This window comes from Scandinavium sp., assembly GCF_032012665.1.
Taxonomy (GTDB): Bacteria; Pseudomonadota; Gammaproteobacteria; order Enterobacterales; family Enterobacteriaceae; genus Scandinavium.
Map to the genome: position 1 here is coordinate 199284 of NZ_DALZVG010000002.1, position 57671 is coordinate 256954.

At 54.0% G+C, this 57671-nt stretch carries 48 protein-coding genes, 3 tRNA genes and 2 pseudogenes (2 of these 53 cut by a window edge); 27 read left to right on the top strand and 26 right to left on the bottom strand.

Annotated elements, in window-relative coordinates:
* The 3 genes from RTU33_RS02855 to RTU33_RS02865 all read left to right on the top strand — a co-directional run.
* Positions 1 to 53: transfer RNA gene (locus RTU33_RS02855), tRNA-Ala, on the top strand (it extends 123 nt beyond the left edge of the window).
* 41 nt (positions 54 to 94) lie between these two features.
* Positions 95 to 170, top strand: a tRNA-Ala gene (locus RTU33_RS02860).
* A 222-nt stretch (positions 171 to 392) separates the two neighbouring features.
* On the top strand, positions 393 to 2573 hold the full coding sequence (locus RTU33_RS02865; RefSeq protein WP_312625148.1) for an EAL domain-containing protein: 2181 nt from the start codon (positions 393 to 395) through the stop codon (positions 2571 to 2573).
* A gap of 46 nt (positions 2574 to 2619) precedes the next feature.
* Here the strand turns inward: RTU33_RS02865 and nupC are convergent, their stop codons facing one another.
* The gene (nupC, locus tag RTU33_RS02870; RefSeq protein WP_312625149.1) at positions 2620 to 3822 is read right to left on the bottom strand and encodes a nucleoside permease NupC; all 1203 of its coding nucleotides are present in this window, start codon (positions 3820 to 3822) and stop codon (positions 2620 to 2622) included.
* A 345-nt stretch (positions 3823 to 4167) separates the two neighbouring features.
* On the opposite strand from nupC, the gene RTU33_RS02875 reads away from it, so the two are divergent.
* Positions 4168 to 5406, top strand: coding sequence for an Nramp family divalent metal transporter (locus RTU33_RS02875; RefSeq protein ID WP_312625151.1), 1239 nt, complete (start codon positions 4168 to 4170; stop codon positions 5404 to 5406).
* A 78-nt stretch (positions 5407 to 5484) separates the two neighbouring features.
* On the opposite strand, the gene RTU33_RS02880 is transcribed toward RTU33_RS02875, so the two are convergent.
* Both RTU33_RS02880 and mgrA read right to left on the bottom strand, forming a co-directional pair.
* Entirely contained in the window at positions 5485 to 5823 is a 339-nt protein-coding gene (locus RTU33_RS02880) for a DUF2502 domain-containing protein (RefSeq protein ID WP_312625153.1), read from the bottom strand.
* A gap of 124 nt (positions 5824 to 5947) precedes the next feature.
* The gene (gene mgrA, locus RTU33_RS02885; RefSeq protein ID WP_312625154.1) at positions 5948 to 6946 is read right to left on the bottom strand and encodes an L-glyceraldehyde 3-phosphate reductase; all 999 of its coding nucleotides are present in this window, start codon (positions 6944 to 6946) and stop codon (positions 5948 to 5950) included.
* 174 nt (positions 6947 to 7120) lie between these two features.
* On the opposite strand from mgrA, the gene RTU33_RS02890 reads away from it, so the two are divergent.
* Positions 7121 to 8785, top strand: a complete 1665-nt coding sequence (locus tag RTU33_RS02890) for a thiamine pyrophosphate-binding protein (RefSeq protein WP_312625156.1) — start codon at positions 7121 to 7123, stop codon at positions 8783 to 8785.
* Positions 8786 to 8790: 5 nt separating this feature from the next.
* Here RTU33_RS02890 and RTU33_RS02895 read toward each other — a convergent pair whose 3' ends face one another.
* Positions 8791 to 10023, bottom strand: coding sequence for an ion channel protein (locus RTU33_RS02895; RefSeq protein ID WP_312625157.1), 1233 nt, complete (start codon positions 10021 to 10023; stop codon positions 8791 to 8793).
* Between the two features lie 204 nt (positions 10024 to 10227).
* On the opposite strand from RTU33_RS02895, the gene glk reads away from it, so the two are divergent.
* Positions 10228 to 11193, top strand: a complete 966-nt coding sequence (gene glk, locus RTU33_RS02900) for a glucokinase (protein WP_312625158.1) — start codon at positions 10228 to 10230, stop codon at positions 11191 to 11193.
* A 27-nt stretch (positions 11194 to 11220) separates the two neighbouring features.
* Here glk and RTU33_RS02905 read toward each other — a convergent pair whose 3' ends face one another.
* Positions 11221 to 11955, bottom strand: coding sequence for a LytTR family DNA-binding domain-containing protein (locus tag RTU33_RS02905; RefSeq protein ID WP_312625159.1), 735 nt, complete (start codon positions 11953 to 11955; stop codon positions 11221 to 11223).
* A gap of 9 nt (positions 11956 to 11964) precedes the next feature.
* On the bottom strand, positions 11965 to 13662 hold the full coding sequence (locus tag RTU33_RS02910) for a sensor histidine kinase (RefSeq protein ID WP_312625161.1): 1698 nt from the start codon (positions 13660 to 13662) through the stop codon (positions 11965 to 11967).
* 387 nt (positions 13663 to 14049) lie between these two features.
* On the opposite strand from RTU33_RS02910, the gene alaC reads away from it, so the two are divergent.
* On the top strand, positions 14050 to 15288 hold the full coding sequence (gene alaC, locus RTU33_RS02915; RefSeq protein WP_312625163.1) for an alanine transaminase: 1239 nt from the start codon (positions 14050 to 14052) through the stop codon (positions 15286 to 15288).
* A gap of 149 nt (positions 15289 to 15437) precedes the next feature.
* Here alaC and ypdK read toward each other — a convergent pair whose 3' ends face one another.
* The 3 genes from ypdK to RTU33_RS02930 form a co-directional block, all read right to left on the bottom strand.
* The gene (ypdK, locus tag RTU33_RS02920) at positions 15438 to 15509 is read right to left on the bottom strand and encodes a membrane protein YpdK (RefSeq protein WP_101706262.1); all 72 of its coding nucleotides are present in this window, start codon (positions 15507 to 15509) and stop codon (positions 15438 to 15440) included.
* A 763-nt stretch (positions 15510 to 16272) separates the two neighbouring features.
* The gene (locus tag RTU33_RS02925; RefSeq protein WP_312625165.1) at positions 16273 to 17886 is read right to left on the bottom strand and encodes an FGGY-family carbohydrate kinase; all 1614 of its coding nucleotides are present in this window, start codon (positions 17884 to 17886) and stop codon (positions 16273 to 16275) included.
* Positions 17887 to 17908: 22 nt separating this feature from the next.
* A complete protein-coding gene (locus RTU33_RS02930) occupies positions 17909 to 18658 on the bottom strand; it encodes an SDR family oxidoreductase (RefSeq protein ID WP_312625167.1) in 750 nt (249 codons plus the stop codon).
* 122 nt (positions 18659 to 18780) lie between these two features.
* On the opposite strand from RTU33_RS02930, the gene RTU33_RS02935 reads away from it, so the two are divergent.
* Positions 18781 to 19803, top strand: coding sequence for a substrate-binding domain-containing protein (locus tag RTU33_RS02935; RefSeq protein ID WP_312625169.1), 1023 nt, complete (start codon positions 18781 to 18783; stop codon positions 19801 to 19803).
* On the opposite strand, the gene RTU33_RS02940 is transcribed toward RTU33_RS02935, so the two are convergent.
* On the bottom strand, positions 19800 to 20741 hold the full coding sequence (locus RTU33_RS02940) for a sugar-binding transcriptional regulator (RefSeq protein WP_312625171.1): 942 nt from the start codon (positions 20739 to 20741) through the stop codon (positions 19800 to 19802). The genes RTU33_RS02935 and RTU33_RS02940 overlap by 4 nt on opposite strands.
* A 212-nt stretch (positions 20742 to 20953) precedes the next feature.
* On the opposite strand from RTU33_RS02940, the gene dalD reads away from it, so the two are divergent.
* The 4 genes from dalD to RTU33_RS02960 all read left to right on the top strand — a co-directional run bounded on the left by dalD (position 20954) and on the right by RTU33_RS02960 (position 25841).
* A complete protein-coding gene (dalD, locus tag RTU33_RS02945) occupies positions 20954 to 22318 on the top strand; it encodes a D-arabinitol 4-dehydrogenase (protein WP_312625173.1) in 1365 nt (454 codons plus the stop codon).
* A gap of 10 nt (positions 22319 to 22328) precedes the next feature.
* Complete coding sequence (gene xylB, locus RTU33_RS02950) at positions 22329 to 23792, top strand: xylulokinase (RefSeq protein WP_312625174.1); 1464 nt, start codon at positions 22329 to 22331, stop codon at positions 23790 to 23792.
* 64 nt (positions 23793 to 23856) lie between these two features.
* On the top strand, positions 23857 to 25137 hold the full coding sequence (locus RTU33_RS02955) for an RbtT/DalT/CsbX family MFS transporter (RefSeq protein ID WP_312625175.1): 1281 nt from the start codon (positions 23857 to 23859) through the stop codon (positions 25135 to 25137).
* A 50-nt stretch (positions 25138 to 25187) separates the two neighbouring features.
* On the top strand, positions 25188 to 25841 hold the full coding sequence (locus tag RTU33_RS02960; RefSeq protein ID WP_312625177.1) for an HAD-IA family hydrolase: 654 nt from the start codon (positions 25188 to 25190) through the stop codon (positions 25839 to 25841).
* Positions 25842 to 25932: 91 nt separating this feature from the next.
* Here the strand turns inward: RTU33_RS02960 and RTU33_RS02965 are convergent, their stop codons facing one another.
* From RTU33_RS02965 to RTU33_RS02975, 3 genes are all read right to left on the bottom strand, one after another.
* Positions 25933 to 27192, bottom strand: a complete 1260-nt coding sequence (locus tag RTU33_RS02965; protein WP_312625179.1) for an ABC transporter permease subunit — start codon at positions 27190 to 27192, stop codon at positions 25933 to 25935.
* 3 nt (positions 27193 to 27195) lie between these two features.
* Positions 27196 to 27978 (bottom strand): ATP-binding cassette domain-containing protein, encoded by a 783-nt coding sequence (locus RTU33_RS02970; protein ID WP_409438219.1) that lies wholly within the window; start codon positions 27976 to 27978, stop codon positions 27196 to 27198.
* Between the two features lie 80 nt (positions 27979 to 28058).
* The gene (locus RTU33_RS02975) at positions 28059 to 29072 is read right to left on the bottom strand and encodes a sugar ABC transporter substrate-binding protein (protein WP_409438220.1); all 1014 of its coding nucleotides are present in this window, start codon (positions 29070 to 29072) and stop codon (positions 28059 to 28061) included.
* Between the two features lie 760 nt (positions 29073 to 29832).
* Between RTU33_RS02975 and RTU33_RS02980 the strand changes: the two genes are divergently transcribed.
* Positions 29833 to 30426, top strand: a complete 594-nt coding sequence (locus RTU33_RS02980; protein WP_312625182.1) for a LuxR C-terminal-related transcriptional regulator — start codon at positions 29833 to 29835, stop codon at positions 30424 to 30426.
* 1 nt (position 30427) lies between these two features.
* Here RTU33_RS02980 and RTU33_RS21835 read toward each other — a convergent pair.
* Positions 30428 to 30580 (bottom strand): annotated as a pseudogene (locus RTU33_RS21835) (FaeA/PapI family transcriptional regulator); the annotation flags it as partial.
* 148 nt (positions 30581 to 30728) lie between these two features.
* Here RTU33_RS21835 and RTU33_RS02985 point away from each other — a divergent pair.
* Positions 30729 to 31496, top strand: a complete 768-nt coding sequence (locus RTU33_RS02985; RefSeq protein ID WP_312625183.1) for a winged helix-turn-helix domain-containing protein — start codon at positions 30729 to 30731, stop codon at positions 31494 to 31496.
* Complete coding sequence (locus RTU33_RS02990; protein WP_312625184.1) at positions 31477 to 31968, top strand: hypothetical protein; 492 nt, start codon at positions 31477 to 31479, stop codon at positions 31966 to 31968. Before RTU33_RS02985 ends, RTU33_RS02990 begins: the two co-directional genes overlap by 20 nt.
* Before the next feature lie 1684 nt (positions 31969 to 33652).
* Here the strand turns inward: RTU33_RS02990 and RTU33_RS02995 are convergent.
* The 7 genes and pseudogenes from RTU33_RS02995 to RTU33_RS03025 form a co-directional block, all read right to left on the bottom strand.
* The gene (locus RTU33_RS02995; RefSeq protein WP_312625186.1) at positions 33653 to 34174 is read right to left on the bottom strand and encodes a fimbrial protein; all 522 of its coding nucleotides are present in this window, start codon (positions 34172 to 34174) and stop codon (positions 33653 to 33655) included.
* A 16-nt stretch (positions 34175 to 34190) separates the two neighbouring features.
* The gene (locus tag RTU33_RS03000) at positions 34191 to 36770 is read right to left on the bottom strand and encodes a fimbria/pilus outer membrane usher protein (protein WP_312625188.1); all 2580 of its coding nucleotides are present in this window, start codon (positions 36768 to 36770) and stop codon (positions 34191 to 34193) included.
* Between the two features lie 85 nt (positions 36771 to 36855).
* Entirely contained in the window at positions 36856 to 37560 is a 705-nt protein-coding gene (locus RTU33_RS03005) for a fimbria/pilus periplasmic chaperone (protein ID WP_312625189.1), read from the bottom strand.
* Positions 37561 to 37610: 50 nt separating this feature from the next.
* Positions 37611 to 38138, bottom strand: coding sequence for a fimbrial protein (locus RTU33_RS03010; protein WP_312625190.1), 528 nt, complete (start codon positions 38136 to 38138; stop codon positions 37611 to 37613).
* Between the two features lie 468 nt (positions 38139 to 38606).
* Positions 38607 to 39002, bottom strand: a pseudogene (locus RTU33_RS03015) (tyrosine-type recombinase/integrase); the annotation flags it as partial.
* 31 nt (positions 39003 to 39033) lie between these two features.
* Positions 39034 to 39108: transfer RNA gene (locus tag RTU33_RS03020), tRNA-Arg, on the bottom strand.
* A gap of 80 nt (positions 39109 to 39188) precedes the next feature.
* Positions 39189 to 40115, bottom strand: a complete 927-nt coding sequence (locus tag RTU33_RS03025; RefSeq protein ID WP_312625191.1) for a formate/nitrite transporter family protein — start codon at positions 40113 to 40115, stop codon at positions 39189 to 39191.
* A 167-nt stretch (positions 40116 to 40282) separates the two neighbouring features.
* Between RTU33_RS03025 and mlaA the strand changes: the two genes are divergently transcribed.
* The gene (gene mlaA / locus RTU33_RS03030) at positions 40283 to 41038 is read left to right on the top strand and encodes a phospholipid-binding lipoprotein MlaA (protein ID WP_312625192.1); all 756 of its coding nucleotides are present in this window, start codon (positions 40283 to 40285) and stop codon (positions 41036 to 41038) included.
* Positions 41039 to 41102: 64 nt separating this feature from the next.
* Here the strand turns inward: mlaA and fadL are convergent, their stop codons facing one another.
* Positions 41103 to 42434, bottom strand: coding sequence for a long-chain fatty acid transporter FadL (gene fadL, locus RTU33_RS03035; RefSeq protein ID WP_312625194.1), 1332 nt, complete (start codon positions 42432 to 42434; stop codon positions 41103 to 41105).
* 372 nt (positions 42435 to 42806) lie between these two features.
* On the opposite strand from fadL, the gene RTU33_RS03040 reads away from it, so the two are divergent.
* The 4 genes from RTU33_RS03040 (at position 42807) to sixA (ending at position 47398) form a co-directional block, all read left to right on the top strand.
* A complete protein-coding gene (locus tag RTU33_RS03040) occupies positions 42807 to 43091 on the top strand; it encodes a YfcZ/YiiS family protein (protein WP_312625196.1) in 285 nt (94 codons plus the stop codon).
* Positions 43092 to 43249: 158 nt separating this feature from the next.
* The gene (gene fadI / locus RTU33_RS03045; protein ID WP_312625197.1) at positions 43250 to 44560 is read left to right on the top strand and encodes an acetyl-CoA C-acyltransferase FadI; all 1311 of its coding nucleotides are present in this window, start codon (positions 43250 to 43252) and stop codon (positions 44558 to 44560) included.
* Positions 44560 to 46707 (top strand): fatty acid oxidation complex subunit alpha FadJ, encoded by a 2148-nt coding sequence (fadJ, locus tag RTU33_RS03050; RefSeq protein ID WP_312625198.1) that lies wholly within the window; start codon positions 44560 to 44562, stop codon positions 46705 to 46707. Before fadI ends, fadJ begins: the two co-directional genes overlap by 1 nt.
* Positions 46708 to 46912: 205 nt before the next feature.
* Entirely contained in the window at positions 46913 to 47398 is a 486-nt protein-coding gene (sixA, locus tag RTU33_RS03055) for a phosphohistidine phosphatase SixA (RefSeq protein ID WP_312625199.1), read from the top strand.
* Positions 47399 to 47481: 83 nt separating this feature from the next.
* On the opposite strand, the gene smrB is transcribed toward sixA, so the two are convergent.
* Positions 47482 to 48033, bottom strand: a complete 552-nt coding sequence (gene smrB, locus RTU33_RS03060; RefSeq protein ID WP_312625200.1) for an endonuclease SmrB — start codon at positions 48031 to 48033, stop codon at positions 47482 to 47484.
* A 163-nt stretch (positions 48034 to 48196) separates the two neighbouring features.
* On the opposite strand from smrB, the gene prmB reads away from it, so the two are divergent.
* From prmB to RTU33_RS03090, 6 genes are read left to right on the top strand one after another with little or no spacing between them, the layout of a single operon-like run.
* Positions 48197 to 49129, top strand: coding sequence for a 50S ribosomal protein L3 N(5)-glutamine methyltransferase (gene prmB, locus RTU33_RS03065; protein WP_312625201.1), 933 nt, complete (start codon positions 48197 to 48199; stop codon positions 49127 to 49129).
* A 21-nt stretch (positions 49130 to 49150) separates the two neighbouring features.
* Entirely contained in the window at positions 49151 to 50236 is a 1086-nt protein-coding gene (gene aroC / locus RTU33_RS03070) for a chorismate synthase (protein WP_312625202.1), read from the top strand.
* 24 nt (positions 50237 to 50260) lie between these two features.
* A complete protein-coding gene (mepA, locus tag RTU33_RS03075; RefSeq protein ID WP_312625203.1) occupies positions 50261 to 51085 on the top strand; it encodes a penicillin-insensitive murein endopeptidase in 825 nt (274 codons plus the stop codon).
* The gene (locus tag RTU33_RS03080) at positions 51085 to 51894 is read left to right on the top strand and encodes a sulfite exporter TauE/SafE family protein (protein WP_312625205.1); all 810 of its coding nucleotides are present in this window, start codon (positions 51085 to 51087) and stop codon (positions 51892 to 51894) included. The genes mepA and RTU33_RS03080 overlap by 1 nt, the downstream gene beginning before the upstream one ends.
* The gene (locus RTU33_RS03085) at positions 51894 to 52442 is read left to right on the top strand and encodes an elongation factor P hydroxylase (RefSeq protein ID WP_312625206.1); all 549 of its coding nucleotides are present in this window, start codon (positions 51894 to 51896) and stop codon (positions 52440 to 52442) included. The genes RTU33_RS03080 and RTU33_RS03085 overlap by 1 nt, the downstream gene beginning before the upstream one ends.
* A 9-nt stretch (positions 52443 to 52451) precedes the next feature.
* Positions 52452 to 52727, top strand: coding sequence for a YfcL family protein (locus RTU33_RS03090; protein WP_312625207.1), 276 nt, complete (start codon positions 52452 to 52454; stop codon positions 52725 to 52727).
* Between the two features lie 123 nt (positions 52728 to 52850).
* Here RTU33_RS03090 and RTU33_RS03095 read toward each other — a convergent pair whose 3' ends face one another.
* From RTU33_RS03095 to RTU33_RS03105, 3 genes are read right to left on the bottom strand one after another with little or no spacing between them, the layout of a single operon-like run.
* The gene (locus tag RTU33_RS03095) at positions 52851 to 54041 is read right to left on the bottom strand and encodes a glycoside hydrolase family 88 protein (protein WP_312625208.1); all 1191 of its coding nucleotides are present in this window, start codon (positions 54039 to 54041) and stop codon (positions 52851 to 52853) included.
* 9 nt (positions 54042 to 54050) lie between these two features.
* Positions 54051 to 55331, bottom strand: coding sequence for an oligosaccharide MFS transporter (locus RTU33_RS03100; RefSeq protein WP_312625209.1), 1281 nt, complete (start codon positions 55329 to 55331; stop codon positions 54051 to 54053).
* A gap of 16 nt (positions 55332 to 55347) precedes the next feature.
* Positions 55348 to 57180 carry a DUF2264 domain-containing protein gene (locus tag RTU33_RS03105; protein ID WP_312625211.1) on the bottom strand — a complete coding sequence of 611 codons (1833 nt, stop codon included), beginning with the start codon at positions 57178 to 57180 and terminating at the stop codon, positions 55348 to 55350.
* A gap of 225 nt (positions 57181 to 57405) precedes the next feature.
* Between RTU33_RS03105 and RTU33_RS03110 the strand changes: the two genes are divergently transcribed.
* A protein-coding gene (locus RTU33_RS03110) for an AraC family transcriptional regulator (protein ID WP_312625213.1) crosses the window boundary here: on the top strand, positions 57406 to 57671 show its 5' end (the start). 592 nt of this gene lie beyond the right edge of the window; only the first 266 of its 858 coding nucleotides appear in the window; its start codon is at positions 57406 to 57408; the stop codon falls past the right edge of the window.

The window sequence follows — 57671 nt, forward strand, 5'->3', positions numbered from 1 at the left end:
GCGCCTGCATGGCATGCAGGAGGTCAGCGGTTCGATCCCGCTTAGCTCCACCAAATTCTGCACCCAACAGATTTGGAACGTAACAGCACATTGTGGGGCTATAGCTCAGCTGGGAGAGCGCCTGCATGGCATGCAGGAGGTCAGCGGTTCGATCCCGCTTAGCTCCACCAAAATTCAGACCCTCGCTCCGGCGGGGGTTTTTGCTTTTTAGCACCTGAGATATTCGTGAATCAGCCTGAAAGCGTCTACGCTTCTTGGATATATTTCTCTTTTTTAAATTCCATATAAACATTAAGACATTTCTTGTCCGGGAAACTTGCTTCGCTCAATTAATAAACATAATATTCCCCTGTTATCGCTACATGTTCAGCAGGAATCTTCTCCAGATAATCATGATGTTGAAAAAAAATGCTTCTGCCAAAAAGTTTCTGCTGGCGCTAGTCTTGAGTCTCTTCTCGCTTCCTTTCTCACGGTTGCTTTCGCCAGAAACGGGAATTGATGGCAATAATTTGTACCTCGCATGGCTGCCGATTAGCGTGATTTTGTCGATGCTGCTGCTGTTTGGCCGATATGCGATAATTCCGCTGCTCCTCGCATTCGCTTTAACTAACGCCTGGCTGCTGCCGTTACCTTTTCCACAAAGCCTGGTGCTGCTTGTTTGCCAACTGTTCGCCCCGATCCTTGCCTGTGAGATCCTGCGCTGGCGCCTGGGAGCGCGGTGGCGTTTTGGTTTATCCAACGGCAGCATGGGCATTCGGATCTTCTGGGCCTGCTTTTTTGCGCCGCTGGTGATGAAAGGCGCAATGTACCTGGCCGGGCATTTTTTCAATTTTCCTGTCTCGGTATCCGGTTTTTTCATCCCCAGTTCAGTGGTGTACAGCCTGGTGGATATTCAGAGCCTGATCTGCGCCGCGCTCATTTTTACGTACTTGTTTTACTATCCGCTGCGAATGATCCTGAACCCACGCTTTGCGCGAACTTTTTGGCAGCGTCATATACGACTCGTTTTCGCTCGCCAGCAGTGGCTGTTTACCGTGAACTGGCTGATTGTGCTGACGGCGCTGCTGATCACGCTCTGTGCGCCGTTTGAATCAGATTACATTGCTGGTTATCTGGTGCCGGTCATCTTTATTCTCTTTTTCCTCGTTATCAACCGCTTCAGTTATCCGCTTATATGCCTGCTCTGGGGCATCAGCGCGTTTTTCCTCGTGGCTTACAATCGCAACTTTTTGCAGGGCGTGAACACGGAGTATGCGCTGTCGTTTGTTCTGTCGGTGCTCATCTCTTTCACCATCTGCATGCTACACATGGCGCGAATTCAGGGGCGCAGCAATCTCATTAAGCGTAAATGGCAAAGCCAGGCGTTGCAGGATCCTTTGACGGGTCTGCCTAATCTGCGCGCGTTTGAAAGCTATCTCGACACCCATCCTCATGTGAACGTCTGCTGTTTGCGGATGGATAATCTTGAATTTTTAAGCCGCCATTACGGCATGATGATGCGCGTTCACTGCAAACGCATGGTTACCCGGGATTTGCAGCCGTTGTTAGGGCGTGATGAGAAACTTTTCCAGCTGCCTGGCAGCGAGCTGCTGCTCGTGCTTTACGGTTCCGAAACGGCAGCGAGGCTTTCTTATATCGTCGATTTCCTCAATAGCCAGACGTTCAACTGGCAGGGCGATGCGTTGGATCTTGAATTCGGCGCGGCCTGGGGCGTGATTGATGGTGAAGGAGAGGCACTGCATCACAAGTTAGGGCAACTAAGCTGGCTATCCGAACAGGCCTGCGCGGCTCGTCGAGTGCTGGCTCTCAATAACAGCCTGGCGACGGTTTCTGACAACACCACTGAGCGTGTTCTCCAGCTGAGCCGCGTTAAGAAAGCGCTGGCTGAAGGTGGGGTGCGGCTCTATGCCCAGCCCATCGTCAGCGAATCAGGTGATCGTTACCATGAAATCCTGGCCCGCATGGTCTGGGAGGGCAAAGTCATTACCCCCGATCGGTTCATTCCGGTGATTGCTCAGTTCAACCTGAGTGAGCGCTTTGACCTGCAGGTCGTGGAAACCCTGTTCCGCGCCATGAAAACATTGCCGGGTGAGCGCTTCTCCGTAAACCTGATGCCGGTCACTCTGATGCAAAAAGAGAGTGCCAATAAAATCATTGCGCTCTTTAAGCGGTATGAGATTTCCCCCTCGTTGGTGGTGCTTGAAATTACCGAACAGCAGGCTTTTTCCAGCTCAGAAATCAGTATGCTCAATATCCGGCGCTTGCGTGAATACGGCTGCCAGATTGCCATTGATGATTACGGAACGGGTTATGCCAACTACGAACGCCTGAAAAGCCTCGAGGCGGATATCGTTAAAATTGACGGCTGCTTCGTGCGCGATATCGTCACCGATCCGGTTGATGCGATGATCGTCAAGTCGATTTGCGAACTGGCGAAGGTAAAAAACCTGACGCTGGTGGCAGAGTTTGTGGAAACCGAAGCGCAGCGTAAGTTGCTCTACGAGATGGGCGTTGACTATTTGCAGGGCTATCTGATGGGCAAACCTCGCCCGCTTGAGGAACTGAGGGCATAAAAAAAGCCGGGCGAACCCGGCTTTTTGCTGTATGAGGTTCAGAAACTTACAGAACCAGTGCCGCGATGGATGCGGACAGCACGCTCACCAGCGTAGAACCGTAAACCAGCTTCAGGCCGAAGCGGGAAACCACGTTGCCCTGTTCTTCGTTCAGGCCTTTAATCGCACCGGCAATAATCCCGATGGAAGAGAAGTTAGCGAAGGAGACCAGGAAGATGGAGAGAATACCTTCTGCGCGCGGGGAGAGCGTGCTGGCAATTTTCTGTAGATCCATCATGGCAACGAATTCGTTGGACACCATTTTCGTCGCCATGATGCTGCCGACCTGCAGCGCTTCGCTGGCAGGCACGCCCATCACCCAGGCCACTGGCCAGAAGATGTAGCCCAGAATACCCTGGAAGGAGATGCTATGGCCGAACCAGCCGGTCACGGTGGCGAACAGGGCGTTCAGTGCAGCGATAAGTGCGATGAAGCCAATCAGCATCGCAGAAACGATGATCGCGACCTTGAAGCCAGCAAGAATATACTCGCCCAGCATTTCGAAGAAGCTCTGACCTTCATGCAGATTGGACATCTGCAGGTTCTCTTCGCTCTGCTCAACGCGGTACGGGTTGATGAGTGACAGAACGATAAAGGTACTGAACATGTTCAGTACCAGCGCCGCAACCACGTACTTCGGTTCCAGCATAGTCATGTAAGCGCCGACGATGGACATGGAGACGGTAGACATCGCGGTTGCCGCCATGGTGTACATGCGGTTGCGCGACATTTTGCCGAGAATGTCTTTATAGGCGATGAAGTTTTCAGACTGGCCGAGAATCAGAGAGCTGACCGCGTTGAACGACTCCAGTTTGCCCATTCCATTGACTTTAGACAGCACGGTACCGATCGCGCGAATCACAATCGGCAGAATACGGATATGCTGCAGAATACCAATCAGAGCGGAAATAAAGACGATTGGGCAGAGCACTTTCAGGAAGAAGAATGCCAGGCCTTCATCGTTCATTTTACCGAAGACGAAATTTGTCCCTTCATTAGCGAAACCGAGAAGTTTTTCGAACATCTCGGAGAATCCTTTCACAAAGCCAAGGCCGATATCTGAGTTCAGGAAGAACCAGGCCAGCAGGACTTCAATAACAAGTAACTGAATAACATAGCGGATGCGGATTTCTTTACGGTTATGACTAACCAGCAAAGCCAGAATCGCAACCACGGCAAGCGCGAGGACAAAGTGTAGGACGCGGTCCATATTTGCTCCAAATATGAGGCAGGTTAAATTTCCGTGCACATTCTATGCAACAAGATAAAAGAAAACGAGATCTGCGCCGCACTATAGTTAGAACCTGTGAGCGATCTCAAAAAAGGTGATCAACCATACATTTCTGTTATGTTATGTAAGGGTGTTAAAAGTTACCTTTTTGTACTAGTCTGACTAAGAGGCGACCTGGCGGTCTCCCATTCCACTAACATGGCTCAACACGGCTATCGTTCCTGTCTATCAGAGAAATCATTATCACCTCGCTAAATGAACTTGATAATCATTCTCATTTTGATAACATAAAACATAGCAAAGGCTATATTTCAGAGGCAGAAAATGACAAACAGTCGCGTTGAGAGTAGCAGCAGTCGCGCAGCGCGCAAGATGCGGCTTGCATTAATGGGGCCTGCGTTCATTGCTGCCATCGGCTATATCGATCCGGGTAACTTTGCCACCAATATTCAGGCGGGGGCGAGCTACGGTTACCAGCTGCTTTGGGTGGTGGTCTGGGCAAACCTGATGGCGATGCTCATTCAGGTCCTCTCCGCCAAGCTGGGTATCGCCACCGGTAAAAATCTCGCCGAACAAATTCGCGACCACTATCCGCGTCCGCTGGTCTGGTTCTACTGGGTGCAGGCTGAAATTATCGCCATGGCCACCGATTTGGCCGAATTCATTGGTGCGGCGATTGGTTTCAAGCTGATTCTGGGGATTTCACTGTTGCAGGGGGCGGTGCTGACAGGTATTGCGACGTTCCTGATCCTGATGTTACAGCGTCGGGGGCAAAAGCCGCTGGAGAAAGTCATTGGCGGCCTGCTGTTGTTCGTTGCCGCAGCCTATATTGTTGAGCTGATTTTCTCGCAGCCGGCAATGGCGCCGCTGGCGAAAGGAATGATTATTCCTTCTCTGCCAACGTCTGAAGCCGTGTTTCTGGCGGCGGGCGTTTTGGGTGCAACCATTATGCCGCACGTGATCTATCTGCATTCATCGTTGACTCAGCATCTGCACGGTGGCACGAGGCAGGAGCGTTACAATGCCACCCGTTGGGATGTAGCGATAGCCATGACGATTGCTGGTTTTGTGAATTTGGCGATGATGGCGACGGCCGCAGCGGCATTCCACTTTAACGGCCACACGGGTATCGCCGATTTGGACCAGGCCTACCTGACGCTGGAGCCGTTGCTGAATCACGCCGCGGCAACGATTTTCGGCCTGAGCCTGATTGCCGCCGGGCTTTCATCCACGGTGGTGGGCACACTGGCCGGGCAGGTGGTGATGCAGGGCTTCATCCGCTTCCATATTCCGCTGTGGTTCCGCCGGGCGATCACTATGCTGCCATCGTTCGTGGTGATTATGATGGGACTCGATCCGACCCGTATTCTGGTGATGAGCCAGGTTCTGCTGAGCTTCGGGATCGCGCTGGCGCTGGTACCGCTGCTGTTATTTACCAGCGATCAAAAGCTGATGGGCGATCTGGTCAACACTCGTCTGGTGAAACGTACGGGCTGGGTGATTGTGGTGCTCGTCGTCGCGCTGAATGGCTGGTTGCTGGTGGGAACGTTGCTGGAGTTGTAAGGCCCGGCGGCGCGGGCCTGTAAACGTGTTCCGGTACGGCTGTAGGCCCGATGAGCTTAGCGCCACCGGGCAAGATATTTAGTGATGATGGCCGTGACCACCCCGGCCGCGACCCCAGCCACCGCGATGATCGTCGCGGTCATTCCAGCCTTCACGGTAGCCGCGTTCGTAGGCATTACGCTTTTCCCAACCGCGGTGCCAGCCGTTGTCATGACGGTGCCAGCGGGCATTGCGCCATTCATAGTTACGACGCCAGTAATCGTGGTCGCGCCAGCGGCCGCCGTCCCAGTAATTCCCGTAATTATCACGATCGCCAATTTGTAATTTTACGGATGGCACCAGGGTGATTTCGCCTGCATTGGCAACCAGCGGGGCCGTTGCCAGCAATAGTGCTGTCAGAATCAGTGACCTGAACATGTGTCTGTCTCCTTACGATCGAGCCTTTTTCGGCCTGTTAACGCAATATTACGAGGTGTTACAAACAGGCTGCATCGGCCAACTCCTAATCGCCAGGAGACAGCATTTTTTGCTAAAGTTGCTGCTATTTTGAACCGGCAAGGATTGCGTCGATGGCGGCGATCTCCTGTGGCGAAAAATGACGATTGCTAAGCATACCGACGGCATCATCAAGCTGTGCCGTTTTGCTGGCCCCTATCAGTACGGAGGTGATTCTGTCTTCGCGCAGTACCCAGGCTAATGCCATTTGTGACAGCTTTTGCCCTCGCTTCGCGGCAATTTCATTGAGCTTACGTGCCTTCTCCACTTTCTCATCGGTAATCTGATCGGCGCTCAGGAACTTGCTGCCGCTGGCGGCGCGGGAATCCGCAGGGATACCGTTCAGATAGCGATCCGTCAGCTGGCCACCCGCCAGCGGGGAAAAGGCGATGGAACCCACGCCCTGTTCCCGTAATAAGTCTGTCAGGCCGTTTTCTACCCAGCGCTCGAACATTGAATACTTCGGCTGGTGAATCAGGCAAGGCGTACCGAGATCCTGCAAAATCGCAAACGCTTCGCGGGCGCGGTCGGCAGGGTAGTTGGAAAGCCCGATGTACAGCGCTTTGCCCTGACGTACCACGTGGTCCAGAGCACGCATCGTTTCTTCAAGCGGCGTATCGGGATCCGGGCGGTGATGATAGAAAATATCTACGTACTCAAGCCCCATGCGCTTCAGGCTCTGATCGAGGCTCGCCACTAAATATTTGCGGGAGCCCCAGTCGCCGTAAGGCCCATCCCACATGGTGTAACCCGCTTTGCTGGAAATGATCAGTTCATCGCGGTATGGCAAAAAATCTTCGCGCAAAATGCGGCCAAAATTGCTCTCCGCAGAACCCGGTGGCGGGCCGTAGTTGTTGGCCAGATCAAAATGGGTAATGCCGAGGTCAAAGGCATGGCGCAGCAACTGGCGGCTGGTTTCCACTAAGGTTTCATCGCCAAAGTTATGCCACAGGCCGAGCGAAATCGCCGGGAGCTTCAGTCCGCTCCGGCCGCAGCGGTGATACGTCATCGTCTCATAGCGTGCCGGATTTGCCTGATAAACCATCAAAACCTCCAGTAGGGACAGGGTGTGTATGCGTTTACACTAATCAATGTTGTTCCGCAGGTACACTCCTGAATTCTGTAAATTCTGCTTTCCACTACGAAATTCTTATGCTTCTGGACAGACTCCGTGCATCTCTAATACTCAGAATATCTATGCGGCGACAGGAAGATGGCTATGCAATCGACATACACAATCGCGGATTATCTGGTGGATCGTCTCGCCGGATGCGGTATTGACCATATGTTTGGCGTTCCGGGTGATTACAATTTGCAGTTTCTCGATCATGTCATCGATCACCCCAGCGTGTGCTGGGTGGGTTGCGCGAATGAGCTGAATGCTGCCTATGCGGCAGATGGTTATGCAAGAGTGCATGGCGCGGGTGCGCTGCTGACAACCTACGGCGTCGGGGAATTGAGCGCATTGAACGGCATCGCAGGGAGTTTCGCCGAGTATGTACCTGTTTTACATATTGTCGGTGCGCCGGGCTCGGGCAGCCAGCAGCGCGGGGAAATGCTGCACCACACGCTTGGCGACGGCGATTTCGGCCACTTTTTTGAGATGAGTATTCCGGTGAGCGTGGCCCGTGCGAAGCTGACGGTCAGCAACGCCTGCCAGGAAATTGATAGGGTGCTGCGGGAAATGCTGACCGAACGTCGCCCGGCTTATCTGATGCTGCCAGCGGATGTTGCAAAAGCACCTGCTACCGCGCCTGTAAACGCTATCACGCTTTTGCCTGAGTATGTGGATGATAACGCGATGTCGGCATTTCTTGCTGCGGCGCGGCAGATGCTGACGCCGTGCAAACGCGTTGCGCTGCTGGCGGATTTTCTGGCTCAGCGCTATGGCCTTCAGCCAATGCTCAGAAGCTGGGTCAGCGCTCAGCCGCTGGCCAATGCCACGTTACTCATGGGCAAAGGGCTGCTGGATGAGCATCAGAACGGATTCGTCGGGACATACAGCGGCGCGGCCAGCGATGAGAAAACACGGGCCGCCATCGAGGACGCCGATGCCATACTGTGCATTGGTACCCGCTTTACCGACACCATTACCGCCGGGTTCACTCAAGTGCTACCGCAGGCAAAAACCATTGAGCTTCAGCCGAATGCCGCTCGCGTCGGCGCGCGCTGGTTCAGCGGATTGCCGATCGAACAGGCGGCGCGGGCCTTACAGGCACTGTGTGCCGAACTTTCCGCAAACTGGCTTGTTCCGGAGCCCCGTGCGGCACTGCCCGCGGCAAAATCCAGCGGCATATTGACGCAAAATAGCTTCTGGCAGGCTTTGCAGGATGCGCTACTGCCGGGAGATATTATTCTCGCGGACCAGGGCACCGCGGCATTTGGTGCAGCCTCGCTGAGGTTGCCTGAAGATGCGATGCTGATCGTTCAGCCGTTGTGGGGGTCGATTGGCTTTACGCTTCCTGCCGCGTTTGGTGCGCAAACGGCTGCTCCGGAAAGGCGTGTAGTGCTGGTGGTAGGGGATGGGGCCGCACAGTTGACGATACAGGAGTTGGGCTCAATGCTACGCGATGGCCAGAAGCCGCTGATCCTGCTGTTGAACAATGAAGGTTACACGGTTGAACGGGCCATTCACGGGCCGGAGCAGCGCTACAACGATATCGCATCGTGGAACTGGACGCAGCTGCCCCAGGCGCTTAGCCTGAACTGTCAGGCTGAAAGCTGGCGGGTAACGGAGACGGTTCAGCTTCGTGAAGTGCTGGAGCTGGCCGCTCGTCGTCAGCGGCTGAGCTTTGTGGAGGTGGTGCTGCCGAAGCAGGAGATCCCTGAGCTGCTGCGGGCCGTAACCCAGGCGCTGGAGGCCCGCAACAGTACTCCTCAGTAAACAGATTAGCGGGGCGGTCTGGCGATCATTACCGGTTTGCCCGCCAGCAGCAGCCAGGCGGGCAGCATGACGATGCACAACAGCGGCAGCAGGGTGGTGTCCGGCACGACGACGGCGGCCATAAACAGGCTCAGCCAGCCGTCGCGGGTCACCACCAGCATCAGTCCGAGGATCGCACAGGAAATGGTGATGGCTGCCGGGACCGCGTCCACGTGCGCGTGAAGCATTAAACCGAGCGCAACCGCCACGAACACTGCCGGGAAAATACGCCCGCCGCGAAAACCGCTGGCTGCGGCAATCACCAGAACCGCGAGCTTCGTGATGGCGATAACCATGTAATCGGATGCGCTCAGCGTCTGGCTGAAGGCAAGCTGGTGCATCTCATCCAGCCCTTTAAACAGGGTAATATGGCCGCCAAATGCCCCCAAAATCCCCAGTAAAAAGCCCCCAATTCCCAGAATGAGTACCGGATGTTTTAGCCTGTGCATCAGCGCATGCAGGCGAGGCAGACACCAGACGGCCACCATACCGACGGCAATGGCGATGGCGGCGACAACGGCCCCGCTGAAAATGTCCACCAGCCGCATCTGGCTGTAATGCGCGACGGGCAGGGAAAACTGCGGATGGAAAAACAGGCTGGTGGTTAAGGCGCCGGCGGCTGCTGCAATCATCGGCGCGAACAGTCGGTCCCAGAGAGGGACATCATCGGAGCCGCTCAGCATTTGTGAAAAAATCAGCGCCGCCGCAACGGGCGTGCCGAAGAGCGCGCCAATCGTGCCGGAGGCTGCAAGGATGGTCCAGTCAATCGCCCCTACGCGAGGAAAGGCGCGTGCGCCGAGTGCAACCGCCAGCGCAATGTTCACCGACATGATAGGGTGTTCCGGGCCCAGGCTTACGCCGCCCGCCAGACCAAGAATCAGCGCCAGAATCAGGCCGGGCAGAGCAGAAGGCGCCACGGGCGCACCGATTAAGGGCTCCGTTGCCGGATCGGGCCCGGCATGACCGGGGCTAAAGCGGATAACCAGTCCTACCGCCAGGCCGGTGGCGGTGAGCATCAGGATAATCCACAGGCCCGAATCGACGTTAACCCCCAGGCTTGTCGGGAGCGTAGTCCAGAGAAACTGTTGTAACAGTTCGGCAATTTTCATCGTCACCACCAGGATCAGGCTGGAGGCGATACCGATAATCAGGGCGGGAACCGATAATAAAAGCATGGTTCTGGCTCGCGGATGGAGCATGGTGATTTCCTTTTTACACTGAGCGCGCAACACTTTGCCGTTGAAGGACAAGAGCTTCATTGCAATTGGTGCTGAAACGGTAAAGTTATAGTGTGACCGGGATCGATAAATCGCGGGCGCTGTTGCGTTGGTCGTTGTTGTTATGCCTGCATGAATTTACAGTGTGCCAAAGACTTATTCTGACTTTAGCGGAGCCGTAACAGAATGACAAAGTTTGCATTAACCGGGGATGTGGGCGGAACCAACTGCCGTCTGGCGCTGTGCGATCTGGCCAGCGGTGAGATTTCTCAGGCAAAAACCTATTCCGGTCTGGATTACCCAAGCCTGGAAGCGGTGGTGCGTGTCTATCTTGATGAACTGAAGGTGGACGTTAAAGAGGGCTGCATTGCGATTGCCTGCCCGATAACCGGCGACTGGGTGGCAATGACTAACCACACCTGGGCGTTTTCCATCGAGGAGATGAAAAATAATCTGGGCTTTACCCATCTGGAAATCATCAACGATTTTACCGCCGTGTCGATGGCGATTCCGATGCTGAAAAAAGAGCATCTGATTCAGTTCGGCGGCAGCGAACCGGTGGAAGGCAAGCCGATTGCCGTTTATGGCGCAGGAACAGGGCTTGGCGTGGCGCATCTGGTTCATGTCGACAAACGCTGGGTTAGCCTGCCTGGTGAGGGCGGTCATGTCGACTTCGCGCCAAACAGCGAAGAAGAGGGGATTATCCTTCAGGAGCTGCGCACCGAGCTGGGCCATGTTTCCGCCGAACGCGTGCTGTCTGGCCCGGGCCTGGTCTATCTTTACCGCGCCATTGTTAAAGCGGATGGCCGCCTGCCGGAAAATATACAGCCAAAAGACGTGACCGAGCGTGCGCTGGACGGTTCCTGCACCGACTGCCGTCGCGCGTTGTCGCTGTTCTGCGTGATCCTCGGGCGTTTTGGCGGCAACCTTGCGCTGACCCTCGGCACCTTTGGCGGCGTCTACATCGCTGGCGGTATCGTGCCTCGCTTCCTGGAGTTCTTCAAAGCCTCTGGCTTCCGCGGCGGGTTTGAGGACAAAGGCCGTTTCAAATCTTACGTGCAGGATATCCCGGTGTTTCTGATTGTGCATGATAACCCAGGCTTAACCGGTGCCGGAGCGCATCTGCGTCAGACGTTAGGTCAGGTTCTCTGACAAAAAAAGGCGCCAACGGCGCCTTTTTTACAGCTTCATCAACTGCCTGAATTCCTTCACTTTGCTGCGGCTTACCGGTACCTGAAAATCGAGATCCCTTAATCGCAGAATGTAGGTGTTATTGAACCACGGCTCTATCTCGCGGATTTTGTTGAGATTGACGCAGTAGGAGCGGTGACAGCGGAAGAAATGCGCGGCGGGCAGCTTGCTGCAAAACTCCGTAATGTTCATCGGCATGACCCAGGATTCGCGCCTGGTATAGACAAACGTCATCTTCTCGTGCGCTTCGGCGTAATAGATATCGTTAATTGGCGTGACGAAAATCTTCTCATCGCGCACTAAATTGATGGTGTCGTTTTCCCGCTGTGGGCTACCAGGTGGGTTTCCGCTTCCGTTTTGCAACTGCCAGGCGTTTTCCAGCTTTTGCAGCATCGTGACAATCCGCGACTCCTGATACGGTTTCAGAATGTAGTCGAAGGCCTCCAGCTCAAAGGCTTCCACCGCATGCTCTTTCCAGGCGGTAATGAACACGATAAACGGTTTGTGCGCGAACTGGCTGATGTTCTGCGCCAGCAGCACGCCGTCGAGAGAGGGAATGTTGATGTCGAGAAAAATGGCATCGACGCGGTTGTGCTGCAGAAATTTCAGCACGTCCAGCCCATCATCAAACGTGCCGACGATCTCCATCTCACTGTGCTCTTTAATCAGCCAGGTCAGCTCCTGCTGGGCCAGCACTTCATCTTCAACAATGATGACTTTCATACAACGTCCTTATGAGAGCAGGCTGACAGGTGTCGCAACGGGGGCACGCTGGTTCGGCACGTAAAACGCAATTTCGGTGCCGGGCTCGAGGCGGCGAATATGCAGCCCTTCACCGTAAAGCAGCGTCACCCGGTGGTGAACGTTCAGCAGCCCAATTTTATTTCCCGGCATTTCGTTGGCTTCCACCCGCGCGATTACCGCCGGATCGATGCCGTGCCCCGTATCCCGCACGCTGATGCGCACGCGGTTTCCGCTTTCGGTAATGCTGATGGTCACCACCCCTTTGCCCTTGCACGGCTGAATGCCGTGAACGATGGCGTTTTCCACCAGCGGCTGGATCAGCAGGCTTGGAATCACGCAGTTCACTTCGTCGTCGATGTCGTAAATCACCGTCAGCTTGTCGCCGAATCGTGCCTGCTCGATGGCGATATAGTCTTTGATCTGGTACAGCTCCTTACGGATGTCGATCTGCTCATCGTCCTTCAGTTCAATGTTATAGCGCAGATAGCGTGACAGGTTGAAAATCAGCTGCCGGGCGGTGTCCGGATTGAGGCGAATCGATGATGAAATCGCGTTCAGGGCGTTAAACAGGAAATGGGGATTGATTTTGCTTTGCAGCGCGCGCAGTTCTGCCTTATTTGCCATTTCGCGCAATTGCTCGGCGCGCGAAACCTCCAACTGAGTGGAGATAATCTGCGACAGACCGACCGCCATCTCCTGCAATGAAGACGTTATCTGGTGCGCGTGGCGGTAATAAATTTTGAGCGTGCCGGTGACGATGCCCTTTTCCCAAAGCGGAATGATGAGCAGCGAATGGATCTCCGGCGTGCGCCAGGCTTCGTCGTCATTGCGAATAATGATTTTGCCCTCGCGCAGTGCCTGTTTGGTACGCGGGCTTATCCCGGGATCGTTGTGCTTGTAGTTGGCTTCGCCAACGCCCACGTAGGCCAGTACTTTGTCGTTGTCGGTAATGGCTACCGCATCGGCGTGTATATCCTGGCGAATGATGTCGCACACCTGGCGCAGGGATTCACTGTTGACGTGACGGAACAGCGGTAGCGTCTTGTTGGCGATGTCCAGCGCCAGCTTCGCCTGGCGCGCGGCGCTGGCCTCTTTCTCGCCTTCGACGCTCTGCACCAGCAGTACGATAAAGCCGATGCAGACGCTGCCGAGGATCATCGGTACGCCAATTTTTGACACGATATCAATACCCAAAGCCATGGTTGGTGCCCACAGCACCACGAGGATCATGGTCAGCGTTTCACACAGCATCCCGCCGAGGATCCCCACGCGCCAGTGCTGCGCTTTGGGGATTTTTACGTTGATCCAGCCTGAGAGCAGCCCGGCAACTATGCTGGTGATAAAGCAGGGCACCGCGGTCACGCCGCCGATGTCGATCAGGTAACGGTGCGTCCCGGCAATCAGGCCAGTGATAGCGCCGACCCAAGGACCGAAAAGGATGCCGCCGGACATCACCGCAATAATGCGCACGTTCACCAGTGAACCTTCAACGTGCACGCCGGACCAGGTGCTGAACAGCGCAAACAGGGAGAAGATCGCCGTCACGGCCAGCAGCTCTTTTGGCGTGTGGGCTGATTTGTGCAGCAGCTCGCGGAACAGTCGGATGCGGATGAGGAAAAACAAACAGATCAGCATCAGGGCGGCGCGATCGAAGACCGCCAACAGCATGTTTAAGATTTCGTGCATGGGTACGCCGTGGGTATCACTGAAAGGAATATGATAAAAAACCTCGCCGGGGATAGCCAGCAATCACGCTGAACAGGGAACGAGGAAAAGACGCAATTTTAAAAGGGGATTAAAGAGCGTGCCCTGACAGTACAGGTGACTAGGGCGTCAGGCGATCTCTTCAGGTAAATCAGTTGATGTTGTTATGTAAATTAAAATTAGCTGTAGAAAGGAAAAGAGGCTGAAAGGGTTTGTGCGTCTTAATAAGTATTTCCTCATTTCATGCCGCTGAACTATTTTTGCACGGCCCTCTCGACAGCGGGAAAAAAATCAGGTTATTTTCGTGAATGCCACACAGGTGGCAGCGTCGCTCGGACGGTCCGGGCGCTCACGTTATCCGAGGAATCTATGGCTGAGTTCAAACCTGAACGCCGTTTTACCCGTATCGACAGGCTTCCCCCTTACGTTTTCAACATCACCGCTGAGCTGAAGATGGCTGCGCGTCGGCGTGGCGAAGATATCATCGACTTCAGCATGGGGAACCCTGACGGTGCAACCCCGCCGCACATCGTGGAAAAACTTGTCACCGTGGCCCAGCGCCCGGACACCCACGGCTATTCCACCTCCCGCGGTATACCGCGTCTGCGCCGGGCGATTTCGCACTGGTATCAGGAGCGCTACAACGTGGAGATCGACCCGGAAAGTGAAGCTATCGTCACGATTGGTTCGAAAGAAGGGCTCGCACACTTAATGCTGGCGACGCTGGATCACGGCGATACCGTGCTGGTGCCGAACCCGAGCTACCCGATCCACATCTACGGTGCGGTGATAGCGGGCGCGCAGGTGCGCTCAGTGCCGCTGGTGGAGGGCGTTGATTTCTTCAACGAGCTGGAACGTGCCATCCGTGAAAGCTACCCGAAGCCGAAAATGATGATCCTCGGCTTCCCGTCGAACCCGACCGCGCAGTGCGTCGAGCTGGACTTCTTCGAGAAAGTGGTCGAGCTTGCGAAGCGCTACGATGTGCTGGTGGTGCACGATCTGGCCTATGCCGACATCGTTTATGACGGCTGGAAAGCGCCGTCAATTATGCAGGTGCCGGGCGCGAAGGACGTCGCAGTGGAATTTTTCACGCTCTCCAAAAGCTACAATATGGCAGGCTGGCGTATCGGCTTTATGGTCGGCAACCCGGTGCTGGTTAACGCGCTGGCGCGCATCAAAAGCTATCACGATTACGGGACCTTCACGCCGCTACAGGTGGCGGCCATTGCCGCCCTGGAAGGTGACCAGCAGTGCGTACGTGATATCGCCGCACAGTATAAACGCCGTCGCGACGTGCTGGTAAAAGGTCTGCACGAAGCCGGATGGATGGTGGAGATGCCGAAGGCATCGATGTACGTCTGGGCGAAAATTCCGGAACAGTACGCGGCCATGGGCTCGCTGGAGTTTGCGAAAAAAATGCTGCATGAGGCGAAAGTCTGCGTCTCGCCGGGAATTGGTTTCGGTGATTACGGCGACACGCACGTGCGCTTCGCGCTGATCGAAAACCGTGACCGCATTCGCCAGGCCATTCGCGGCATTAAGGCGATGTTCCGTGCCGACGGTTTGCTTCCTGCGGCCAGTAAAGCGGCGACGGAAGACGCTGAGTAATATCAATTGCCCGGCGGCACTTCGTTTGCGCGGGCCTACAAAATCCATTTCTTTTCGTAGGCCGGGTCAGCGTCCGCGCCACCCGGCAGCTACACCCAGAAATGCAAACAGGAGCCATAGGGCTCCTGTTTTTTTATGCATGCTCAGGGCTAAATCATCAGGGCGAAGGTGCCGGCCCAGACGATGACCATAAAAGAGATGCCCATAATAAAGTATTTCACGTCACATCACTCCGCGTATAGCTTGATACGCCCTAATGAAAACTATCCTGACTGCGTTACGAGAGCTGACACCGCCTCGAATAAAAGGGGAATTTGTCCCGCTTTATCCTTCGGCACCACCTCAGAATGCTGAGCGTTAAATGCTCCAGACGGCGCTAATGTACGCTTAAAAATGGAGGGTGACAAGCATGATTTTCCCATTAATTTTTAGTTACTTACGACTGTCGTGAAACGACGACACATTAATTTCATTGTGCAATAAATCCCCTTACAGCGACGCCTGGACAGCTTGCCGAAATGAACAGTAATACCGCATTGAAAATATAGGGTTTTTGGCGTGGAGCCATGCAGAAACCTCTTTTCTGCTGTCCGTTTGGCCGCGTCGATTTGTTTAACCGTGAGCATCCGGGCATAAATCTGTGGTCATCTTTAACTATGCCCACAATATGCCCGCAAAATTCTGTGTAATCGCTGGCGCTGGATGCGGGTTGCCACTGGCAGGGGAGCTTCACGGCGCTGGGCGAAGGTCTACAGAAGGCGCTCAGGGAATTGGGCGGCATGTTCGGTGGAGAAAGCGCTGATTTGTTGCAGCACCGCCAACAACCTCTGCATATCCGCGATAACGTCGTTTCAGCCATGCAATACCGGGAGGCGAGGGCCTCCCGGTATTGCTCTTATACCCTGACTGGCACACAACCGCAGTATCGATCAATCGATCATTAACTGATCGGTATAATTCCACCTGGAAAGGGAATTAACGCGTTTAATTCTCCCGAATCGCCTTCGCCGTCTGCTGTAAAAGCTTATAGCTTTCATATCGTCCCTGATGCGTCTGGCGGTACATCTCCTGCGGCTCAAATTGCCTATCCATTGTTGTCATCTGCGACATTGCTTCACTGACGGTCGCAGCAACATTTCCCGCAACGGCCCCGAGGATAGCTGAGCCTAACAATACGGGTTCGCTACACTGGGTAGCGATGACCGGCAGATCGCAGGCGTCCGCCAGCAGTTGACGTACCAGTGGATGCTGGCCTGCGCCACCGCTGATAACAATCTTCTCGGTTTTAACCCCTTCATGACGTTGAGCATCGACGATCTGCCGTAGACCGTAACCAATCCCGCACAGCCCTGCGATGTAGAGTGCGATCAAATTGTCCAAATCATTTTCCATTCCCAGACCTGCAATGACCGCCCGGGAATGGGGATCGGCAAAGGGGGCGCGGTTGCCTAAAAACTCCGGCACCACGTGTATTCCGCGGGCCAGAGCTATTGTGCGGGAAGGCTCGGTGACTTTCGCCAGCGCGAGATCCGCGAGATAAACGGGTAACGGTACATTAAGGGCCTCTGCCTGTTTGCGTGTTTCAGCGGCAGCAGGATGGAAAGAGATCAGTTGATCAATCGCCGCACCCGCTGCGCTCTGACCTCCTTCACTCAGCCACATGCCTGGCACCATAGCTGAATAGTAAGGCCCCCACACACCGGGAATATAAACGGGGTTTTCCGTAGAGGTCATTGTGCAGGCGGAAGTGCCAAACACCCAGGCAAGATTGTGCAGCGCACCTTTATCCACTCCTACTGTGCCGATACCGCCAGCATGGGCGTCAATCATCCCCACGGCGACAGGTGTACCGACAGGCAATCCCAGCTCATCTGCCACGCTGGGGCTAAGTCCTTCGCCGCAAGGGGTTCCTGGCTCAACGATTTGCTGACCAATGCGCACGAAATCTTCATCCGCCAGTTCGTTAAGGCCGATGGTTCGAAAATAGTCGGCATCCCAACGCTTTTCGTGCGCCAGATAGGTCCATTTGCAAGTTACGGTACAGGTTGAACGGGCGAGATCGCCCGTGGCGCGCCAGGTGAGGAAGTCTGCCAGGTCAAAAAACTGCCAGGCATTGTCATAGACTTCCCGGCGATTTTCCTTCAGCCAAAGGAGCTTTGGCGTTTCCATTTCCGGAGATATTTTGCCGCCAATATATTTCAGTACCGGGTGCGCTGTGGCGTTAATGCGCTCGGCCTGCCCGGTGGCGCGGTGATCCATCCAGACGATGATATTGCGATCGGGATGGTTAGCGTCACTGACCGGTAGCGGCTCGCCGTTTTGCCCCAGCACCACCAGAGAACAGGTGGCATCAAAACCAATTCCTTTTACGCTGGTTGCCGGGACGTCTGCCGCACTCACCGCTTCACGAATACTTTCACACACCGCTTGCCAGATTTCGCCGCTGGATTGCTCGACTTTGCTCCCTGTACTGCGATGCAGTGTGATTGGACGCGACGCGTGCGCCAGTAGATGACCTTCATGGTCGAATATACCGGCGCGGACGCTGCCTGAACCAACATCCACACCTATCAGGGTACTTTGTGTTTCACTTTTCATATTGTTATCCATTATCCCTGGATCACAGATCGACGCTGTTTGGCAGGATGACTAAATCACGCACGGTGACATTCTTGCTACGTGTCACCATAAACAGAACCGACTCCGCGACTTCAATCGGCTGCATCAGGCTACCGTTAGCCAGTGCTTCTTCCATTTTCTCTTTTGGCCAATCGTCGAGCAGGGCGGTGACCACCGGGCCTGGCAGTACTGCCCCCACACGTACGCCATACTGTGCAACCTGGCGACGGGTTGAATGAACGAATGCCTGTACAGCAAACTTGGATGCGGTATAGATAGGTTCCCAGATGACCGGCACCACGCCCGCGATAGAGCTGGTGAATATGATATCCCCGGACTTCTGGGCGATCAGGTGAGGCAGTACCGCTCGCACACTGCGAAAAGCGGCATTGATGTTAAGGTGAAGCACGCGGTCCCAGACATCAGGATCGCCTTCCGCCACTGGGCCGCCAATATAGGCGCCTGCGTTAGCATGGAAGATATCCAGACGCCCGGCCTTTTCCAGGATCCCCTCGAGGATATTATCGACCTGCTGCGGCTGCATCAGATCCACCACCAGGGCAAAGGCGTTTTCACCCATTTCCGCAATCAGCCTCTCAAGCTTTTCACCGTCGCGGTCGATCAGCACAACCTTTGCGCCTGCTGCCAGCAGCGTTCTGGCGCATTCCAGCCCAATGCCGGAGGCGGCACCGGTAATGGCTGCTACTTTGCCGTTCAGTGCGCAATTCTTGGAGGGTAATGTGTTTTTCATTTTATAATCCTTGTCAGCCAGGCAGATTATTGGGATGCAATGTAAATTGCTCAATCGATAGAGCAGATTTAGCACCAGATGAAATGTGCGGCAAGCCCGATAAAAAATGGAGATAGAAATTTGTGATACGCACCAGGAAAACGAAGAAAATAACGATTTACGACCTGGCAGAACTGACCGGGGTTTCGGCGAGTGCGGTGAGCGCTATTCTTAACGGTAACTGGAAGAAGCGCCGCATTAGCGCGAAGCTGGCAGAGAAGGTCACCCAGGTGGCTCAGGAGCAGGGCTACGCGGTTAATCGCCAGGCCAGCCTGCTGCGCAAAGATAAATCCCGCGTGATTGGCATGATTGTGCCGAAATACGATAACCGCTACTTTGGCTCCATCGTCGAAAAATTTGAAGAGATGGCGCGTGAGCGCGGCCTGTTCCCGATTATCACCTGTACCCGCCGCGACCCGCAGCTGGAGCTGGAAGCGGTGCGCACCATGCTCTCCTGGCAGGTTGAATGGGTGATTGCGACCGGGGCGACGCGGCCTGATGAAATCTCTGAGCTGTGTTCGCAGGCGGGCGTTCACACGCTGAATCTCGACCTGCCGGGCACGCTCGCGCCTTCGGTTATCTCCGATAACTATGCCGGAGCAAAGGCGTTGACCGAACGTATTTTGCTCAACGCCGAGAAGCGCTTTGGCAAGAAGGTCGCGCTGACGTTTATTGGGGGCAGGCGCAACGACCACAACACCCGGGAGCGTCTGCGCGGCTTCCGGGATGCGCATCAGGCGGCGGGCCTTGTCGTGTCAGCGAAAAACACCTTTGTTGATGGCTACTCGCCAAAGCATGTTCAGGCGAGCCTGGCAGATTTTACGCCGCCGGAAGATGGTGTGTATGGCCTGTTTGTCAATTCGACCATTTCACTGGAAGGAGTGGTGCAGTGGTTGTCTGCCCGTGGGCAAACTGGTACGCAGCAGCCGCCGATGGGCTGCTTTGACTGGGATCCGTTTGTGCCGCTGTTAGGCCACGATATCGATATGGTGCGTCAGGACGTCCCGGCGATGCTGGAAGCGGCGTTTTCAATTATCGATTCTGGTGATGCCAAAATTCAGTGCATCGAAATCCCGCCCACGCTCACCATCGGCAGCCCGCTTTAGCGGGTCAGCAGCCATCGGGCGGTGTGTTCATCGGTCACCAGGCCGTTAATCCACTTGCCCTTAAGCGCCGAGAAAATCACCCTGCGCTTGTCCTCGCCGCAGGCGGCAGCAATGCGCGGACACGGGCTGCGGCGGATATCATAGCTGGTGATCAGATCGTTGATATCGCTCTCTACCACGTCGCCGCTGGCATCAATAAAGCGGCCCAGAATCTCCCCGATGGCCCCCTGCCGGGTCAGCGTTTCCAGCTGTTCGAGGGTGATGAAACCGTCTTTAAAGATTGGGCTGTCCTGCGTCAGCGCGCCGATGCCGACGAAAATAACGTCCGAATCCAGCGCGACGTCGGAGACGTTGCTAAAGAGGCGGTTCGAACACCACATCTGATGTTCCAGCGACGTCTGCGCATAGCGCGGGGCAGGCCACTGATAATAATTGGCCTGGATTTTACTCGCCAGCAACAGCGGCACATCATCGTAGTAGTTACATTTCCCGTCCGCGTTCATGGCGCTGATTAATGCCACACAGCGGGTATTGACGCTGTCGAAATCAATCCGCCGGATGGTCTTTTTCAGCGTTAAGCCTGAGCCTACACCGACCACCTTATCCTCATCGCTATGAAGATATTTCTTCATCAGCTGATAGCAGCCGAAGGAGACGCTGTCGAGCGTCATGTCATGGGTAAAAGCAGGAACGACGCTGCACTCGATAAGATCGTATTTCTCTTTCAGCATTTGCGCGTAGTTCAGGCAACTGGCCACCGGGTGGTTAAGACCGATGGAAACGATGCCTTCTTCTTTTGCCGCCGCCAGCAGGCGCTGTACAACTGGCCGCGAGGTCCCGAGCTGGGTGGCTATCTCGCTCTGGTTCTGTCCGGCAATGTAGTACATCCACGCGGCGCGCACTTTCTGATCCAACCGGATATCGTCTTCAGTTATCAATTTTTTCAGCACCTTAGAGGGGGGAGCGGAAAGTTTATTCCTGTTGTGATACCCGCATTCTGTCGTGTGCAGACCAGGCAGGCAACACTAATTTATTTTTTATTGGTCATTTGAAATATTTAAGATCATTTGCTCTTTTGTGATTTAACGCTCTTAATTTGAAGAAATGTTCAATTACATTTAGTTCACAAATCTGAATGGAGAGCTACGTCATGACTACGAATACCTGGTTACATATTGGTCTGGGATCTTTTCACCGTGCGCACCAGGCCTGGTACCTGCACCGTTTGATTGCGCAGGGCGATACTCGCTGGCACATCGCCGCCGGGAATATTCGCAATGATGCGGAACATGTCGTCGCCGCCCTGACGGCGCAGAAGGGCCGCTACATGCTGGAAACGGTCAGCCCGGAAGGGGAACGGACCTATGAAGAGATCACCTCCATTCAGAAACTGCTGCCATGGCAGGCTGACCTGCAGCCGCTGATTTCAGAAGGGGCGAAGCCGGAAACCAAAGTCATCGCGTTCACCGTGACGGAAGGGGGTTACTATCTGAACACCTCCCACAGGCTGGAGGTGGAAAATGTCGATCTGGCCTGTGACCTGAAGGGCGGCAACAAAACAATTTATGGCGTTATTACCCGTATCCTTGAACAGCGCATGGCCAACGGCGCGGGACCTTTGACCTTGCTTAACTGCGATAACGTGCGCCACAACGGTGAGCGTTTCCACGACGGGCTGGTTGAGTTTCTCGAACTCTCCGGCAAGCAGCCCGTCATCGCGTGGCTGGCAGCCAATGCGACCTGCCCGAACACGATGGTGGACCGCATTACTCCTCGTCCGGCGACGGATCTGCCCGCGCGCATCAAAGCGCAGACCGGCGTTGACGATAACGCTCCGGTGATGGGTGAAACCTTTATTCAGTGGGTCGTTGAGGACAATTTCCGCGACGTTCGCCCGAATCTTGAGGCCGTTGGCGTGGAGATGGTTGAGTCGGTTATCCCTTACGAAGAGGCGAAAATCCGTATCCTGAACGCTTCCCATAGCTGCATCGCCTGGGCGGGCACGCTGATGGGGAGGACGTTTATCCATGAAAGCACTTTAACGGACGCCATCTACGCCATGGCCGACCGCTACGTCACCGAAGATGTGATCCCAAGCCTGGGCGATAACGGCATCGACCTGCCGACCTACCGCGATGTGGTTCTGAAGCGTTTCACCAATCCCTATATCGAAGATACCAATCAGCGCGTGGCGGCGGATGGCTTCTCAAAAATCCCAGCCATGATGACTCCGACGATGATCGAATGCTATCAGCGCGGCACCGTACCGCACGCGACCGCCATGCTGCCAGCACTTTTCTTTGTCTTCATGGAGCAGTGGCACAAGGGCCAGCTGCCGTATGAATACCAGGACGGTATCCTGGACGCCAATGCGGTGCACGCGATGTTCAACGCTGAAGATCCCGTGGCGTTTTACGCCGGTGACAAAGCGCTGTTCGGGGAATTAGCGCTGCGGGAAGATTTCACCGCGCTGCTGAGAGAAAAAATTCAGGCTGTTTACTCGCTGATCCGTTGAGGAATACATCATGTACTTAGGCATCGATCTCGGCACCTCAGAAGTAAAAGCGCTGGTCATTGACGAAAACGGTGACATCGTGGCCAGCCACAGCGCGCCGCTGACCATTCAGCGGCGACATCCGCACTGGTCAGAACAAAGCCCGCAGGCCTGGTGGGAGGCTACCGACTACCTGATGAGCACGCTGAAAGAGAAATGTGAACAGCACTGGGCGGCAATTAAAGCCGTTGGCCTCTCCGGGCAAATGCACGGTGCGGTGCTGCTGGATGGGGCAGACAATGTGATCCGCCCGGCCATTCTGTGGAACGACACCCGCAGCTCGCAGGAGTGTGTAGAGCTGGAGGAAATGGCCCCGGAGCTGCACACGGTGGCCGGGAACCTCGCTATGCCGGGTTTCACTGCACCGAAGCTGCTGTGGGTACGCAGGCATGAGCCAGAAAACTTCAAACGTATCGACACGGTTTTGCTGCCGAAGGATTACCTGCGGCTACGGATGACGGGGAAAAAAATCTCTGACATGTCCGACGCGGCGGGGACGCTCTGGCTGGACGTAGCGCGCCGCGATTGGTCAGACAGCCTGCTTGCTAAGTGCGGTCTGTCCAGGCACAACATGCCAGCGCTGGTTGAAGGCTGTGATGTCTCAGCCACGCTTGCTCCTGAAATCGCTGCGCGCTGGGGACTTAACCCGTCGGTGGTGGTGGCCGGTGGTGGTGGGGACAACGCGGTCAGCGCCATAGGCGTGGGGGCGGTTAATCCAGGGGATGCGTTTATTTCTCTGGGTACCTCCGGCGTGCTGTTTGTGGTTAACGACGCCTGTCGCCCGGCACCGGCCTCCGCAGTGCATGCGTTTTGCCATGTGCTGCCCAATCGCTGGCATCAGATGAGCGTCATGCTGAGTGCCGCCAGCTGCCTGCAATGGTTCTGTCGGCTGGTTGGTGTGACCGAAACGGCGCTGCTTGAGGAAGTCGCGCAGCTGAGCGAGCAGGAAAAGGCGGGGGCACCGATGTTCCTGCCGTATCTCTCCGGGGAACGTACGCCTCATAACGATCCGAATGCGAAAGGCATTTTCCACGGGCTAACGCATGCCAGCAGCCGCGCGAACATGGGGTATGCGGTGCTGGAAGGCGTGAGCTTCGGTCTTGCAGATGGGCTGCGGGTGTTGCAGGAAAGCGGTACGCACATTGGACAGTGTTCGTTGGTTGGCGGTGGTGCCCGGAGTGCATTGTGGGCGCAGCTTCTGGCTGACGTGCTCAATATTCCAATTGTCACCCACAAGGGCGGCGAAACCGGGGGCGCGCTCGGGGCGGCCCGTCTGGCCTGCCTGGCGGCGGGTAAAGATTTGGCATCGATTTGCAGGAAACCTGAAATATACCAGAGCTGGTCACCGCGGGCTCAGCAGCATGCCGCACTGATGAAACGTTACGCGCACTTTACTTCGCTCTACCTGAACGATCTGAATTATAGAACCTTCTGATTTTAATAATAAAAGTGACCCGGCTGCGGCCGGGCTTACCCTGTACAAAAGAAACGAGGTCACTATGTCCGTTGCGAATAAACAATGGTTTGGATTACCGCTTCACCTGCTGTGGGGCTATATCGCTATCGCCGTTTTCATGACCGGTGACGGTTTTGAGTTGGCGTTCCTCTCCCACTACATCAAAGAGTTAGGCTTTTCGCCCGCACAGGCGTCGTTTGCCTTTACGCTCTATGGCCTCGCTGCCGCGCTGTCCGCCTGGGTTTCCGGAGTGATTGCCGAAATTATTACGCCGCAGAAAACCATGTTTATCGGTTTTGTGCTGTGGTGTGTGTTCCACGTGTTGTTCCTGATCTTCGGTCTGGGGCACGCTAACTACGCGCTGATCCTGCTGTTCTACGGCATTCGCGGTTTTGCCTATCCGCTGTTCCTCTATTCCTTCATCGTGGTAATTATCCATAACGTGAAGAGCGAAAACGCCAGCTCCGCGTTGGGCTGGTACTGGGCGGTCTATTCGATTGGTATTGGCGTGGCGGGCAGCTACATTCCGAGCTTTACCATTCCACTGGTGGGTGAACTGGGTACGCTTTGGATGGCGCTGGCTTTCTGCCTGACGGGCGGAGTGATTGCGATGATCTCCCTGCGTAACGTGCATACCCCAACGCACATGCATAATCTCACCACCAAAGAGAAACTCAACGAGCTGAGCCGGGCGATTACGCTGCTCTATACCAACCGTAGCATTATGTATTCGAGCATGGTGCGCATTATCAACACCCTGTCGCTGTTCGGCTTTGCGGTAATCATGCCGCTGATGTTCGTCGATGAGCTTGGCTTCAGCACCTCTGAGTGGCTCCAGGTGTGGGCGGTATTCTTCTTTACGACCATTTTCTCGAATATCTTCTGGGGCATAGTGGCTGAAAAAATGGGGTGGATGCGCGTCGTCCGCTGGTTCGGCTGTATCGGTATGGCCCTTTCAAGCCTGGCGTTCTACTACGTGCCGCAGTATTTCGGGCATAACTTTGCCATGGCGCTACTTCCGGCTATTTCACTGGGGATTTTCGTCGCGGCTTTCGTGCCGATGGCAGCCGTTTTCCCGGCGCTCGAACCGCATCACAAAGGGGCCGCGATTTCTGTCTACAACCTCTCTGCGGGCCTGTCGAACTTCCTGGCTCCGGCGATTGCGGTAGTGCTGCTGCCGTACTTCAGCACCATCGGCGTAGTGATTGCCTACACCGCGCTCTATATCATCGCCTTCTTCCTTTGCCACTTTATCCATGTCGAACAGCCCGGCTTTGAAAGTTGTGCGGTTAAAACTGACAAAGTGATGGTGCGGGCATCTTAAGATGGGCACGGCTGGCGAATCCTGCCAGCCGCTAACAAGCAGGAACAGCGATGAGCATAAAAGCGGTTATTTTTGATATGGACGGCGTCATTATCGATTCGGAAGATTTCTGGCAGCGCGCCCAAATCGAGGTGCTGGCAAAACAGGGAATCGCCATAACGGCTGAGGAGTGCGAAAGTGCTACCAAAGGAAAGCGGATTGATGATATCGCAAGGCTATGGTGTGAAAGATACTCGCTGAACATTTCCTCACGGCAGGTCGAAGTGCAGATTGTCGCACGGGTTTGCGACGCCATTCGCAGGGAGGGAGTGGCAATGAGCGGGCTGGATCAGGCATTACGCAGTTTCCGTGCCGCAGGATACCGTCTGGCGCTGGCGACGTCCTCCTGTAAACAGGTCATTGAAGTGGTGTTTGACCGACTGAAGCTGTGGCGCTGGTTTGACGTGGTGTGCAGCGCGGATGAGGAGCCTTTCGGCAAGCCTCATCCCGCTGTTTATCATAAGGTGATGCTTAAGCTTGGGCTGGAGGCCGGGGAGTGCAGAGTCATTGAGGACAGTCTGAGTGGTTTTACCGCCGCCCGGCGGGCGAATATCGAAACCTTCGTGGTGGCCGCTGATTACCAGGACGCAAAATTTGCGGAAGCGCTCGGGCGCTATCCAACGCTTGATGAACTTATTGATGCTTTGCAGCCAGCGTTTGCCTGACGTTTTCACAATCAGGGCGGCGCAGAAACTATCCCGGGGAAGTAAACGGTCTTTTTGACCCCGGTTTCTGCGCTTCCCCTCTTTGCTGAATTCAGGCGCGGCCGTGACTCACCCGCGAGCGTCTCGCCATAGAATCCACAATGACTGCAATGGCCAGCACGCCGCCGGTGATCATATAGCGTAACGACGACGGCAGATTGAGCAGCGTCAGCCCGTTGGAAATACACTGAATCACGATGATGCCGAGCAGAGCAGAGTATGCGCTGCCGCGTCCGCCAAACAAGCTGGTGCCGCCGATCACTGCCGCTGCGATAGCGTTGAGATTCACATCCCCGGTCCCTGCCTGCTGGCTGGCAGAAGCCAGACGTGAAGCGGCAAGGATCCCGCCTGTTGTGGCCAACATGGAACAAATCATAAACGCACTGATATAAATACGGCGTACATTAATGCCGGAGCGGCGTGCAGCTTCGCGATTGCCTCCTACCGCAAACATTGAGCGGCCCCATTTTGTGCGTTTCAGGGCATAGTTCAGCACGACGACGACGAGGATAAACAGCCCAAAGACCCACGGCACACCGCGACCCATATTGAGATAAAACACCATAAACCCGAACACGGCAGTCATAAAAATGCTGCGCGCCCAAAGTGAACTGAGAGGTTCGCAGGAGAGGTTGGCCTGAGTCCGTCGCGTGCGGGTGCGTAACCCCTGGACCAGCATCAACACCCCCGGTAGCAACGCAAACAGATGTGCCAGCCAGCCTGGCATCACCAACACCTGGCCGAAGCGGACCAGCGGGGAAACGTAGGGCAGGTTAATACTTCCCGACGGGCCGAGAATATAGAGCTGCATACCGAGCAGCGCCAGCAGGCCGGCCAGGGTAGCCACAAAGCTAGGCATCCCTAAGCGGCTGTATAGCTGGGCGTAGAGCAGGCCCACGGCGGCGCCTACTGCCAGCGCGACGGCTATCGCGCCAATAACGGGCCAGCCCTGGTTCACCCACAGCACGCCGATAATGGCCGAGGCCAGGCCGCTCATCGACCCGACGGAAAGGTCAATCTCACCCAGCAGCAGCACACAGACGATACCCAGTGAGATAAAGCCCACCGTGGCACAGTCGAAAAGCATATTGACGAGGTTATTCGGTGCCAGATAAATCGGGTTAAGCACGGTAAAGACGATAGAGATAATTATCAGCCCGAGGACCACGGGTATCATCCCAAGGTCGCCTGTTTTTATGCGGGTGATATACGCGCGCAGTAGGCCGGAGATGCTGTCCTGGTGGCTGACACGCTCGTCGCTACGGTCTAGCCTGGTTTCAGGCGTCAGCGGTTTATTGGTGGTTGTGGTCATGGCTCAGCTCACTCCCGTCGTATGTTCATGCGTTTTTCTTTCCACCCGGCGCGACACGGCGTTCTCCGTCGCACCGGTAATGGCGGCAACCAGATCCTGGTTGGTGGCTTCGGGTGTGAAAATGCCTTTATTGCGGCCCAGACGCAGAACAACGATTCTGTCGGCAACGGCCCGCACGTCTTCCATATTGTGGCTGATGATAATCACGCCCAGCCCGCGCTCGCGTACCCGTTCAATCAGGTTCAGCACTTCTGCAGTCTGTGCCACGCCGAGAGCGGCCGTGGGTTCATCAAGCATGATAATTTTGGGATGGAGCAGCAGCGAGCGGGCGATGGCGACAGTCTGTCGCTGTCCGCCAGAAAGGGAGGCCACCGGTTCGCGCACGGAAGGAATGCGGGCAGCCAGCTCTTTGAGCAGCGTCCATGCCTGCACCTCCATGGTCACTTCGTCGAGCTGCCAGGCCGACAGCTCGTGACCCAGAAACAGGTTCGCTACCACGTCCAGATTTTCGCACAGCGCCAAATCCTGAAAAACAGTGGAAATTCCATGCTCCAGCGCCTTTCCTGGGCTATCGAGGGTGATTTCCTTACCCTCAAATTCAATAGTGCCGGAAGTGGGCTGATGCACGCCCGCCAGCACTTTAACCAGCGTCGATTTACCCGCGCCGTTATCGCCGACCAGTGCCACAACCTCACCCGCATAAACGTCGAGATCAATATCCGTCAGGGCGGAAACGGCGCCAAAATTTTTAGAGATTTTCCTTAGCTGAAGAAGCGGGCTATCCATGCGCGGAGCGAGGCTATTGTTGATTAACATAGTAAAAACCTTCTTATCGTCGGTGCGTCTGCAAACGCACCGGCTGCGACTTAGTTGAGGATCCCTAATTTCTGGCAGGCCTGCTGGTACTCTCCGGTACAGACCTGTTGCGGTGTCTGGATTTTCTTATCAAAAATTTCCGCTTTGATATTTTTGGCGGTAATCACCGCCGGAACAAAGAGCTGTGACGGTGTGTTGTAGAGAGTGGAGGTGGCCTTAGGCTTTTGACCATTGATCAGCTGCACTGCAACCTTGGCGGCAGCTGCGGCAACGATTTCCGACGGTTTAGAGATGGTGTTGTACTGATCCCCGGCGATAATCAACTGTAATGCAGCGATAGTTGCATCGTTGCCCGTTACCGGAGGAATTGGCTGTACGCCGCCGGATTTAAAGGCGGCGATCGCCCCACCACCGGTTCCGTCGTTCGCTGCGACGACGCCCTTAATTTTATCGCCGAAGCGGGTTATCTGACCGGCAGCCCACTCTTGCGCTTTTGGCGGTGCCCATTCCGGGGTGTCGAATTCAGCTAACGTTTTGTAACCGGACTCCTTTAGCCCGCGGTGGATACCGTCGCGAATCAGGCCCGCTGCGGCATCGGTCGGTGAGCCGTTAATCTGTAGTACGCCAGCGCCAGCGGGCACATTTGTCGCCTTCAGTTGTTCAACCAGTGAGGTGGATATTGCGTAGCCGATGCCTTCGTTATCAAAGGAGAGATAAAAATCGGCTGGCTTGTCGGGGATTGGGCGGTCGTAAGCCACCACTTTCACGTCTTGTGAGTGGGCAATTTCCACGAGGCCTGCCGCGGCGGAGGAGTCAACCGGATCCAGTACAATCACCTTCGCACCCTGGGCAATGGCGGAGTTGAACTGCTGCTGTTGCAAAGAGGCGCTGGCGTTGGCGTTTTGGTAGATAACCTTGCACTGCTGACAGAGCCGGGTCAGCTCCGCTTTAAAGCCGGGAAAATCATGTTGCTCATAACGGGTGGATGCCTGATCTGGCATCAGAAAAGCAATGGTAGCCGCTTCCTGCGCCTGCGCCATGTTACTGAAACCTATTGCCGCCATAAGCGATGCTTTGAATACCGTAGGGTAACGCATAGTTCTGATCCTCAGTGACTCGAATAAGATGACCACCTCGCGATTAATTCACTGAGGCAGTGGTTTTGTTTAACATCTGGAATCCAGAATTCAGCTTTTCATTATCATTGCAGCTACATTTGCTCAATCGGTGAAGCAAGAATTGACGCTCCTGATTCAGGTTGTCAAGAAAGGGCAGAAAAGCGATGCAGATTTTGTGACTGAGTGCAGATAGGCAGGGAGGAGAGCAGCCTCCGTTAACGCACGGAGGTATGAAATCATTCAGGAGTCATGGATATTAAATGACGACGTTGCTGGCACACTTCCGGGAGTGGCGGCGGCTTCTGTCGCGATGTAATTATAGTACGCAGGGCCGACTGGCATTGTTCTGGCTGTGACAGCGAGTATCACGGCGAACGGTTCTGCCGGAGAATATTTGCTGAGTTGTCAGGAGATGGCATGCTGAAGCCCCGGCAGTTATCAACTGGGAATATGATTTCTCACCTCACAAAATAAAGAAAAAAATGTCTCCTCACCCCGATAAAATAGAGTAATACCGTCAATTACGATAAAAATACCTGAAAATCGTGACGCGGTTTATATTCAGTCGTCATATGTCATGAAATACGATAGAGTGTCTTAATAACTGATTACGGGTATCTATATGATGCCTTGACCGTCAGAATATGATTGAAATAAACAGGAAACTCTTTCCTTCTGGCCTATCTTATCCGCAGCAATGTAAATCATGAAAATTTATACTGAAAATTATTTTTTAAAAATCGGCCTTCAGACATTACTGGAGAATAATACTGACGACAATATAAGCAATATGAACGTACTTGATCTGGAGGGTAACCTGCTTGCCTTCATTACCAGCTATCAGATCCAAAATTATAAAGCAGAGAGTTTTATGGATCCGCTACATTCCTATATCAGTCTTTGTAATGGCGTCATGACAGCAGAACAGTTATACCGCTATATTACTCAACATACCTCGACCCCTTTCATATCCAGAAAACCCTTGTCCCTTACTGTTAAGGAAATAAATCTGACAAACAGGCTGCTCGCTGGCTACTCTGTACACAACGTTGCAGAACATTTTCAGATCAAACTTAAAACCGTGTACGGGAAAAAAGCACAGGTAGAAAATAAACTGGGTGTACGCAACCTTTCGCAGCTCGCCATGCGCCTTACCCTCTGGGAAAGGAAGCTCAATTTACTGACTGGCAGTATGTGCTCCTCTGATGCACAACGGGGGGCACCGAGTCCTTCACAGGCAGCCAATAATGTCGTTTTGCGCCAGCGGCGTGGTTACGCACAACATATCCCATGCGAGTGAGTTTCAGGAGCGTATAGCGTGCGCTATAAATATCAAGCCCGCACGAATCTGCTATTTCCCGGGAGCGTACCCCGTCACCGTTCGTTTCTGCTGCACGGGTAATAAGATATTGCAGTACGGCCTGATCCTTAAGACTGAGAGAGTGGGTATTCATAATAAAATCACCTGTCTAATGTGGAAAACTGAGCGCGATTTTACGCAAACAGATAAAAGTGGAAACAACTAAAGATTTAGCTAAGGTTAAATAATAACCTAAGAGAACTTATGTAAAAAAGATCAACCAGTTACATGAAGAGCTTGTGATGGATAAAGACGATGATGCAGCATCTTTGCAGGATGCTGAGCAGTATATTCTGGACGGAAGATGGTATTTTTCCACGGAAGAGCCGATTCTTCGGGACATGAATCTGCAACAGGAAGTAAAATTACAACGGCCAGCCTGTCGATGCCTGGCGCTTTTAATTAAGCACCGGGGGGTACTGATACCCCAAAATGATCTCATTACTTATGCCTGGGGCGAAGAGCGCTCGCAATATATCACCCCAAATACGTTTTATCAGTCAATGCATCATTTAAGACAGTCTCTGGCACAGGCCGGTCTGCCGGATGTGATTTTTACCGTAACGCGGAAGGGAATCGGGATCAGCAGCGAACTGAGTATTATTCCCGCGACTGTATCTGTTCCCCCTTTACATAATCAACATCGCTGGCATTCCTTTTTGAGTGTTGGCGGATATCTGTCAGCGACGGCTATTATTATATTTTGCTGTATCATTTTTTTAATATGGAAAAACTCCAGCGAAAAAAGAGATAATATTTTCAGAAATTATACTCTCAAACAGCAGCAATGCCAGATTTACAGTTCTCCAGGCAATCTTACGGATAATAAAATTAATTTTTTACTTCAGCGTGCTGGAATCACCTGCAGTGAAAATATGACTATATTTATTACTGTCGCCTTAGGTGGAGAACGAAAAAGCCTTCTCGCCTGTTCAGGGTATACAACCCAAGCGCGCCAGTGTCAGGTATTTATTATCATGGATCCTTTCGATGAAAAAACGCACAATTGAAATCGATATCCTTCTGGTACTCACGGCTGTTGTTATTACCACCCTGATTTACTCGATTGTGATAAACCGTCTACCTTCGCGAACGTCACTCCACTCCTGCCAAAGCCAACTGACAGTGAAGCATGGTGAACTCTGGTTCACTGCCGTTTTTGATTTTGGCTTTATGGTGAAAGGTTACGGATCGGTAGCCATCAATGGTGAAGGCCAGGACAACGGAAAGAGCTTTACGATCGATCGTTCGATTTCATTCACGTACCGGGCAGATCGTGGTCGTTATCTTTTAACGGCAACAGAAATCCGCAGCTATTCCGGCGACGAAGGTGAGAAAAATCCAGGCCTCCCGCATCTGCCACCATTTTTCGCGAAAACGAATACTGATTTACCGCTGTCACTGGCAGTTGACGGAAATGGCGTGCCGGTGTTGTTAGTGCTCGGAACAACCCCGCTGTACTATTGCACCCGTTCCGACTGAACCCTAAGTTTGTCGGTTCGGAGAGATGTTCACCGTGTCGTGCGGCACCAGTCATCACTGCGGGTTAGGAGGCACGACTAGCAACGAGTGTGACATTCCGTTACGCCGGGCAAGTAGACAGCCCCTGGTTGGAGGCATCCGGGTGACTGCACCATTTTGGGGGTAAGACGCGGATCTGACACGCGTCAACGAAGGTCCGGCGCGGACATTGTGTCTGAATTTAGGGCGGCCCGGGGTGGGGATGGGCCAACTCGTTCCAAGGACTGATGGCACAAGTTGATGAATGGAGGGCCACCACCTCTGCCACCCGCAGGTTGTTATAGTGATACCTTATGCTCAAGGGCACAGCATAACGGCGGTTGCAGACCCTGTGTATGTGCCGGCTAGCAGAGGGCCTTGGTCTATAGTGACGTTGGTACGATCGTATAGGTAGTCGCTTGCACCATTGTTTTCGATTACTAATGAAGGCCGCCGTCCGCCTATAGGATATCCAGTGATGGTTGCGTTTTTTAACGACACGTTTGGGATGCTCCAGTTGAAGTCATATGTGATCAGACTAGTCATGACTACACGCGTTGTAGGGACGAATTCCCCGTTGTAGACTATGATGGTAGCCCGCTGACCTTCAATTAATTCGAAGTCCACGTTTGTCTCGAGGTTGAAAAGTAAGCCGGTGCGTTCACGCGCGAGGATGGAGAAGCGTGTTGGGCATGTTGCGCCTAGTGGACCCAATGCGCCAGGGCTGAGGCGGAGCTCGATGCGACGTGAACTCTTGGTGCCGTCCACGGGGGTGAAGGTCTGGCTCAGTTGTACGGAGCCCTTGTCTGAAACGTGGAATACGTCGTAGCACGGAGTGCTGGTGGACAGGCGAAGTTCGGTTGGTTCGAGGTACCCAGGGTGCACTGCACTGTAAGACCATATTTTTGGAGGCAAATAGAGACTGCAGGTTAGCACGTATGTTTCTACGCAATAGGATGAGAAAGACATGATCATCATGATTGTACAGCAGAAGATTCGCAACACAGCAACACCTTTGTTTAAAAGAATGACAATGGGCAAAGGTGCATGATTGTTATGCCATCCCCTTTGCCATATTTTTCACCGGTTATACACGACTGCACTCTGACGGAGGCAGTATCGTTCGATACACCTTTTCATCGAGCCGCTCATAAAGCCGCATTCATCTATTTCCGATGGTTCCATACTGCACTGCGTGCTCTGGGGGAGCTCTGGGGTTTATATCAAATCCCTGCAAGCCCATTTCCTTTGTTACACGGAATAGAGTTTTATTAGGAAAGTCGACGACAGTGACAGAAGCTACGCTCCTGCTACTGATAGATATCCAGTGAAGAATAGCAAAAGTAACGTTCATATTTCCCTCTTGTATATTTATTAAAATCCACTCAATTCTAAGATTTGAGAACCCCGTATATGTGAAGCAAAGAGTAGATACCTACTGCTCCGTGAATGAGTCTGAAAAATAACGCATCTTTCTTCACTGTCATTATTCTTGTGCAGGCACCTGAATAATAAATCAATTATGGCTGCTATCTTCACACGGTAATAATTTTGGATTGATTAGATATCAGGCAGAGATGCATTCTTCAGCATACTCTTTGCCCATGTTTCCCAGCGAAGTTCATATGCTCGTACTCGTGCTGAGGGAGAAGAAATCATATAAGAATTAATCGTACATGACAGTTAATGTCACCGACGATGCAAAACTCCCACCACTAATCGGCTCATCAGGCGCTATACGATGATACGCCGCCTTAAAATTGTAATTCCCCCTTTCATTAGTAAGGGGGACTGAAATTGTCTCGCCAGTCATAATAGATGAATAATAAGAATTCATAAAACTAAGACCAACTCCTTTTGCCGTTCCCGTATTTTTATAGAATAGAATATTTCGTGATTCAGTGGCTCCAGTAACTTTTATCTTGATGGACGAACGACCTGTATCTAAACAATTTATCGACACTGGAACATCTATAGCATTCCGAAAAACCCAATCTTGAAGATGAAGTACACCAACATCCGCCAGGGTGAAGACCTGACTGCTTACATCAATCTCACAGGTTTCCGCCAGGACCGTTACCGAAATGGGTATCGACACCGATTGCGGAACAGCCATCGCTGCGGGAGGATATATCAATCCAGTAGCCAGGATTACAGACATCGCCAGTTTAGTGAGCGCTTTCATCATAATTTACTCTCTTCTGTTACCGGCAAACACCGTTAATGCGTATGATTGAGTCCGCAACGTCTGACGGAGTCAGATGATAGCCTGCCTGGCAGTTTTGCCGTGCATCCTCTCCCCAGCTGGCGGTCACCACGCCTTTCTCTTCCATGCCAGACAAATAAACCTGGCCACCGTCAGCCACAATGCTGCTGTTATCTTTTGATGCCACTATTGCCCCAAACGGCAAAGGACGTCCGTTATGAGTCAGCGTCATTAACACCCGATAACCACGACGAGCTTTAAATTCGGCGCGAACGATGGCCCCTTTGGTAGGGATCACGCGGAGTATCGAGTCTTCGACATCCGTCAGGTCATCGAGCGCACGGGTATTTACCTGTATGCGATTTTCACGGTAAGCCGAGGCATAAGGTTTGATGGTGTAGCCCTGCCAGTCTGTCGATACCCCAGGTTCATTTGTGATCCCCACGCCTGAAACGCCGGGCGTGGCAACCAGTACACTGGTTTCACCGAGCGGCTGGCCGATGGTCAGGCCATCACGATGGAGTAGAGCCCCCCCGGAGATACCGTAACTCATCTGTTGCCAGTCACTGCTGTAGCTGTAACCGAGGTCGGTGTTACCGTATCCTCCCCGGTATCTCAGCCCGGCGTTACCGCTAGTTCCCTGAGTTCCCTGGCTACGGCTGTAACCCTGAGAGACGTTCCAGTCCAGGTTTCTGTTTTCCAGCAGCTGGCCACTCAGTCCGGACTGCTGGCTGACATTGCCGCGACCGTCACGACTGCCATTAACGGTGGCATAGACAGGTTTATCTGAAGACCATGAGAACAACCTGTTAAGGGGAACAGACAGAGAAAGATTGATGTTATGGTCCTTGTATGACGGTGCATTCTCGTTTCTGTACCGTGAATAGCTGTAGTTCACCGAATAGTTAACGGGGCCGATCGAGTTACTGTAACCGGCACGGAATGAGTCGTTTCCGGATGATGTATTCCAGTAACTCTCGCGAACACCGGTGATCCAGACAGAGCCATAATCCCCCAGGGACTGGGAAACATTGGCCTCAAATCGGGCCCGTCGGTTATTGTAGAGACTGTAGTAATCAGACCATGAATCAACAACGGGTTGCCCATTATCATCAAGCCCGGAATGGTCATTTCGCCGACCTGTCATGGTTTTCAGGGCGGTTTCATCCAGCGTATGGAATCCCCGGGTGGAATAGCGGTAGCCCGTCAGACGGAACGTAGTACCCGTCGGGTTAAAGGCATGCGCGTAAAGAAAACGCAGGGACTGTCCCTTGTGTTCGGTGCCATCAGCTAGCGTGCTGTTCGCGTGCGTGACATCGGCGGATACGGCCCCCAGGCTGCCCATATTAATGCCTGCTCCGGACTGAACGGCAAGGTATTCAGATGAGAACTGCGTTCCACCGTAAAGCGTCACATTATGAGGTAGTCCCCACATCAGGGTTCCCTGGGCAAAGGACGGATCCTGATAACTATCGCTGCTGCCACGGTATCGACCGGCGGTCAGACTGTATTTCATACGCCCTTCACGCTGCAGGGCGGGAAGCGTCGTGTAAGGGACAGTAAACGTATTAATCCTGCCACTGGCTTCCTTAACTCTGACTTCGAGATCTCCGCTGGAGTACATCGGACTCAGATCGGTTATTTCAAACGCACCCGGTGAAACAGTAGTCCGGTAAATAATATATCCGTTCTGGCTGACACTAACTTCCGCATTACTTTCCGCTATTCCACGTACCACAGGAGCGAATCCACGCAGGGTATCCGGGAGCATATTATCGTCGCTGGCGAGCTGAACGCCGCGAAATGCGAGTGAATCAAAAATATCGCTTCCGGTCGTGCTTTCTCCGACAACAAGGCTGCTCTTCAGCGGAATAATAGAGCGCTCTGCGTAGGTTCTCATTCGCTGCCATTGCTGATGTTTTCCATAGTTGCTTTCATAATAATTCCAGCTCCGGTCATCGCGAAGACGCCAGCTTCCCAGATTCAGGCCGCTGGACAGACGCAGAAAGTAACTGGTGCCATCGTTATTGCTGCCGAAACGGTTGCTGCCACTGAAGCTGTAATTCATGAGGGCTGCGTTAATACCATCATCCCAGAGTGCCGGATCTGTTTCACCACGTGCCCGGTTGCGAGTAACCAATTGTGGAACACTGAGATCCAGACGCATTTTAGGGAAATCGAACAACGTAAAGGCACCCGGCACATGCTCCGCCAGATTGACACACTGATCGTTCTTCATCGCCATCAGTGCCGGAAACAGTTCGACTTTCACTCCCGCATTATTCAGCATGTCCTTATTCAGACAGGGGAGCAGGCCAGTGCCGTCCCGGGACTTTTCGCCAGCAGGGATAGCATCAAAGCGGACAGACTGGCGGGAAATGAAGTTCTGGTTAAGATAAATTTCAACCATGTACGCCCCAGGCAACTGGGAGCCATCTGCACGAAACTGCGATAAATCAACCGCACCCTCTCCACCCATGGAAATAAGTTCCATCGGGAAATACATTTCTGCATGAGTAGAAAAAGCAGACAAGCCGGAAATAAACAAAGCAAGGCTAGCCTTTTTGAATGAATACATTTTTGGTTAACCCATATACTTGCTATATTAGAGATGACAGAGGAAATAAAAATAAAGTCGAAATTTTATAAGGAATAAAACGGACTCAGAATTTCCAGATGATTTCTTTCGTCAGGCCGCCATAGTCATTGATGGTCTGATAACTCAGAGATGCAACCCGGGCAGAAGGTAAATTGATGTCTTCCGATCCGGATGGTGGAACCATAACGGGTTCTTTTATCGGCTGACCATCGGCTTTAATTGCGGTCAATGTAATGTAATACGGCGTAGAGTTTTTAACGATGGCTTTACGTCCTGCGCGACTAAATGTCAGTTTCTTTGGGGCCTCATCAGGCGAAGGGTGAATTCCGGCTGGGCGGACAAACAATTTGATGCGGGTAGCTGCTGACAATACCAGCAGATTTTTACCTTCTACTGTATTCTTGTCGACAGCTGGAATGGCATTTGAAACGAGGTAATACAGCGTTTCACGGTCTGAAGGCAACTTTGGACCGGCATACATCAGACGCAGTGTGTTTTCGCTTCGTGGGTTACTGACATACAGGGGCGGTGTAACAATAAAATCTTTAGCTTTATTGCCGTTACTGTCCTCAACCCAGGACTGAACCATAAAACGGGAGTCTTCTGAAGTATTATGTGCAGTGATACTGGTTTCTTTCTGGCCTGCGGGATAAATAATCCGGGTCCCCCCCAATACAACACCGCCGCTGGCCTGAGTCAGCGCGGGCATCAGGCTGGCGAGGAGCAATATAGAAACACTCCACAATTTATTATGTAAAAAGATTGGCATTGTATCCTCCTCAATAAAGCGCCGACCAAAATTAATCGACGCGATATGACTTACTGGTAGTTCACAGTAAAGTTAGCTGATGCATTAGCGTCACCAGCGGCGACAGAATTGTCGAGTGCGATATAGCGAGCGGAAAATGCCAGCTCATTGCTGCCGTCGACCATTGTCTGACCAGCAGAAGCAGTAGAACCATCAATTACCAATGGTGCGCCAGCCTGAAGGATTTGAAGACCGACTTTGGTAGTTGCCACAGCAGAAGTTGCCAGCGTATCGTCCTTGCCGCTCACAGCATTACCGCTGAAGACGATTGAAACAGAGCCCGGGTTGGCGGCTATATCACAACCTTCGAGAGTAATAGAGAACGGTCTCTCCTGGGAGGTAGTACCTGCTCCAGTAAATACGTTGGCAGCAACATCACCCATCGGTACCGTCTGGCCTTTAGAGCCAGCACTCAAGCTACAGGAAGTTTCAACAACGCTACCAGTGAAATTAACAGTGCTGGATTCACCTTCAGCGGCGAAAGCAGAAGATGCTGCGAAGATTGCCGGGATAGCCAGAGTAATTAATTTTAATTTCATTAGAATGAATTCCTTTCATGTGATTTTGAATTGAATGTGTTGATTGTCAAAATGGACCAATTATTCACTTGAGTTGAATATTAAAGGGCGAGGCGTAGAGCTTAGCCCATGTTTCAAGCAGGGTTAAATTTACACAGCAAAAGAATGCTCAACAACAAAAAAGTTGATAAGGGAAACAAAAAGAGTAAATTTATCTAAAACGCATTCCTCAGACACCCAGTCACTACAAGGGCAATAGCAAAATGCCGAATTGCGACATAATATTCTAGCGAGAAAATGGCAGCTCATAATTTTATCTTTCGCTAACCGTATTTAACTAATGGACAGTGCTTCACAGAAATATAATCGCGACAACCACGACATTAAATTTAACAAACGGCACACAAAAAAAATACATTCATTATTTCTCATATCGTATTATGTGCCAACCATTTTATATGAACGTATACAACGTTGTTTTACCCCTCCCATAAACTGATAGTTTCCTGTTAACTCTCCCAATTGACGAAAGGCACCCAAGGATTGAGCTGATAATGGAACAATATGAGGACGTTTCATCTTCATTCTGGTTTTCGGGATTTCCCAGAGGTGATTATCGAAGTCTATTTCACCCCATTAAGCCAGACGTAATTCTACTGTTCTCAATCCTGTCAGCTTGAGCAATCGGGTTGCGAGAAGGGTAATAAGGCTTCCAGAGTAACTTGATAGTTTGTGCAAAAACTCAGGCAACTCTGCGGTGGTAAGAAAGGGATAGTGCTGTTTCTCATGGCCTTGTAAAGCGCTACCAAGATCAGCAGCTGGGTTGTATTCGGCACGACCTGTCACAATCGCGTAGCGAAAAACCTCACTACAACGTTGTCGCACGTTGCCAGGTAGACTTCAGGAGAGGCGTATATGGTGTCCCCTGCAGGAATCGAACCTGCAACTAGCCCTTAGGAGGGGCTCGTTATATCCATTTAACTAAGGGGACGAAGCGGCAAGAGTATAGCGTTTTTTGGCAGCCAGGTTAAGCACATAGCCGACTGACTGCTCAAAGTGTCGCCGCCACCTTTATTTTTTCTCTGCGTTCTCTTGCTGCTTCGCTTTGGCTTTAGCCTCTGCTTTTTGCTTGTTGCTCATGTCGTTACGGATTTGGGCATGGCTGAGCAAGGCGAAAATAAAGGTGCCGCCGCAGATGTTGCCGGCAAGCGTCGGCAGGGCGAAGGGCCAGAAGAAGTCGTGCCAGTGCAGGCTGCCGCTAAAGACCAGATAGAGGATTTCTACCGTGCCCACGACGATGTGGGTAGTGTCGCCGAGGGCAATAAGCCAGGTCATCAGAATAATGACCACGATTTTAGCCGCACCGGCGGAGGGAAACATCCAGACCATGGTGGCAATCAGCCAGCCGGAGATGATGGCGTTGGCGAACATCTCCGCAGGCGTGTTTTTCATCACGTCCATGCCGATTTTGGTGAAGGCATCGCGGGTAGGTTCGTCAAAAATAGGCATGTATTCGAAGGCCCAGGCAGCAATACCGGTGCCGATAAGATTACCGAGCAGCACCACGCCCCATAAGCGCATCAGCAGGCCGACATTACCCGGCGTCGGGTTTTGCATGACCGGGAGCACCGCCGTGACGGTGTTCTCTGTGAAGAGCTGCTGGCGTGCCATTATCACAATCACAAAACCGAAGGTGTAGCCTAAGTTTTCAAGCAGAAATCCCCCTGGGACGCCCTCAAGCTGAACGTGAAAAATACCTTTGCCCAGCAGCGATGCACCCATCGAAAGCCCGGCGGCAATGGCAGACCACAACAGTGCCATCGCGTCGCGCTCCATCTCTTTTTCACCTTCCTGGCGAATATGTTCGTGAATCGCCATCGCCCTTGAGGGAAGACGGTCCTCATCCACTTCTATCTCTTCTCCGCGGTTTTTCTCGTCGCTCTCAACTTCCAGCTCTTCCGTATGGCGGTTGATTTTTTCATCTTCGTGCTTGTCCATCCGGCTTAACCTTCGTCTGTTTACCTGCGATAAAGCGTAGCGGGTTTTAGTGACCGGGACCTCGCGATAAACTCTTAATTTCGGCTTATGCCATGAATAGCGATACGTCTGTTTCAAAATATGTATAAAATCAGTAAAAGCAGTGATTTCTTTACAGGGAGACATTTATGAATTTTCGCCTGTCTGCGCTTGCGCTAAGCGCAACGCTGCTGGTGGGATGTGCCAGCACGGGTGACCAGTCGCAAGGTCGTTCCGATCCGTTTGAAGGCTTCAACCGTACGATGTACGACTTCAACTTCAACGTGCTGGATCCTTACGTTCTGCGCCCCGTGGCGGTTGCATGGCGCGACTACGTGCCACAGCCAGCGCGTAACGGCATCGGCAACTTTACCGGCAACCTTGAAGAGCCTGCGATCATGGTGAACATGTTCCTGCAGGGCGATCCGTATCAGGGGATGGTGCACTTCACCCGTTTCTTCCTGAATACCCTGTTGGGGATGGGTGGTTTTATTGACGTCGCCGGGATGGCAAACCCGAAACTGCAGCGGGTGCAGCCTCACCGCTTCGGCAGTACGCTGGGGCATTATGGCGTGGGTTATGGCCCTTATTTGCAGCTACCGTTCTACGGCAGCTTTACGCTGCGTGACGAAGGCGGCGATCAGGCCGACACGCTCTATCCGGTGCTCTCATGGCTGACCTGGCCGATGTCTATCGGTAAATGGGCGGTGGAAGGTATTGAAACGCGTGCGCAGCTGCTGGATTCCGATGGCCTTCTGCGTCAGTCTTCAGACCCGTACATTATGGTGCGTGAAGCCTACTTCCAGCAGCATGATTTCATCGCTAACGGCGGGAAGCTCAGCACGGAAGAGAACCCGAACGCGAAGGCGATCGAGGGCGATCTGAAGGACATCGACTCACAGTAATCGATGTCACAAAGAAAAAAGGTGAGCGCGGAGCTCACCTTTTTTTATGTCTGATAAGAGGTTATCAGAAGCGGTAGTTGAAGTTGGAACCGAACAGCCACGCTTTACCGTCAGAGCGGAATTTGTACGGGCCTTCTTCGATGGTCACGTTCTGACCATGCATGTAAGAAGCGCCAACGTCGATGGAAGCATCCTGGTTAAACGCATAGGTTGCCCCTGCGCTCAGCCACAGGCGGTCCTGATCCGGGATGGAGATAGAGCGATGATCGGCTGGAACCGGGCTGTCATCAAACGCGATACCGGTACGGAAGGTCCAGTTGTCGTCGTAGTAGTAAGTAGTACCCAGCGCCAGACGCCATGCGTCCTTGAAGCTCTCATCTTTATAGAACAGCGTCTGACCGTTCGAACCGTTCGCTTTCAACTCCTGGAACTGGCTCCAGCTGGTGTAGGTCGCGCTGTAGTGGATAGCCCACTGCGGTGCCACTTTGTTATAACCGGACAGCTCCCACATTTCCGGCAGGTTCAGGGTCAGAGAACCATCGACGGTACGACCGTCGGTGCCCGCTGGCAGGCCGAAGTTGCCGAGGATCTGGTTATAGGCAGACGGCAGGTCGCTCTTGTATTCACCTTTGTCGAAGTCCACTTTGACTTCAGAACGGTAGGTGAAGCCGTAACGGTTATTTTTGTCCAGTTCATACAGGATACCGGCGTTCCAGCCGAAGCCCCAGTCGTCACCCTTCAGGCGAGCAATCTGAGTATCCGCTGGGATCTGCGCGACAGCACCAGCCAACTGCGGGTTAGAGTTCAGCGCACCAGAACCAGCAACAATCTGGCCCAGGTCACCTGCATAACGCTCAATTTTCGCCTTAGCATATACAGCATCAAAGCCGAGGCCGAAGCTCCATGCGCTGTTGAGGCGATATGCCGCACTCAGGTTCAGGTTCGCGGTGGTCAGATCGGTTTTACCGCCCACGCTTCCCGCCGCGTAGTCGCTGTTGTATTCAGTTGCCAGGCCATAGTTAGAGGTGACGGATGCACCGAAACCAAATTGATCGTTAACAGGCATGACAAAGTGTAAGTTAGGTACCCAGGCAGATGGCGCGATGTTATCGGCGCTGGTGCTCTTGCCTGTCGGGGATTTACCGGTGATGTTGACATCCGGATCAATGTACACGCCACCGATAGACATCTGTGGGCGGTCATACATCATGATCAGCGCCGGGTTACGGCTGGCGTTGCCTGGATCGTCGGCGATAGCGCCTTCACCAGAATACGCACGCCCTAAGCCGGAGGCTGAGAATTCATTTAACTGGAAGCCTGCGGACCAGGCCTGGGAGGAAACAAGTGCCACTGCAACTGCGAGAGCAGATTTTGTAAAGCGGGTTTTTTGGCTCATGACCATAACCTCAATTGAGTTATTTTTATGCAAAATTTGTTACATGCCGTAACAGAAGCGCGAAGTGTAGGGTCTGTGTTACGTCAGAGAAATCAGACCAGTGCCGAGAGTATAGGTCTGACCAGACGGAATGTTGCAAGTTTGTTTATAAGTTTTTTCATGTGTGATCTAAGAAACATGATCCATCTGGCAAAATTGCCGCCAGAAAGGTTCACCTGAGAAGGTGATTTTTGTTTTAGATCATTTTTAATTGTGATTTAGGTCACTTAAGGCCGCGGAAAGTAATATCGACTGGAGACGCCAGGGGCAGGGGCGTAAAATAAAAGCATTGTTTATCTGGCACCCTGAGTGCGAATACAGAGGAAATCTACGATGAGTAAATGCAGTGCTGATGAAACCCCGGTTTGCTGCTGTATGGATGTTGGTACCATCATGGACAACACCGACTGCACCGCTTCTTACAGCCGCGTTTTCGCTAACCGTGCTGAAGCCGAAGAAACTCTGGCGGCGCTGAGCGAAAGAGCACGCGGTGTGGAATCCGATCCATGCAAAATCACTTCTACTTTTAAAGAAGTTGAAGGTGGCGTGCAGCTGGATATCGATTTCGTGTTCTGCTGCGAAGCGGAAACCCTGATTTTCCAGCTCGGTCTGCGTTAATCCCTTCTTTAAACGGCTCTGTTCAGCAGGGCCGTTTTCTTTTTTATCTCAATGTGTTTTGGCTCTCACTTTTCGGCTTCCCCGATTGGCTGGATGTAAAAAATTAGTTAAGACTGTTATCAGGTCAGACCACTTTTTTACATTATCAGGGGAAGGTTATGAGTCAGGCATTACCGCTTATCACCCGTCAGGGCGATCGCATTGCCATTGTCAGCGGGCTACGCACGCCTTTTGCACGCCAGGCGACGGCATTCCACGGCATTCCGGCGGTCGATCTCGGCAAAATGGTTGTGGGTGAACTGTTGGCTCGCAGCGAAATTCCCCCCGAAGTTATCGAACAGCTGGTTTTCGGCCAGGTGGTGCAGATGCCTGAAGCGCCCAACATTGCCCGCGAAATCGTGCTCGGCACCGGCATGAGCGTTCATACCGACGCCTATAGCGTAAGTCGTGCCTGCGCCACCAGTTTCCAGGCTGTCGCCAACGTGGCGGAAAGTTTGATGGCTGGCACCATTCGCGCCGGGATCGCCGGCGGGGCAGACTCTTCTTCTGTATTGCCGATAGGCGTCAGCAAAACGCTGGCCCGCACGCTTGTTGATGCCAACAAGGCGCGTACGCTCGGGCAAAAACTTAAACTCTTCTCCCGCCTGCGGCTGAAAGACCTGGCTCCGGTACCGCCAGCCGTTGCCGAGTATTCCACCGGGCTGCGCATGGGCGATACCGCCGAGCAAATGGCGAAAACCTGGGGGATCACCCGCGAGCAGCAGGATGCGCTGGCGCATCGATCGCATATGTATGCCGCCAAAGCCTGGGAAGAGGGCAAGCTCGCGGATGAAGTCATGACGGCCTACGCGCCGCCGTTTCGCGAGCCGCTGGAAAAAGATAACAACATTCGTGGCAACTCCACGATTGCGGACTACGCCAAACTGCGCCCGGCATTTGACCGCAAGCACGGCACGGTAACCGCTGCTAACAGCACGCCGCTCACCGATGGTGCTGCCGCCGTGATTCTGATGACGGAGTCCCGCGCTAAAGAGCTTGGCCTCAAGCCTCTGGGCTATTTGCGCAGTTACGCGTTTACCGCGATTGACGTCTGGCAGGACATGCTGCTGGGCCCGGCGTGGTCGACGCCGCTTGCGCTCGAGCGAGCAGGGCTGACGATGGCGGATTTAACCCTCTTTGATATGCATGAAGCCTTTGCCGCACAAACCCTGGCGAACGTCCAGCTCATGGCGAGCGAACGTTTTGCCCGCGACGTGCTGGGCCGTAGCCATGCGACGGGCGAGATCGACGACAGCAAATTTAACGTGCTTGGCGGCTCGATTGCCTACGGGCATCCTTTTGCCGCTACGGGCGCGCGCATGATCACCCAAACGCTGAACGAGCTCCGCCGTCGCGGCGGTGGCTTTGGCCTTGTCACCGCCTGTGCGGCCGGTGGACTTGGTGCGGCGATGGTTCTGGAGGCCGAATAATGGAAACGACATCCGCATTTACCCTAACTGAACGCCTCGATAACGTCGCAGTTATTACTATTGATGTGCCTGGCGAGAAGATGAATACCCTGAAGGCGGAGTTTGGCGTTCAGGTGCGGGCTATTCTCAAACGGATTCGTGAGAACAAAGCCCTGCGCGGCGTCGTGTTCATCTCTGCCAAACCCGACAACTTTGTTGCCGGTGCGGACATCAATATGATTGCCGGTTGTCAAACCGCTCAGGAAGCCGAAGCGCTGGCGCGTCAGGGCCAGCAGATCATGGCGGAAATTCATGCGCTGCCGGTCCCGGTTGTGGCGGCCATTCACGGAGCATGCCTCGGCGGCGGGCTGGAGCTGGCGTTAGCCTGCCACAGCCGCATCTGTAGTGATGATGCGAAAACGGTGCTGGGGCTGCCGGAAGTACAGCTTGGTTTGCTGCCAGGCTCTGGCGGCACGCAGCGGTTGCCCCGTCTGGTGGGGATTAGCACCGCGCTGGATATGATCCTGACCGGGAAGCAGCTTCGTGCCCGACAGGCGTGGAAAGCCGGGCTGGTGGATGACGTTGTTCCGCACTCGATTCTGCTGGAAGCCGCCGTTGAGCTGGCAAAACAGGAGCGCCCTGCAAGCCGTCGTTTGCCGGTTCGCGAGCGCATTCTGGCTGGGCCCGTCGCCCGCAGCCTGGTGTTTAACATGGCGGCGAAGAAGACCGAAGAGAAAACGCATGGTAACTACCCGGCTACCTCACGCATCCTGAGCGTGCTGGAAACGGGACTCGCCCATGGCAGCAGCAGCGGCTATGAAGCGGAAGCCAGAGCCTTTGGTGAACTGGCGATGACGCCGCAGTCAAAAGCGCTGCGTTCGATTTTCTTTGCCAGTACGAAAGTGAAAAAGGATCCCGGTGCGGATGCTGAACCTCATCCGCTGCATTCAGCTGCCGTGCTGGGCGGGGGTCTGATGGGCGGCGGGATTGCCTTTGTCACCGCCAGCAAAGCGAAGCTGCCGGTGCGCATCAAAGACATTAATGCTAAGGGGATCAATCACGCCCTGAAGTACAGCTGGGAATTGCTTGATAAAAAGGTGCGTCGCCGCCATATCAGATCCAGTGAACGAGACAGCCAGATGGCATTGATCTCAGGCACGACCGACTATCGCGGTTTTGCGCAACGTGACATGGTAATTGAGGCCGTTTTTGAGGATTTATCCCTCAAGCAGCAAATGGTGGCGGACGTTGAAGCGAACTTTGCGCCTCATACGATTTTTGCCTCCAATACCTCGTCGCTGCCGATTGGTGATATCGCCGCGCAGGCACAGCGCCCGGAGCAGGTGATTGGCCTTCACTTCTTCAGCCCGGTAGAAAAAATGCCGCTGGTGGAGGTTATCCCCCACGCTGGAACGTCTGAGACGACGATTGCCACTACGGTCAAACTGGCGAAACAGCTGGGCAAAACGCCGGTAGTGGTCGCCGATAAAGCCGGGTTTTACGTCAATCGCATTCTGGCTCCTTATATTAATGAAGCAATGCGGTTGCTGACCGAAGGCGAATCCATCGACAGGATTGACGGCGCGCTGACGAAATTTGGCTTCCCGGTAGGGCCAATCCAACTTTTGGATGAGGTCGGGATTGATACCGGGACTAAAATTATTCCTGTACTGGAAAGTGCTTACGGAGATCGTTTTAGCGCACCTGCAAATATCATCAGCGCAATTTTGAACGACGATCGCAAAGGCAGAAAAAATGGTCGCGGTTTCTATCTTTACGGCGCGAAAGGGCGTAAAAGCAAAAAACAGCCTGACCCTGCAATTTATACGCTTATTGGCAGCGGGCAGAAAGGGCAGCTTTCCGGGCAGCAGATTGCCGAACGCTGCGTGATGATGATGCTCAATGAAGCGGCACGCTGCTTCGATGAGCAGGTGGTTCGTAGCGCACGTGATGGCGACATCGGTGCCGTGTTTGGTATTGGATTCCCGCCGTTTTTAGGCGGCCCGTTCCGCTATATGGATAGTCTCGGCGCGGGAGAAGTCGTGGCGATTCTGCAACGCCTGGCTGCCCAGTATGGGCCACGGTTTACGCCGTGCGATGCATTAACAAGGATGGCAGAAAAGGGCCTGGCCTTTTGGCCCATAAATGAAACTGAGACGTTAAGTTGAGGTCAAATAAAGGTAAATCCTGACGATGGATTATGCTGCTGAGTGGCTATTTTGTAAACAAAGATTGACTATACTTACGCCATTGAGGTAAAAAACAGCGTTTCATTCATCGAATGGATCAGGCACAATGCCCGGCCATCGGGTAAACAGCGTGTTTTGACGTATGTTTTACTTCGGTGCTTCTGGTTAACAAAAGCGGTGCAATATGCAAGTTTTTATCATGCGTCACGGCGACGCTGCCCTGGATGCAGCCAGCGATTCGGTTCGTCCCCTCACCACCTGTGGGTGCGATGAATCCCGTCAAATGGCAACCTGGCTGAAAGGTCAAAAAGTGGATATTGAGCGCGTTCTGGTCAGCCCGTTCTTACGAGCCGAACAAACGCTGAACGTGGTGGGGGAGTGCATGAACCTGCCAAAAGAGATCGATGTCCTGCCGGAACTCACGCCTTGCGGCGATGTGGGCCTGGTCAGCGCGTATTTGCAGGCGCTGGCGAATGAAGGTGTGGCCTCTGCGCTGGTGGTTTCTCACCTGCCGCTGGTCGGTTACCTGGTCTCCGAACTCTGCCCGGGCGAAGCGCCGCCGATGTTCTCCACATCCGCGATTGCCAACGTCACGCTGGATGCCAGCGGGCAAGGTCAGTTCAACTGGCAAATGAGCCCCTGCAATCTGAAAATGGCGAAAGCTATGTGAGATATATTGCAGGCCCGGCAAACGTAGTGACGGGCACTTCAGTATCAAAATACGAAAGGCGGGGAAATGCTCCCGCCTTTTTGTCAGGGCAACTCTGGCAGCTGCCACTCTTCCACTTCTATCAACACCAGCAATGCGGCATCTCCGCCGTACTCTTTTGGTGCCTGATGAAACGCCATTACGTGTGGGTGCTGCGCCAGCCACAATGGCGTCTGCTGCTTAAGAATGTGCTTTCCGTGGCCGTGCATGACGCAGGCACAAAACACATGTTCACGACGGCAGGCGGCAATCAGCGCGCCCAGTTCCTGCTTAGCCTGCATTTGGGTCAGGCCGTGCAAATCGAGAAAAAGCTCCGGGGAGTAATCACCACGGCGTAGCTTTTTCGCCTCAAAATGGCTGACGTCGGCGCGTACGTATTTCATCGCGCCTTCGGTATTCAGCAGCGGCTGAAATTCATCTGAAAAATAGTGGCTGTTATCGGCCTGTTCCTGAAGCAGACGCTTGACCGGCACTTCGTTAATTTTTTTACGCGTTGGGCGATGGACTATGGTGTCCTGCTCGATCTGGCGGGTGCCTGTCATCAGCTGGCGGAACAGCGTCTGATCCTCTTCGCTGAGTGAGGTTTTCTTCTTCATCGTCTCTTCTCATTTTCGCTTTGCGACAGTTTACCCGACTCTCTGCGCTTACGGGCAGCGAAAACGCATATTTCCCCTGGCCTGCGATGCAAGAATGCTGATTTATCGGCGTCTTCGTGGCAAACTAGCCGCCGAATTTACGCGTCATGCCCTGGAGGGGAAAGTGGATAAGATTTTTGTCGATGAAGCAGTCAATGAGCTGCATACCATTCAGGATATGTTGCGCTGGTCCGTCAGCCGTTTCAGCGCGGCGGGCATCTGGTACGGTCACGGTACGGATAATCCGTGGGATGAGGCCGTCCAGCTTGTACTGCCGTCGCTTTATCTGCCGCTGGATATTCCGGAAGACATGCGCACCGCGCGTCTGACCTCCAGCGAAAAGCATCGTATCGTTGAACGCGTGATCCGCCGCGTGAACGAGCGCATTCCGGTCGCCTATCTGACCAACAAAGCCTGGTTCTGCGGTCACGAATTTTTCGTGGATGAGCGCGTGCTGGTGCCACGTTCGCCAATTGGCGAACTGATTAACAACCGCTTCGCGGGCCTGATTGCCCGTCAGCCAGAGCATATTCTGGATATGTGCACCGGTAGCGGCTGTATCGCAATTGCATGCGCCTACGCTTTCCCTGAAGCAGAAGTGGATGGGGTAGATATCTCCCCGGATGCGCTGGCCGTGGCCGAGCACAATATCGAAGAGCATGGGCTGATTCATCACGTCACGCCGATTCGTTCCGACCTCTTCCGCGACCTGCCAAAAGTGCAGTACGACCTGATCGTGACCAACCCACCGTACGTCGATGCCGAAGACATGGCCGACCTGCCAAACGAATATCGTCATGAGCCGGAACTTGGGCTTGCCTCCGGCTCCGATGGGCTGAAGCTGACGCGCCGCATTCTCGGTAACGCCCCGGACTACCTGAGCGACGACGGCATTCTGATTTGTGAAGTCGGTAACAGCATGGTACATCTGATGGAGCAGTATCCTGACGTGCCGTTCACCTGGCTTGAGTTCGACAACGGCGGTGACGGCGTCTTTATGCTCACCAAAGCGCAGCTCCTGGCTGCCCGCGAACACTTCAGCATCTATAAAGATTAATTACAATTCGATGGAGCCGTGATGGCAGGAAACACAATTGGACAACTCTTTCGCGTAACCACCTTCGGCGAATCCCACGGTGTGGCCCTCGGCTGCATCGTGGACGGCGTGCCGCCGGGAATTCCCCTGACGGAAGCCGATCTCCAGCACGACCTCGACCGTCGTCGCCCGGGGACCTCGCGCTACACCACGCAGCGCCGCGAGCCGGATCAGGTGAAAATTCTTTCGGGCGTATTTGAAGGCGTCACGACCGGTACCAGCATCGGCCTGTTGATTGAGAACACCGATCAGCGCTCTCAGGACTACAGCGCTATCAAAGACGTTTTCCGTCCGGGCCACGCCGACTATACCTACGAACAAAAATATGGCCTGCGCGACTACCGCGGCGGTGGGCGTTCATCTGCCCGCGAAACCGCGATGCGCGTGGCGGCAGGTGCCATTGCCAAGAAATACCTGGCCGAGAAGTTCGGTATCGTTATTCGCGGCTGTATGACCCAGATGGGCGATATTCCGTTGGAAATCAAAGACTGGAGTCAGGTCGAGCAGAACCCGTTCTTCTGTCCGGATCCCGATAAAATCGAAGCGCTTGACGAACTGATGCGTGGCCTGAAGAAAGAAGGCGATTCGATTGGCGCGAAAATTACCGTTGTGGCTGATGGCGTACCGCCAGGCCTCGGCGAGCCGGTATTCGACCGCCTCGATGCAGACATCGCCCACGCGCTGATGAGCATCAATGCGGTGAAAGGCGTGGAAATTGGTGATGGCTTCGGCGTTGTCAGCCTGCGCGGCAGCGAAAACCGTGATGAAATCACCAAAGCCGGTTTCCAGAGCAACCATGCCGGTGGTGTGCTTGGCGGCATCAGCAGCGGGCAGCAAATCATCGCCCACATGGCGCTGAAACCCACATCGAGTATTACCGTGCCGGGCAAGACCATTAACCGCGCCGGTGAAGAAGTCGAAATGATCACCAAAGGTCGTCACGATCCCTGCGTAGGGATCCGGGCGGTGCCGATCGCCGAAGCGATGCTGGCGATCGTGCTGATGGACCATCTGCTGCGCCAGCGTGCGCAGAATGCGGATGTGACCACCACGCTTCCTCGCTGGTAATACACTCCAGAGATATGCGGGAAAATGAAAAAAACCGTTATCGCGTTGCTGGCGCTGCTTGCCAGTAGCGCCTCTTTCGCCGCCACGCCGTGGCAGAAGATCAAAGAGCCGATTCCCGGTACGGCGCAGTCGATTGGCGCATTCGCCAACGGCTGCATCGTCGGCGCGAATCCGCTGCCGCTTCAGTCTGATAACTATCAGGTGATGCGCACCGATCAGCGCCGCTACTTTGGTCATCCGGATCTTATCCAGTTCATTCAGCGTCTGAGCCGTCAGGTTCACAACGCAGGTATGGGCACGTTGCTGATTGGCGATATGGGCATGCCGGCAGGTGGGCGCTTTAACGGTGGTCACGCCAGCCACCAGTCAGGTCTGGACGTCGACATTTTCCTCCAGCTGCCGCAAACGCGCTGGACGTCTTCACAGTTGTTAAAGCCACAGGCGCTGGATTTAGTGTCAGCAGATGGCAAACGCGTGGTGCCGTCACTTTGGTCGCCGCAAATCAGCAGCCTGATCAAGCTCGCAGCGAAAGATGATTCCGTAACACGCATTTTCGTGAACCCGGCTATCAAGCAGCAGCTTTGCCTCGATGCGGGCACGGATCGCGACTGGCTGCGTAAGGTGCGTCCGTGGTTCCAGCACCGTGCGCACATGCACGTGCGTCTGCGCTGCCCGGCGGGAAGCCTGGAGTGTCAGGAGCAGGCACCACCTCCGGCAGGTGACGGCTGCGGTGCCGAACTGCAAAGCTGGTTCGAGCCGCCTAAGCCTGGGTCAACCAAACCTGAGAAGAAGACGCCGCCGCCGTTGCCGCCTTCCTGTCAGGCGCTACTGGATGAACACGTTCTCTGATGGAATTTTTTAGCGATTTCTTTATGGTGTCGCCGCTGCTTCTGGCGGCCCTGTTTTTTATTGCGCTGCTGGCCGGGTTTATTGACGCCCTGGCGGGCGGCGGCGGTCTGCTGACCATCCCGGCGCTGCTGGCGGTGGGCATGTCGCCCGCTAACGCGCTGGCAACCAATAAGCTACAGGCCTGCGGCGGATCGCTGTCGTCCTCGCTCTATTTTATTCGCCGTAAGGTGGTCAATCTGGCCGATCAGAAGCTCAATATTCTGATGACCTTTATCGGCTCAATGAGCGGTGCGCTGCTGGTGCAGCACGTTCAGTCGGACGTCCTGCGCCAAATCCTGCCGCTGCTGATTATCGGTATTGGTCTCTATTTTCTGCTGATGCCAAAGCTGGGTGAAGAAGACCGCCAGCGTCGTCTGCATGGCCTGCCGTTCGCGCTGGTTACCGGAGGGTGTGTCGGCTTTTACGATGGCTTCTTCGGCCCCGGTGCCGGATCGTTTTATGCGCTGGCGTTTGTCACGCTCGCCGGGTTTAATCTCGCCAAATCCACCGCGCACGCCAAGGTACTGAACGCAACCTCCAACGTTGGCGGTCTGCTGCTGTTTATCCTTGGTGGCAAGGTCATTTGGGGAACCGGTTTTGTGATGATGGCCGGGCAATTTTTAGGTGCGCGAATGGGATCGCGACTGGTGCTCAGCAAAGGACAGCAGCTGATCCGGCCGATGATCGTTATCGTCTCGGCGGTGATGAGCGCTAAACTTCTCTATGACAGTCACGGAGCGGAGATCCTCCAGTGGTTGGGAATTCACTGATGCAACAAGAACACCATTTTCAGCAGCTGATCGACATTTTTAACGGCTGCTTTGCTGACGATTTTAATACCCGTCTGATTTCAGGCGAGGATGAACCGATCTATCTTCCCGCAGATGATGACGCGCCGTACAACCGCATCGTCTTTGCCCACGGCTTTTATGCCAGCGCGCTGCATGAGATTTCGCACTGGTGCATCGCGGGTGCCGAACGCCGCAAGCTGGTGGATTTTGGTTACTGGTACTGCCCGGACGGGCGCGATGCCAAAACGCAAAGCCAGTTTGAAGACGTGGAAGTGAAGCCGCAGGCGTTCGACTGGCTATTTTGCGCGGCGGCGGGTTTCCCGTTCAACGTCAGCTGCGACAACCTCGAAGGCGATTTTGAGCCCGACCGCATCGTGTTCCAGCGTCGGGTGCATGCGCAGGTAATGACGTATCTGAAGGAAGGGATCCCGGCACGTCCGGCGCGCTTCATCGCAGCTTTACAGAATTATTATCAAACGCCGACGTTAACGGCGGACCACTTCCCCTGGCCGGAAGATCTAAATTGAGGAAAGAAGATGATCGCAGAATTTGAATCGCGCATTCTGGCGTTAATTGATGACATGGTTGAGCACGCCAGCGACGACGAGCTGTTTGCCAGCGGTTACCTGCGCGGCCACCTGACGCTCGCCGTTGCCGAGCTGGAAGCGGGTGACGATCACTCTGCGCAGGCGGTGTATGAGCAAGTCTCCCATAGCCTGGAAAAGGCCATTCAGGCCGGAGAGCTGAATCCGCGCGATCAGGCACTGGTGCTTGGCATGTGGGACACGCTGTTCCAGAAAGCGAAGATTTAATGTTGCGCCGGGGGGCGCTGTGCTAACCCGGCCTACGTTTCTTTTGTAGGCCTGGCTAAGCAAGGTAAAAGAGGGTGTAGGCCGGGTAAGGCGTAAGCCTCCACCCGGCAATATCTCCCCGGATCACCAATACAGCGGCCAGACCTGGCGCAATCGAACTAAAGCTTCCAGATAGAAATAATCTCCCCAGCTACAGCACTGATCCACGCCTTTTCCGCTGCCCATATGGTACACCGAGTGCTTCAGCAGTCCTTCAGTGGCATCGTCTTCACGCGCCAGATAGTTATCCGTGAGTGATTTTACGATCTTCAGCGCCATCTCTTCATAATGAGCCCGGTGCGGATCCAGCGTTGGCAGGGCTTTCACCAGCTCCAGCAACCCGCAGACGGCAATGGCGGCGGCGGAGCTGTCGCGCACCGCGTCGGTGCCGAGCAGGGCTAAATCCCAATGGCAAACTTCGTCTTCCGGCAGGCGGTTGAGGAAGTAGTGTGCGAGGCTGCGGGAAAGCTCAACCATGCTTTCATCGCCGGTGTGCAGGTAGCTCAGCAGGAAGCCGTAGATGCCCCATGCCTGACCGCGCGACCAGCAGGAGGTATCGCTGTAGCCCTGATGAGTATTGCCGAAACGTGGTTCGCCGGTCACGACATCCATATAATACGTGTGGTACGTCGAAGCATCCGGACGCACGATGTAGCGTGCAGCCTGCTTCACGTGGGCCGTTGCCGCTTCTGCGTAGCGGGCGTCACCCGTTTGCTCGCTCGCCCAGTAGAGCAGCGGCAGGTTCATGTTGCAGTCGATAATCATTCGGCCCTGCTGCTCCGGGTCGTTGAGATCGCCCCAGGCCTGAATGATTTTTGCCGTCGGGTTAAAGCGCTCCATCAGCGTATCGGCGGCCTTCAGCGCTGCCCGGCGTGCGATGTCGTTATCCGTCAGTCGCCACGCGGCTACGCAGGAGAGCGAATAAAGAAAGCCCAGATCGTGTGTGGCCGTATCAATGCGCTTTTCAATGCGTTCGTAGAAGGAGGGCAGAGTGCGTTCGGCTGCCTCGCGAAAACGAACCTCGCCGGTCATCTCCCACGCCAGCCACAGCTGTCCGGTCCAGAAGCTGGTGGTCCACTCTACGTTCTTTGTGCGGGGCCAGATGCCTTTTTCACAGGCTTCCCCCGGGAAGCTGTCGCCAAACCTGGCAATGTTGGTATCCAGCTTCTTCGTAATACGCGTTAATGCAGCGTCCAGACTTTGCCGCAGCGCCTGGCGGTCAATGGCATACAGCTCGACGGGGCGCAGCGGCTCGGTAACAACGGAACGGGTCATAACGTCTCCTTAATGACTTTTGGCAGGGGCAATGGATACCGCATTCAGCGTCTGTTCGTCCTCAGGATGAGGATCGCGGGCAGAGCGGCAGCGGGAAAGCGTAAGGGTGGAAATCAGAGTGAAGAGCAGGGCACAGCAGCCCATCATCAGGTAAGTATGCTCGAAGCCGATTTTCGCATACAGATAGCCCGCGGGCGGCGCGACGACCACAGAACCGACGTAAATCATCGCCTGATAGCCCAGCAGGTACATGGTTGCATTCACCTTTTTATGGAAATGCTCGGCGATGTACTTGAAGACCGAAATCAGCAGCAGCGCGATCTCCATACCGTACAGCGGTTTGATGATGGAGATCATCACCGGATCGGTCGTCAGGCCGGAGGCGATCAGGCGTGCTCCCACTACGCAGCCGCACAGCAGCAGGCCTTTCTTCGCGCCGTAATGGTTCACCAGCACCGGAATGAACATCATCATCACGAACTCGGTGCCGGACTGAATCATGCTGAGGTAGCCGTACCAGGCGTTCCCCTGCTCTTTAGTGGCGAAGAAGGAGACGAAGTAGCGCGGGAACTGCTGCTCGGCGACAAACATCATCCACGCCACGCCCGCCACATACAGGCTGAACATCCAGAATTTGCGGTTCTTCAGCAGTAAAACCACGTCGCTGAAGACGATTTTATTGGCGGAAATCACGTTGTTGGAGCGCAATTGCTCATCGCCAATTTTCAGGCTGATTAATACCAGCAGCATCAGTACCGAGGTGGTGCTGCTGACGAGGAAATTCGCCAGCGGCGTGAGGTTAAACAGCACCCCGGAAACGGAGGCAGCCAGCGCCCAGCCGAGCGATCCCCACATTCTCACGCGGCCAAACTCCACGCCGTAAAGGCGGCTGAAGCGATCGGCATAGGATTCGGATGCCGCCACGCCCGCATACCAGCCGAGGCTCAGGTACAGCGCGCCAATAATGATGCCCATGGTGGTGTGACTCAGCAGCAGCGGCTGATAAACAAAGATAAAGAATGGCGCCATCAGCGCAGAGACGGCACAGACAAAATAGAGTAGCCATTTGCTCATGCCGATTTTATCCATGATGTAGCCGTAAACCGGCTTCATGATCACCGCAAACACGCCGTTGATGGCAAAGACGCTGCCGATAGTGATGCTATCGAGTCCGACCTTCTGGCTCAGCCACAGGGCGTAAAGCCCGAAGCTGGAGGACCAGGTGAAGAAGTAGAGGAAAATAAAGGTGCTCATTTTCACTTGCGCGCTGCGCGGGGTTGTTGCGTTCATCTCATTTTCCTCAGCTTCACGGCAGTTCAGTCAGGGAGAAGTGCGTTTCGTACGCCGCCGACGTCAGATGCATAACGCCCTGTTGCAGGCTGGCCTCCGGGCAATTTTCCGGGTCGTAATCCTGCTGATTACCGGCCCAGACGGCGCTTATCAGCAGATGTGTTCCAGGCGTTAATTCGCTCCGCAGCACCGGCACTGCGGCCCTGTCGGCAAACAGAAGATTGCTGTTTGGCGGGGTCAGCACGACATCGCCTTCGCGTTGAACAGCGCTCAGACAATGAATGGCGCTGGTGTCTTTTTCACCATGAAGGGCGCTGATGCCTGTGGTCAGCCGCTGTTCCGGCTGTGGGCGGAAGCAAAGGCTGAAGCCGCCTTCGGCGGTGTCCAGCTCGCGGGCTGTTTGCAGATGGTGAACGCGAATCTGCCACTCACCCAGCGCCGTGAGCCACGTATCGACGGTTACGTCGTGCCAGGGGCGCCAGCGGCTGTAAATTGTGTGACCCGACATGCTGACCTGCTCGCAGTCGCGGCGGCCGCGCCAGTAGTTGTCTTTTTCACTGAGCAGCAGCATTGAATCCGGCGAGGCGTGAGAAAGTCCAAAGCGCCCGCGTTCTACGCTGAAAGCAAAGCGCGTCGAATAGGCAAATTTGCAGTATTTCGCTTCCGTATTGACGAAGTTGTTGCGCTCCCACTGACCGGCGGTCAATAGCCATTCATGGTCGGGCTGGTGGACCAGAATTTGTGCGGCTCCAGGAATCGGATGTGGGGAATGGCGCGGTGGCAGGGCTTCCTCGTCGGCTTGCCAGAAGAGGCTATTTTCGCCTAATGCCAGCACCAGCACCGTTTTCAGCGCCCAGTACGGTGAGCCGGGCGCGTTGTAATCTTCCGCCATGATCAGATTTGGGTAGCTGTAGCCGACGCTCAGCACGCCGTCGCGGTCGAACGGCTGCTGCTGCATCCACCAGCGCAGATGGCGCAGGACCAGGCCTTTCAGAACGCCCGGTGAGTAGCTATCCAGCCCGGCAAAGGCGGCGGCGCTCCAGAACGCGGCCTGGGCAAAGCGATAGGTCAGACTGCGGCCAAACGGAATAGCCGCGCCGTCTTCGGCAAAGAAATGAATGAAATCATTGGCAAATACGGTGGCACGGCTTCGCAAGGTGGCACAGCGCTCCGGGTCCGCATCTTTCATCAGCGTGGCGTAGATCAGGCCGTAGAAGTGAAAACCCATCGAAATGTAGTAGTCACGCGGTCTGTCCGGACCGTCGCTATACCAGCCGTCGCCGAGCCAGTAGCGCTCCATGGCGGCAAAATGGCGCTCGATGGCCTCACGGTTAACCGGCATCCCGGCGTGTTGAAAGCCGAGCTGCACCAGAATCGGGAAGAAATGCCAGTTGTTGTCGGGAATGGTGGCGGTTTCGCTCTGCTTCAGCCACTGCCACAGATGCTGCTTTTCCTGCTCGCTGAAGTGGGCGAGTAGCGGCTTGTGGGCCAGCGCCAGCAGCAAACCGTATGCCGCCATTTCCACGACGCGCTGATCGCTGTGGCCAATCTCGCCCCAGTATTCCACGTGGGCCGGGTTAATACCGTTTTTGATGACCTGAATATAAAGCGACAGCTGCTCAGGCTCCTGACCGCCTGCCAGCAGAGGCGTCACGCCCCACAGCAAGCGCGAGAATGCCTCCATATTGGCAATACGCTGACCGTAATGGGGGGTGAAATTCGCCAGATCCACGCCGCTGTCGCGATTGTTGAAAAAAGGCGTGACGGCATTCAGCATTTCTTTTACCCAGCGGGTGAGGTCGCTGCGGTTTTGTAAGGGATTATCAAAGGTAATCTGTTCAGGTTGCACGAGGTCCTCCCGTTGGGCACGAGATGAATAAAAGTTATTGTTATTCATTTTTTTACCATCGGATGATGGCGGTGAAACCAAGCGTAGCCGCTTTTGTGAACGTCTCCGAGTGAGCCGCCTCACAAAACTGAACCGCTATTTTATTTTTTCTGGATTTTCCCTGAAGGGGGGCAATAAATTGCAAACCGTAGGCTAAAAATTTAATTCTGTTGTCATGGTGGCAAAATGGGCGACTCGCAGTTACTGGAAAGGATCACGCTTGAGCATCAGGCTATCTCTTTTAACCGGATGTGGGGCTCCAGCGCGCTGTACTATCACTGGCACCAGTGCGTGGAATTTCTTTATATTTCTCAGGGCTATGGCATCGTTGTGGTTGATAACCAGCATTATACCGCCCGGCCAGGACGGCTGTTTATCTTCCCGCCGTTTCGCCTGCATAAAGTGCACGTTGATGACGGCGAACGGAATCATTATCACCGTTCTACCATGCA

Coding starts and splice junctions, on each gene's coding strand:
- mgrA (WP_312625154.1), bottom strand. CDS start 6,946: ATGGTTTATCAGGCAAATCCGGCACGCTATGAGACGATGACGTATCAC.
- RTU33_RS02880 (WP_312625153.1), bottom strand. CDS start 5,823: ATGTTCAGGTCACTGATTCTGACAGCACTATTGCTGGCAACGGCCCCG.
- RTU33_RS02985 (WP_312625183.1), top strand. CDS start 30,729: ATGGATAAAGACGATGATGCAGCATCTTTGCAGGATGCTGAGCAGTAT.
- RTU33_RS02930 (WP_312625167.1), bottom strand. CDS start 18,658: ATGAAAAACACATTACCCTCCAAGAATTGCGCACTGAACGGCAAAGTA.
- RTU33_RS02905 (WP_312625159.1), bottom strand. CDS start 11,955: ATGAAAGTCATCATTGTTGAAGATGAAGTGCTGGCCCAGCAGGAGCTG.
- RTU33_RS02970 (WP_409438219.1), bottom strand. CDS start 27,978: ATGGATAGCCCGCTTCTTCAGCTAAGGAAAATCTCTAAAAATTTTGGC.
- RTU33_RS03085 (WP_312625206.1), top strand. CDS start 51,894: ATGCAACAAGAACACCATTTTCAGCAGCTGATCGACATTTTTAACGGC.
- fadL (WP_312625194.1), bottom strand. CDS start 42,434: ATGAGCCAAAAAACCCGCTTTACAAAATCTGCTCTCGCAGTTGCAGTG.
- RTU33_RS02925 (WP_312625165.1), bottom strand. CDS start 17,886: ATGAAAAGTGAAACACAAAGTACCCTGATAGGTGTGGATGTTGGTTCA.
- RTU33_RS03000 (WP_312625188.1), bottom strand. CDS start 36,770: ATGTATTCATTCAAAAAGGCTAGCCTTGCTTTGTTTATTTCCGGCTTG.
- RTU33_RS03090 (WP_312625207.1), top strand. CDS start 52,452: ATGATCGCAGAATTTGAATCGCGCATTCTGGCGTTAATTGATGACATG.
- RTU33_RS02975 (WP_409438220.1), bottom strand. CDS start 29,072: ATGGCGGCAATAGGTTTCAGTAACATGGCGCAGGCGCAGGAAGCGGCT.
- RTU33_RS03095 (WP_312625208.1), bottom strand. CDS start 54,041: ATGACCCGTTCCGTTGTTACCGAGCCGCTGCGCCCCGTCGAGCTGTAT.
- RTU33_RS03010 (WP_312625190.1), bottom strand. CDS start 38,138: ATGAAATTAAAATTAATTACTCTGGCTATCCCGGCAATCTTCGCAGCA.
- RTU33_RS02910 (WP_312625161.1), bottom strand. CDS start 13,662: ATGCACGAAATCTTAAACATGCTGTTGGCGGTCTTCGATCGCGCCGCC.
- xylB (WP_312625174.1), top strand. CDS start 22,329: ATGTACTTAGGCATCGATCTCGGCACCTCAGAAGTAAAAGCGCTGGTC.
- alaC (WP_312625163.1), top strand. CDS start 14,050: ATGGCTGAGTTCAAACCTGAACGCCGTTTTACCCGTATCGACAGGCTT.
- fadJ (WP_312625198.1), top strand. CDS start 44,560: ATGGAAACGACATCCGCATTTACCCTAACTGAACGCCTCGATAACGTC.
- mepA (WP_312625203.1), top strand. CDS start 50,261: ATGAAAAAAACCGTTATCGCGTTGCTGGCGCTGCTTGCCAGTAGCGCC.
- RTU33_RS02890 (WP_312625156.1), top strand. CDS start 7,121: ATGCAATCGACATACACAATCGCGGATTATCTGGTGGATCGTCTCGCC.
- RTU33_RS02895 (WP_312625157.1), bottom strand. CDS start 10,023: ATGCTCCATCCGCGAGCCAGAACCATGCTTTTATTATCGGTTCCCGCC.
- sixA (WP_312625199.1), top strand. CDS start 46,913: ATGCAAGTTTTTATCATGCGTCACGGCGACGCTGCCCTGGATGCAGCC.
- RTU33_RS03025 (WP_312625191.1), bottom strand. CDS start 40,115: ATGGACAAGCACGAAGATGAAAAAATCAACCGCCATACGGAAGAGCTG.
- smrB (WP_312625200.1), bottom strand. CDS start 48,033: ATGAAGAAGAAAACCTCACTCAGCGAAGAGGATCAGACGCTGTTCCGC.
- nupC (WP_312625149.1), bottom strand. CDS start 3,822: ATGGACCGCGTCCTACACTTTGTCCTCGCGCTTGCCGTGGTTGCGATT.
- mlaA (WP_312625192.1), top strand. CDS start 40,283: ATGAATTTTCGCCTGTCTGCGCTTGCGCTAAGCGCAACGCTGCTGGTG.
- RTU33_RS02960 (WP_312625177.1), top strand. CDS start 25,188: ATGAGCATAAAAGCGGTTATTTTTGATATGGACGGCGTCATTATCGAT.
- dalD (WP_312625173.1), top strand. CDS start 20,954: ATGACTACGAATACCTGGTTACATATTGGTCTGGGATCTTTTCACCGT.
- RTU33_RS02995 (WP_312625186.1), bottom strand. CDS start 34,174: ATGATGAAAGCGCTCACTAAACTGGCGATGTCTGTAATCCTGGCTACT.
- RTU33_RS03005 (WP_312625189.1), bottom strand. CDS start 37,560: ATGCCAATCTTTTTACATAATAAATTGTGGAGTGTTTCTATATTGCTC.
- RTU33_RS02955 (WP_312625175.1), top strand. CDS start 23,857: ATGTCCGTTGCGAATAAACAATGGTTTGGATTACCGCTTCACCTGCTG.
- aroC (WP_312625202.1), top strand. CDS start 49,151: ATGGCAGGAAACACAATTGGACAACTCTTTCGCGTAACCACCTTCGGC.
- RTU33_RS03100 (WP_312625209.1), bottom strand. CDS start 55,331: ATGAACGCAACAACCCCGCGCAGCGCGCAAGTGAAAATGAGCACCTTT.
- RTU33_RS02865 (WP_312625148.1), top strand. CDS start 393: ATGATGTTGAAAAAAAATGCTTCTGCCAAAAAGTTTCTGCTGGCGCTA.
- RTU33_RS02980 (WP_312625182.1), top strand. CDS start 29,833: ATGAAAATTTATACTGAAAATTATTTTTTAAAAATCGGCCTTCAGACA.
- RTU33_RS03040 (WP_312625196.1), top strand. CDS start 42,807: ATGAGTAAATGCAGTGCTGATGAAACCCCGGTTTGCTGCTGTATGGAT.
- RTU33_RS02875 (WP_312625151.1), top strand. CDS start 4,168: ATGACAAACAGTCGCGTTGAGAGTAGCAGCAGTCGCGCAGCGCGCAAG.
- RTU33_RS02965 (WP_312625179.1), bottom strand. CDS start 27,192: ATGACCACAACCACCAATAAACCGCTGACGCCTGAAACCAGGCTAGAC.
- RTU33_RS03080 (WP_312625205.1), top strand. CDS start 51,085: ATGGAATTTTTTAGCGATTTCTTTATGGTGTCGCCGCTGCTTCTGGCG.
- RTU33_RS02990 (WP_312625184.1), top strand. CDS start 31,477: ATGAAAAAACGCACAATTGAAATCGATATCCTTCTGGTACTCACGGCT.
- glk (WP_312625158.1), top strand. CDS start 10,228: ATGACAAAGTTTGCATTAACCGGGGATGTGGGCGGAACCAACTGCCGT.
- fadI (WP_312625197.1), top strand. CDS start 43,250: ATGAGTCAGGCATTACCGCTTATCACCCGTCAGGGCGATCGCATTGCC.